Consider the following 57,671-nt stretch of genomic DNA (forward strand, 5'->3'; position numbering starts at 1 on the left):
TGAGGCTGACGCCTCAGCACGGCGGCAGCCGTTAGAACGGCTGGTTGTCTGATGCTTGCCTAGCCTGAGCGCGGATGCCCACCGCGCTAACGACGGTTGCGATGCTTGCAAGGACGCTGGCGAAGTCTGCGCCACTCATGTTCTGCCCTGCACTAACGACAAGGATTACGATCACAAGCATGGCAGCGGCTGCCATCGGGGCTGAGGTCGCAGCCGGGATGGTCAGACAGCCATCCAGGTTTTTGAAACTGATCAAGGTCTTTTAGTTCCTCTCGGGTCGCCGTGTGGACTAGGGATCACCTGCTCGCAACAGGTGCGCAGCCCAGTATGAGCGACCAGGGATGATTAAGTAATTGACGATGCGCCAATATGGGCCTCATACCACGCCCCCCTGACACTTTGTGGTGGGCGACTAAGAAATCCCTGCTCATTGCCCGTTAACTGTCCACGTCAAGAGCTTGTTGTAATCTGCATCACAGATCGTTTAGAGGATTCATTCCGATCTAGAAATTTGTGGCAGGGATGCCCGGCGGGCAATACTCAGGTCGCGCACCCCACCAGCCTCAAGGCCGCCGTGTGGACTAGGGACTGAGGTGCGGTTCGAGGGCTCCGGGGCTCGCAACCTCGGAGCCCATTCATTACCGCGGGTAACCCTCAGATCTCAATTGAGACCAGAACTGAGACCGCAGATAGAACAGCCCGGTGACTCCTCGGGAGTCACCGGGCGTCTGCCCTGCTAGTTGGCGGTGGCGGCGGGATTTGAACCCGCGGAGGGCGTAAACCCTCACACGCTTTCGAGGCGTGCTCCTTAGGCCACTCGGACACACCACCGGGAAGTACGTTACCGGACGGCGCAACGGCTTTGCCGCCGGGTCACCCATAACCGTCCGCGAGCCCGCTGACCTGGCAAGATCGACGCTCTGGCAACGGAAAGCGGAGGATTGAGATGAGCGTGCACATCGGCGGCAAGCCGGGCGACATCGCCGAGCGGGTGCTGCTGCCCGGTGACCCGATGCGGGCGAAGTGGATCGCCGAGACCTTCCTGGAGGACGCGGTCTGTTACACCGAGGTCCGCGGGATGCTCGGCTTCACCGGCACCTGGAAAGGCGAGCGGGTCTCGGTGCAGGGCTCCGGCATGGGAATGCCGTCAGCCTCCATCTACACCCACGAACTGATCAACGAGTACGGCGTGAAGTCGCTGATCCGTATCGGTTCCTGCGGCGCCCTCGCGATGGACCTGAACCTCGGCGACGTGATCGCCGCGATCGGGTCCGCGACCGACTCCAACATGAACCGCACCCGCTTCGACGGCCTCGTCGACTACGCGCCGGTGGCCGACTTCGGTCTGCTGCGCACCGCCGTGGAGAAGGCCGAGGAGCAGGGCACCCCGATCCGGGTCGGCCCGATCCTGGCCGCCGACGCGTTCTACACCGACCGGCCCGACCTGTACGACTCGCTGGCCGACTACGGGGTGCTCGCGGTCGAGATGGAGTCCGCCGCGATCTACACGATCGCCGCGCGCTACGGCGCCAAGGCCCTGACCATCCTCACCGTCAGCGACCACATCAAGCGCGGCGAGGCGATGGACTCCGCCCAGCGTGAGAAGGGCTTCAGCAACATGGTCAAGATCGGTCTGGACACGGCCATCGCCTGACCCCGCTTTTGCGGGCTAGCCGTAGCTCAGACGTGTAAGCAGCCGGCCGAAAGATGTCTGAGCTACGGCTAGCCGTAGGTCGTCGGGGCAAGGCCGTCCCGGGACGGACGCGGGTGGGGCGGACGGGGTCAGGGGCGGAAGAAGTCCTGCAGCAGGCGGGCGGCCTCGGGCTCCAGGACTCCGCCGTACACCTCGGGCCGGTGGTTGATCCTGGGGTCCCGGACCACGTCCCACAGGGAGCCGACCGCGCCGGTCTTGGGCTCCCACGCCCCGAAGACCACCGTGCCGATCCGGGCCAGCACCAGCGCCCCGGCGCACATCGTGCACGGCTCCAGGGTGACCACCAGGGTGCAGCCCTCCAGCCGCCACTCGCCGACCCGGGCCGCGGCCCGGCGGATCGCCAGCACCTCGGCGTGCGCGGTGGGGTCGCCGGTGAGTTCCCGCTCGTTGCCGGCGGCGGCCAGTTCGGTCCCGTCCGGCCCCAGGATGATCGCCCCGACCGGGACGTCCTCCGGCGATGTGGACGCGACGGCGAGCGCCCGCCGCATCCACTGCTCGTGCCGTTGTCGGCGGATCACGCCTCGCGCAGCTCCTCCATCTCGTCGCCGCAGCCGATCCGCTGACAGATCTCCGCGGTGACGTCGGACGGCAGCATCCCCTCCCTGCTGCAGAGGGCGAGCAGCCGTTTGGCGTTGATGCCCAGATCGCCGAGCAGTTCGGCGTCACCGACCGGGTCGGCGTCCGGGTCGGCCGGCTTGTCGTCCTCGTCGGCCGGCGCGGCCAGGTCGTCCAGTTCCAGGGCCGGGGTCTCGACTTCGCCGAGCAGCACCGACCCGATCCGCGACTCCTCGGCGAAGGCCGAGTCCGAGCCGAAGACCCGCAGGTCCTCGCCTTCGTCCAGGCGCAGGATCGCGAGATACTGGTCGTCGCTCTCGACGAACAGCAGGGCCAGTTCGGCGTCCGGCTCGGCATCCCTCAGCGAGTCCACCACCTCGTCGATGTCGGCCAGGCCGGAGAGGTCCAGCTCCGACGCCGTCCAACCGTTCTTGCCCCGGGCGACGGCGGCAGCGAAAATCGACACGATTCCCCCAACACGTTCCTAAACACTCAGCGCCTGACGGTAGCGGGTGGGGCGGCGGGCGCATCGCGCCACGCCCTGAGTCAGTTCACCGCGCCGCGGCGCACCGCGATCAGCTCACGCAACCGAAGCCGGCGAGAGCGCGGCGTGGGAGCCGGCGCCGCCGTGGTGAGACGCGCCGACTTCGCTCGGGCGAGAGCCGCCAGCAGTTCCATTCGACGACGGCTGCGATCCGGGTCGAGCCTTGGCGAGGGGGCCATGAAGCCGAGAGTGCGACAGCGCGGGACGTACGTCAAGAGTCGATGGCCATGTCGGCATACTCGCTGCTCAGCACGGTCCTCGGGACAGCAAGAAGGCCGGACCCGAGGGGTCCGGCCTCACCTGTTCGTGCTGGCGGAGGATACGAGATTCGAACTCGTGAGGGGTTTCCCCCAACACGCTTTCCAAGCGTGCGCCCTAGGCCACTAGGCGAATCCTCCGTGGGCCAGAGTACAGACCCCGCGGTGCGGCTCGCCCGCGGGGGAGGGGGTCTGCATGTGGCCGGCCGCCGTTAGGTAGTCTCTCACGTAGCCCCTCGTGCGGCGTCATCCTGTGAACCTCCCCAGGGCCGGAAGGCAGCAAGGATAAGCGGGCTCTGGCGGGTGCACGGGGGGTCCTTTCGTTCTCCTCCGGACACGCACTGTCGGGGCACGCCGTTTGTTCTTGTCAGACCCTCGACGGAGAATGACGCGGTCGTTCAGGAGGTGGCAGGAGTGGCACTCGCCCTCTATCGCAAATACCGGCCGCGAACCTTTGCCGAGGTCATCGGTCAGGAGCACGTGACCGAACCGCTGTCGCAGGCGCTGCGCAGCGGGCGGCTCAACCATGCGTACCTCTTCTCCGGCCCACGCGGTTGCGGCAAGACCTCCAGCGCGCGCATCCTGGCCCGCTCGCTCAACTGCGAGCAGGGCCCCACCCCGGACCCGTGCGGCGAGTGCCTGTCGTGCCGGTCGCTGGCCAACGACGGCGCCGGTTCGATCGACGTCATCGAGATCGACGCGGCCAGCCACGGTGGTGTCGACGATGCCCGCGAGCTGCGGGAGAAGGCGTTCTTCGCGCCCGCCAACAGCCGTTTCAAGATCTATGTCATCGACGAGGCGCACATGGTCTCGTCGGCCGGCTTCAACGCGCTGCTCAAGCTCGTCGAGGAGCCGCCGGACTATGTGAAGTTCATCTTCGCCACCACCGAGCCGGACAAGGTGCTCGGCACCATCCGGTCCCGGACACACCACTACCCGTTCCGGCTGATCCCGCCCGCGGTGCTGCGGCCCTACCTGCAGCAGCTCACCGACGCCGAGGGGGTCACCGTCGAGCCGGCGGTGTTCCCGCTGGTGGTGCGGGCCGGCGGCGGCAGCGCCCGGGACACGCTGTCGATCCTCGACCAGCTGATCGCCGGTTCCGGGCCGGACGGTGTCACCCGGGCCGGTGCGGTCGCGCTGCTCGGCGTCACCGACTCGGCCCTGATCGACGAGATGTGCGACGCGATCGCGGGCGGTGACGGCGCCTCCGCCTACGCCACCATCGACCGGGTCGCCGACGCCGGCCACGAGCCGCGCCGGTTCGCCTCCGACCTGCTGGAGCGGTTCCGTGACCTGATCGTTTTGCAGCAGGTGCCGGACGCGGTCGCCAAGGGCCTGATCGACGGCCCCGCCGACCAGCTGGAGGCGATGGCCGGGCAGGCCGCCGCGCTGGGTGCGGCCACCCTGTCCCGGTGCGCGGACATCCTGCACAACGGCCTGATCGAGATGCGCGGGACGACGGCGCCACGCCTGCTGCTGGAGCTGGTCACCGCCCGCATGCTGCTTCCCGGCGCGGACGTCTCGACAGCGGCCCTGCTGCAGCGGTTGGAAAGACTGGAAAAAGGAATTGTCGTACGGGGTGAGCACCCCGCCCTCGCCGAATCCCCCATGGACGCCTCGACCGGTGCGCCGGCCGGTCCCGCCGACGGGTCGGGTCACGTCGCCGTCGGGTCTGGTCCCGCGGCCGGGTCCGGTGGGGCTGGCGGGGGTAAAGCGGCCGCGATGGCCGCGGCCCGTGCCGCGCTGAGCCGCCCCGGCCCGGTCCGCCCGGTCTCCCCGGCCCCCGCCGCGCCGGCCGGCGCTCCGGCCGCCGCCGGTCCGGCCTCCGGCGCCGATTCGGCCCCGGCCACTGGTCCTGGGGATTCCGCCGCGGGCTCGGCCGGATCCCCGGCCGGCTCTTCGGTCGGGACTCCTGCCGGCTCTTCGGTCGGCTCTTCGGCGGCCGGCACCCGGTCCGGTGGGGCGCCCGCTGGAGCCGAGCCGGACTGGAACCAGGTCGCCGCCGGGCAGCCGGCCCCGGCCGATTCCGGGTATGACGACGAGCCGCCCCCGTGGGACGAGGAACCGCCGGAGCCGGACGAGCCGGTGCGCCGGGCCCCGTCGCGTGCCGCGGCGGTTCCGGCCCAGGCGCCATCGGCCGCCGACCGCCGGGACGACTCCGTCGACCGCCGGGACGACGCGGACGGCGGGTTCGAGCAGTCCCGCCCGGATCCCCGGCTGGACCGGATCCGGGCCGCGTGGCAGGCCCTCGGGCAGCATCAGGCCAAAGTCCGGGCGATGCAGGAGTACGGCATCGGTGTCCGCGACCTCGACGGCGACACGATCGTCTTCGCCGCGCCCACCCAGGCGCTGATGGACCGCTTTCTGAACTGGAAGGACGCCATCGCCGGAGAGTTCCGCAAGTCCCCGGGCGGGGATTGGCGGATCCGTTGCGAGATCGGCGACACGGCCGCGCCACGTTCCGGTTCCCGGCCCGGCGCCCCCGCCGACCGCCGGGACCAGTCCGGCGCGCACCGGGCGTCCGGTGCGCCGGCCCGGAACGCCCCGGTGCCGTCCGGTGCCCCCGAACGGAACACCGGCCGCACCGAGTCGCACCCGTCCCGCCCACAACGCGCTCCGGCGGCCGACGACGCCGACGACTGGCCGGCGGCGTCCCGACCCGGCCACGGCCGACGAGACGATCATTCCGGTTCGCGCGCGGAGCGTGGCCCGATCGACGACGGTGGGTGGCCGGAGCCGGCTCGCCCGGCGTCGCGGCCGGACGAGGGCCGTGGGCGTGGTCCGGCCGGAGACCACGGATGGCCCGAACCGGCTCGTGTGGGTGGCATCGACCGGCCGGCGGGTTCGGCGGGTGGAGCGGAGCGGGCGGAGGCCGGTGGGGTTGCTTCGGCGGCCGACGACTGGCCTGAGCCGGTCCGGCCCGGTGCCCGGCGGGAGGAGAGAGTGGACTCCGGATCCGGTGCTGAGCCGGTGCGGCCCGAGCCCGTCGACTCGGGCGGTTCGGCGTGGCCTGAACCAGTGCGCCCGGGTAGCCAGGCCCGAGGAGACGCGGCCATCCCGGACGGGGGTGCGGGCCGGTCGGGAGCAGGCGGATTCAGCGACGCCGCTGGCAGCCCGGCCGGTGGCGGCCCAGGCGGTGGCCAGGCGGCCAGCGGTGCCAGCGCTGGCCCGGCCACCAGCGGTGCCGGTGGCGGCTCGACTATCGGCGGTGGCGGCCCGGTCATCACCGGCGGTGGTCCGGCCATCAGCGGGGGCGGTCAGGCGACTGGTGGTGCCGGTCAGATCGGCGGGCGGGCCACCAGCGGCGTCGGCGGCGGCCAGGCCGGTGGGCAGGTCGTCGGTGGCGTCGGTGGTGGGTCGGCGTTCGGTGGGGCTGCCGTTTCGGCCGTGCCGCAAAGCGGTGGGGCTAGTGGCGGGGCCGGTGGGAAACCGGTTCGGGCCCGGTCGGCTGCTATGGAGGCGGCGCGGGCTGCGGCTCGGATGGGGTCGGGGGCCGGTGCCCGTACGGCGGAGAATGAGACCGCCCGGGCGGCGGTGACCAACAGCCGTCCGGCCGCTGCCGCGAAACCGGCCGGTGGGGCCGCCGCGCAGGCTCGTGCGGCGGCGGCTGCCGGGGCGAACGCGACGTGGTCCGACGGGTCGCCGATCGAGGAGGCGCCGTACGACCCGGAGTATGACGGGCCGCCGCCGGAGGCCGCCTCGTTCGAGGGTTTCGACCCGGGGGACGAGCCGCTGGACGAGGTGATCGACGAGAAGACCGCGCGGGCCAGCAGCGAGGAGCAGGCGATGCAACTGCTGCGGGAGGCGTTCGGCGCGGAGAAGATCGCCGAACTCTGAGTGGGCACGGGTGTCCGGTGGCGTCTGAGCGGGCATGAAGTGGATGACGGTTACGCTGGCGGCGGTAATTTCGGCCGTCGCCTCGTATCGACGGTGGATCACAGGATCGATCAATTGAGGAGCGGTGCCATGCGCCCCGGTGGACAGCCGAACATGCAGCAGATCATGAAGCAGGCGCAGAAGATGCAGCAGCAGGTCGCTCAGGCGCAGGCCGAGCTGGCCGAGGCCGAGCTGACCGGGACGGCCGGCGGTGGTCTGGTGACCGCCGTGATCACCGGGCTGGGTGAGTTCAAGTCGGTGAAGATCGATCCGAAGGTGGTCGACGCGGACGACATCGAGACGCTGGAGGACCTGGTGCTCGCGGCGATCCACAATGCCGCCGAGGCGCAGCGTGAGCTGGCCGAGGAGAAGATGGGCCCGGCGACCGGCGGCTTCTCCCTGCCGGGGTTCTGATCCCGTGTACGAGGGTGCCATCCAGGATTTGATCGATGAGCTGGGCCGGCTGCCGGGTGTGGGCCCGAAGTCGGCCCAGCGCATCGCTTTTCACGTCCTGTCGGCTGATCCGGCCGATGTGAACCGGCTGGCCGGCGCGTTGCGCAAGGTCAAGGAGCTGGTGCGGTTCTGTACCACCTGTTTCAACGTGGCCGAGTCGGAGCAGTGCCGGGTCTGCCGGGACACCCGCCGCACCAACGAGGTGCTGTGTGTGGTGGAGGAGCCGAAGGATGTCGTGGCGATCGAGCGCACCGGCGAGTTCCGCGGGCGCTATCACGTGCTGGGTGGGGCGATCAATCCGCTGGAGGGGATCGGCCCGGACAACCTGAAGATCCGTGAGCTGCTGTTCCGGCTGGGGACGGGGGAGGTCAAGGAGCTGATCCTGGCCACCGACCCGAACACGGAGGGTGAGGCCACCGCGACGTATCTGGCGTTGCTGGTGAAGCCGATGGGGATCGCGGTGACGCGTCTGGCCAGTGGCTTGCCGGTCGGTGGTGACCTTGAGTATGCGGATGAGATCACTCTGGGTCGAGCCTTCGAGGGAAGACGCGCCGTCTGAGTGTTTTGTGCCGGGTGGTTGCGCTACGAAGCAGCCTTGTAACAACACGATTGGATATCGACGGCTGCCCAGAAATTTCCACTGCCGTTAATGTCCGTCGCATCGGTGGCACACTCCACCGCGTTGACCACCCCACAAGGCAGAGGTGAAGCACGATGCGTCCATCGAGGCGGAAAGCCGCGATCGCGGTCACCGCAGTCGCGGTCCTGGCAGCCGCCGGCTGCGCCGAGAGCGAGCGTGACGGTTCTGGTGGTTCGGCCGTCAAGGACACGCTGGTCTTCGGTGTAGCCGGTGACCCGAAGGTGCTCGACCCGAGTTTCGCCAGCGACGGTGAGTCGCTGCGGGTCGCTCGCCAGATCTTCGAGACGCTGGTGCGTCCGGAGGAGGGCGGCACCAAGGCGTCGCCCGGTCTGGCGGAGAGCTGGACGCCGGACGCGGCCGGCACCACCTGGACGTTCAAGCTGCGGTCCGGCGTGAAGTTCCACGACGGCACCGACTTCAACGCCGAGGCCGTCTGCGCCAACTTCGACCGCTGGTACAACTCGGCCGGTCTGATGCAGAGCCCGGACGTCACGCCGTACTGGCAGGACGTGATGGGTGGCTTCGCGAAGAACGAGAGCGCCGAGCTCCCGGAGAGCCTCTTCAAGTCCTGCACCGCCAAGGACGCGACCACCGTGGACCTGGCGTTCACCCGGGTCTCCAGCAAGATCCCGTCGGCGCTGATGCTGCCGTCGTTCGCGATCCACAGCCCGGCCGCGCTGAAGCAGTACAACGCGTCGAACGTCTCCGGTTCGGCGGACGACATCAAGTACCCGGAGTACGCCACGGCGCACCCGACCGGCACCGGCCCGTTCAAGTTCAAGACCTGGGACCTGCCGAACAAGTCGCTGACCATCGAGCGCAACGATGACTACTACGGCGACAAGGCCAAGCTGAAGACGGTCATCTTCCGCACGATCTCCGACGAGAACGCCCGCAAGCAGGCGCTGCGTTCCGGCGACATCCAGGGCTACGACCTGGTCGGCCCGGCGGATGTGGAGCCGCTGAAGGGCGAGGGCTTCAACGTCCTGACCCGTCCGGCGTTTAACATCCTCTACCTGGCGATCAACCAGAAGGGCAACCCGGCGCTGGCCAAGCCCGAGGTGCGCCAGGCGATCAACATGGCGGTCAACAAGCAGGCGCTCGTCGACTCGAAGCTCCCGCCGGGCGCCAAGCCGGCGATCGAGTTCCTGCCGGACACCGTCGAGGGTTACAACCCGGACGTCAAGAAGTACGAGTACGACGTCGAGGGTGCGAAGAAGCTGCTGGCCGACGCCGGTGCGAGCAACCTGAAGCTGCGCTTCCACTACCCGACCGAGGTCACCCGGCCGTACATGCCGAACCCGAAGGACCTGTTCGAGCTGATCGCCGCCGACCTGAAGGCGGTCGGCATCGAGATCGAGGCCATCCCGCTGAAGTGGAGCCCCGACTACCTGAACGCCACCACCTCGGGTAGCGCGCACGACCTGCACTTCCTCGGCTGGACCGGCGACTACGGTGACGCGTACAACTTCATCGGCACCATGTTCGACCGCCAGAAGGACGAGTGGGGCTTCAACAACCCCGAGCTGTTCGCCCAGTTCAAGGACGCCGACAGCACCGCCGACCAGGCGCAGCGGGTGGAGAAGTACAAGGCTCTGAACGCCGCCATCGCGGAGTTCGCGCCGGGTGTGCCGATCTCGCACTCCCCGCCGGCGATCGTGTTCGGCAAGGGCCTGACCGGTATCACCCCGAGCCCGCTGACTGACGAGAGGTTCGTCGGGGCCACCTTCCAGTAGCCGTAATCCGGCACCTTTCCTATTGCGTTACCAGCGGGCGGGCGTCTTATCCTGACGCCCGCCCGCTGTCGACCTCTCACCTCACGAGGCGGCCTTGATTCGGTTCATCGTGCGACGACTGCTACAGCTGATACCGACGCTGTTCGGTCTGTCGATTCTTCTTTTCATCTGGTTGCGCCGCCTGCCCGGCGGCCCCGAGACCGCGATCCTCGGTGAGCGCGGTACCCCGGAGATGCGTGCGCAGATCCGGGCGAACCTGGGCCTGGACGAGCCCATCCTGGTGCAGTACGGCCGGTTCATGCAGCGCATGCTCAAGCTCGACCTGGGCACCTCGATCTCGACCAAGCGCGAGGTCATGACGGAGTTCCTGGAGCGTTTCCCGGGCACCGTCGAGCTGACCATCACCGCGATGATCATCGCGATCGGTGTCGGCATCCCGCTGGGCTATCTGGCCGCGCGCCGCCGGGGCAGTTTCCTGGACAGCGCTTCGGTGGGCGCCTCGCTGATCGGCATCTGTGTGCCGGTGTTCTTCCTGGCGTACGTGCTGAAGGCGGTCTTCTCGGAGAACCTGCAGCTGTTCCCGTCCAGCGGGCGCCAGGATCCGACGCTGGGCGCCACCCGGGTCACGAACTTCTTCGTCCTGGACGGCCTGATGACCCGGGAGTGGGATGCCGCGTTCGACGCGTTGTGGCATCTGATCCTGCCCGGCATCGCGCTGGCCAGCATCCCGCTGGCGATCATCGTCCGGATCACCCGGGCGAGCGTGCTGGAGGTGCTGAGCGAGGACTACGTCCGGACCGCCCAGTCGAAGGGCCTGACCGAGCGTACGATCCGTGGCCGGCACGTCCTGCGTAACGCGATGCTGCCGATCGTCACGGTGATCGGCCTGCTCACCGGTGGTCTGCTCTCCGGCGCGGTGCTGACCGAGACGGTCTTCGCGTTCAGTGGCATCGGCGCCTTCCTCTACGAGGCCATCGCGAACCGCGACTATCCGGTTCTGATGGGCTTCATCATGATCATTGCTGTCTTCTACGTCCTGGTGAATCTGCTGGTCGACCTGTCGTACAGCCTGATCGACCCGAGGGTGAGGGTCCGATGAGCACCAAGACCGACAAGATCGACCGCTTGAGCGAACTCTCCGCGGCGAAAGAGGACGAGCACGGCGTCAGCCTGTGGAAAGAGGCGTTCCGGCGGGTCCGCCGGAGCCCGAGCGCCCTGGTCGGCGTCGCCATCCTGGTGCTGTTCGTGCTGGTCGCGATCATCGGGCCGTGGATCGCGCCCTACTCGCCGACCGACACGATGGGCATCCGCGAGGGGGTGATCCGGCCCGGCTCCATCCCGGGGCCGTCGGCCGAGCACTGGCTGGGGTACGACCACCAGGGCCGGGACCAGTTCAGCCGGCTGCTCGTCGGCGCCCGGCAGACCCTGCTGGTCGGTATCATCTCCACCCTGATCGGCCTGACCGTCGGCGCGCTGATCGGTGGCATCGCCGGTGCCGCGGCCGGTCTCGGCGGCAAGTGGGGCCGGGCTGTCGACTCGGTGCTGATGCGCATCGTCGACATGCTGCTGGCGCTGCCTAGCCTGCTGCTGGCGGTGAGCATCGCGGCCCTGCTCGGGGCGAGCCTGACCACCGTGATGATCGCGGTGGGTGTGGTCTCGGTGCCGATCTTCGCCCGGTTGCTGCGCGGCGCCATGGTGGTGCAGGCCAACAGCGACTACGTGCTGGCGGCGACCTCGCTCGGGGTGAAGCGGACCAAGATCGCGATTTCGCACATCCTGCCGAACTCGCTGGCGCCGGTGATCGTGCAGGCCACCCTGACGCTGGCCACCGCGATCATCGAGGCGGCCGCCCTGTCCTTCCTCGGCCTGGGCAACCCGGACTCGTCGACCCCCGAGTGGGGTCTGATGCTGTCCGACGCCCAGCCGTACCTGGACGGCCGGCCCGGTCTGGCGGTCTTCCCGGCTCTGGGCATCATCATCACCGCGCTCGGGTTCACCCTGCTCGGTGAGGCGATGCGTGAGGCCCTCGACCCGAAACTGCGGAAGTGAGGCCGCGATGCCACTGCTAGACGTCAAGGATCTGTCCGTCACCTTCTCGCGGCGCGGGCAGCGCACCGTGCGGGCGGTCGACGGGGTGTCGTTCTCGGTCGAGGCCGGTGAGGTCGTCGGCCTGGTCGGCGAGTCCGGCTGCGGGAAGAGTGTCACGTCGCTGGCCCTGATGGGTCTGCTGCCGAAGCAGCGCGGTGTCACCATCGGTGGCTCGGCGATGTTCGGGGACACCGACCTGCTGAAGACCGACGAGCGGTCGATGCGGGACATCCGCGGCCGGGACGTCGCGATGATCTTCCAGGATCCGCTGTCCTCGCTGAACCCGGTCGTGCCGATCGGCGTGCAGGTGACCGAGGTGCTCACCCGGCACCGCGGGCTGACCGGCGAGAAGGCCCGTGCCGAGGCCGCCGACCTGCTCAACCGGGTCGGTATCCCGGACCCGACGCGGCGGCTCAAGGAATACCCGCACCAGCTCTCCGGCGGGATGCGGCAGCGGGCGCTGATCGCCATGGCGGTCGCCTGCGCGCCGAAGCTGCTGATCGCCGACGAGCCGACCACCGCACTCGACGTGACCATCCAGGCGCAGATCCTGGAGCTGCTGCGCGGCCTGGTCCGGGACTCCGGCACCGCGCTCATCATGATCACGCACGACCTGGGTGTGGTGGCCGGGATGTGCGACACGGTCAACGTGCTCTACGCCGGCCGGGTCATCGAGTCGGCCCGGCGCAAGCCGCTGTTCGCCGACCCGCGTCACCCGTACACCAATGGTCTTCTGGGTTCGGTCCCCCGCCTGGACTCCGGCAAGGGCGAACGGCTGCACGCGATCCGCGGATCGGTGCGCGACGTGCTGCCCTGGTCGGAGGGATGTGCCTTCTCGCCGCGGTGCGACCGCCGGATCGACGCCTGTGTCGGGGAACCCCCGGCGCTGACCGAGGGCATCCACCGGCACGCCTACCGCTGTGTCAACCCCGAGTCGCGGACCGTGGAGGTGCCGTCGTGACCGAGACGCTGGTCGAGGTCGACGACCTCAAAGTGCATTTCCCGATCAAGCGCGGGGTGTTCCTGGACCGGGTGGTCGGGCACGTCAAAGCCGTCGACGGGGTGGATCTCCGGATCGCGAAGGGCCAGACGTACGGCCTGGTCGGCGAATCGGGTTGTGGCAAGTCGACGCTCGGCCGGGCGTTGCTGCAGCTCACCCCGCCGACCGGTGGCAAGGTGAACTTCGACGGCACCGAGCTGACCACGCTGCCCGCCAAGCAGCTGCGGTCGATGCGCCGGCGCATGCAGATGATCTTCCAGGACCCGATGTCCAGCCTGGACCCGCGGCAGAACGTCGAGTCGATCCTGACCGAGGGACTGCAGGCACACGGGCTGGGCGGCGACCGGGCCGAACGCCGGAAGATCATCGCGAAGGCCCTGGACGCGGTCGGCCTGCCGCAGTGGGCGCTGTCCCGCTACCCGCACGAATTCTCCGGCGGCCAGCGGCAGCGCATCGGCATCGCCCGGGCCGTGGTGCTCAACCCGGACCTGATCGTCGCCGACGAGCCGGTCTCCGCCCTGGACGTCTCCATCCAGGCGCAGGTGATCAACCTGCTGGAGGAGCTGCAGGACGAACTCGGGTTGACCTACCTGGTCATCGCGCACGACCTGGCGGTGGTCCGGCACATCTCCGACACGGTCGGCGTGATGTACCTGGGCGCGCTCGTCGAGGAGGCGCCCAGCGACGACCTGTACAGCAAGCCGATGCACCCGTACACCCGGGCGCTGATGTCGGCGGTGCCGGTGCCCGACCCCGAGGTCGAGGACCGGCGCGAGCGCATCCTGCTCGCCGGTGACCTGCCGTCGCCGGCCAACCCGCCGTCCGGCTGCCGGTTCCACACCCGGTGCCCGTGGGCGCAGCCGACCAAGTGCGCCACCGAGCGTCCAGGTCTGCGGATCATCGGGACCGGCGCGCACCGGGTGGCCTGCCACTGGGCCGAGGAGATCGAGTCCGGGCAGCTCCAGCCGCACGCGGTGAAGGCCGAGGTCGTCGCGGACGGTGCGGGCGCCAAGGACGCGCACGGCGCTCTGGAGACGGCTCTGGAGACTCCCGGCGGGCCGGGGATCTAACCGCGAGAACATCAAAGGCCGCTTTCCCCGTACGTACGGCGAAAGCGGCCTTTGATCGTCAGAGGCTCAGTTCACAGTTCTTCACGATGTCCCCCGTGCCGTATGCACAGGCGTCACCCTTGACGTGCGAACCGCCGTCGAGAGTGTCGACGGCCTCGTCGCCCCGGGCGTGCTCGGACCGCAGCCGGTCGTCGCCGCCCAGACCGCGCAGCACGTCGGCGCCGAGGCCACCGTGCAGATAGTTGTTCCTGCTGTTGCCGGTGAGGACGTCGTCGCCCCAGCCGCCGAAGATGTTCTCCACATCCGTGCCGACGTTGTCCTTCTCACCGCGGGCGCCGTCGTCGGCCTTGCCGTCCAGATCGACGACGACCGGCACACGATAGGCGGAGTAGTCGGCCCGGTCCGTGCCGGTGCCGCCGAGGAACACGTCGGCGCCGGTCCCGGCCAGCAGAATGTCGTTGCCGCTGCCGCCGTCCAGACGGTCCTTGCCGCTGCCGCCGTCGATCCGGTCGTTGCCGCCGCGCCCGTAGAGCTTGTCGCTGCCGGGCCCGCCGCCCAGGTAGTTGTCGCGGTTGTCGCCGTAGAGCTTGTCGTTGCCCCGGCCGCCGATGAGGCTCTCGACGTCGGAGCCGATGAGGTCCTTCTCGCCCTTGCGGCCGTCGTTGGCCTTGCCGTCGAGGTTGGCGGTGACCGCCTTGGCGGTGCCCTCGTAGCTGACGATGTCGTTGTCCTTGCCGCCGTAGAAGCGGTCGGCCTGCACGGGAGATGCCCCGGCATGGAAGTGGTCGTGGCCGACGCCGCCGTAGAAGCGGTCCTTGCCGGCGCCGTCGTGGAAGTTGTCGTCGCCGGCGTTGCCGTAGACGACGTCGTCGCCGCTGCCGTCCCAGATGTGATCGGCGCCGAACTCGCCGTAGATCCGGTCGTTGCCGCTGCCACCGGAGATCCGGTCGTTGCCGATCCCGCCGTGGATCCGGTCCTTGCCGGATTCGCCGTACAGCCGGTCGCTGCCGGTGCCGCCGATCAGGGTGTCGTTGCCGGTGCCGCCGTAGACGGTCGCGTCCGGGAACGCGCCGGACCCGTCGAACCGGTCGTCACCGTTGCCCAGGTGGATGACCGCATCCATAACGCCGACGCAGACGACCTTGGTCTTTTGACCGCCGTACGGGGTACACCCGTCACCGGCCGTCACCGGGACCCGGTCCTCGAGAACGGTCGTGGAGTACTCGTCGCCCCGGATCAGCTTGATCCGGTTGGTTTGCCCGCCGGCGGCTTTGAAGATCAGCTCGCCGCGAGCGTTGACCGAGGCCGTTCCGGTGGCGGCGGCCTGGGCGGGCGCGGCGAACACGCCGACCGCCGCGGTGGTGCTGAGCAGGGCCACGCCTGCCCTGGTCAGCCAGGTTCGTGAAGTCACTTCGTCAGCTCGCAGTTCGTGGCCGCGTCCTCGGGGTCGTACCCGCAGGTGTCGCCCTTGACGTGGGGGCCACCGTCCAGGGTGTCGATCGCACCGTCCGAGACCCCGGTCCGTTCGTTGTCGCTCAGCAGGGTGTCGTCGCCGCCCAGGCCGCGCAGGATGTCGGCGCCGCCCCAGCCGCCGTTGAGCACGTTGTTCGCGCTGTTGCCGGTGAGGATGTCGTCGCCGTAACCGCCGATGACGTTCTCCACGTCCTTGCCGACGGTGTCACCCTCGCCGCGGACGCCGTCGTCGCCCTTGGCGCCGTCCAGGTCCACGAAGACCGAGAACTCGTAGCTGCTGTAGGAGACCGTGTCGACTCCGCTGCCACCGATCATGACGTCCGCCGAGACGGTGGGGTACTCCGAGGTCAGGGCCGGGTCGCCGAACAGGCGGTCGTTTCCGGCGCCGCCGTCCAGGTGGTCCCGGCCGGGGCCGCCGAGCAGTGTGTCGTTGCCGCCGCGCCCGTAGAGCTTGTCGTTGCCGCCCTCGCCGCCGTCCAGCAGGTTGGCGCCGTTGGTGCCGTGGATGGTGTCGTTGCCGAACCCGCCGGTGAGGTTCTCGATGTCGGTGGCGATGTTGTCCTTCTCGCCCTTGCGGCCGTCGTCAGCCTTGCCGTCGACGTCGAGGGTGACCCCCGCGGTGCGGTCGTAGTAGCTGACCGTGTCGGTGCCGGAGCCACCGTGGTAACGGTCGGCGGCCGTCGACGGGCCGGCGTTGAACGAGTCGTTACCGGTGCCGCCGTAGAAGCGGTCCTTGCCCGAGCCGTCGAAGAAGGCGTCGTTGCCGGAGTCGCCGTACACCCGGTCGGCGCCGCTGCCGTCATGCAGGAAGTCGTTGCCGGAGTCACCGTGGATCACGTCGTCGCCGCTGCCACCGTGGATGGTGTCGGCGCCGGCCCCGCCGTTGATCCGGTCCTTGCCCGAGCCGCCGTACAGGGTCTCGCTGCCGGAGCCACCGGTCAGGGTGTCGGCACCCGAATCGCCGTAGACGTTGCCGGTCAGGCTGGTGCGGTTGACGAACACGTCGTTCTTGTCGCCCAGCCGGATGCCGCGCAGGTAGGTCACACCGGTGCAGGTGACCCTGGTCTTGTCGCCGGTGACCGCGGCGCAGCCGGCGCCGGCCCGGACCGTGACCCGGTCGTCGACGGTGATCGTGCCGCCGGATCCGCTCAGCGTGACCCGGTTGGCCCGGCCGCTGCCGGCGGTGAAGACCAGCTCGCCGCGGTCGTTCACCGAGGCGATGCCGGTGGCGGCGGCCTGCGCGGGCGCGCCGAGCACGCCGACCGCCGCGGTGGTGCCGAGCAGGGTCACGCCGGCCCTGGTCAGCCAGAGTCTTGCAGTCATCACAGCAACTCCCCGTATCGCGGTCAGCGGATGATCTCGCAGTTGACGGTGGTGTCCTTGGCGTCGGTCCAGCAGGTGTCGCCGTCGACGTGGGCGCCGCCGTTCAGGTAGTCCTTGCCGGAGTGGCCGATCAGCAGGTCGTCGCCGCCACGGCCGTAGATCTTGTCGTTGCCGGGACCGCCGTCCAGCCGGTTGGGGCCGCTGGTGCCGTAGAGCTTGTCGTCGCCGCGGCCGCCGGTCAGGTTCTCGACGTCGGTGCCGATGAGGTCCTTCTCGCCCTTGCGGCCGTCGTCGGCCTTGCCGTCGGCGTCGGCGGTGACCGCCTTCGCGGACCACTCGTAGCTGACCGTGTCGGTGCCGGAGCCGCCGTAGAAGCGGTCGGCCTGCACCGGCGCCTCCCCGACCCGGAACACGTCGTCACCGGAGCCGCCGTAGTAGCGGTCGTTGCCCTTCTTGTCGGACAACGTGTCGTTGCCCGCGCCGCCCCAGTGCCGGTCGTTGCCCGACCCGTCGTAGAGGCGGTCGTCGCCGGCGTCACCGTAGACGAGGTCGTTGCCGGAGTCGCCGTTCAGGATGTCGAAGCCGTCTCCACCGTGGATCGTGTCGTTGCCCGGACCGCCGCGGATGGTGTCGTAGCCGGTGCCACCGGTGATCTTGTCGTGTCCGGTGCCGCCGTAGACATATGTCGACACTCCGGAGGCGTTGACGAAGACATCGCCGCGGTCGCCCAGGTTCGCGTTCACCCACCGCACATCGGCGCAGGTGACCTTGGTCTTGTCGCCTTTGACCGCCGTGCAGCCCTTGCCGGCTTTCACCGTGACCCGGTCGTCGATGGTCACCGTGCCGCCGGACTCGGTGATCCGGACCCGGTTGACCTTGCCGCTGCCGGCCTTGAAGGACACCTCACCCTGGTTGGTCACCGAGGCGACGCCGGTGGAGGCGGCCTGCGCGGGCGCCCCGGCCATGCCGACCGCGGCGGTGGTGCCGAGCAGTGCCACGCCCGTCCTGGTCAGCCAGCTTCTGGTAGTCATCAGATCACGCTCCGAAGTAGAAGTTCTCGTTGAAGACCGGGATGGTGAACGGCGTCGAGTACTCGGTGTTCACCGAGGTGTCGTCGCTGGTGGCGGCGTTGTCGTTCCCGTCGCCGCCGTCCAGCACGTCGACATGGCCGTCGGCGGTGTGGCCGGGGGCGTACGAGCCGGAGAGGTTGTCGTCACCGGCCTCGCCGAGGATCCGGTCCAGGCCGTCGCCGCCGAGCAGGACGTCGTTGCCGGCCCCGCCGCGGATGACGTCGTCGCCGACGGCGCCCTCGATCCGGTTGGCGCTGCCGTTGCCGGTGAGCGTGTCGCCGTACTCGGTGCCGATGATGTTCTCGACGTCCGCGCCGACGGTGTCCTTCTCGCCGCGGACACCGTCGTCGCCCTTCGCCCCGTCCAGGTCGACGGTGACCGGGCCGCGGTGCCCGAGGTAGTCGACGGTGTCCGAGCCGGCGCCGCCGGTGATCACGTCGGCCCCGGTGCCGGCCTCCAGCCGATCGTCGCCCGCGCCACCGTCCAGCCGGTCGTTCCCGCTGCCGTAGTCACGCAGCCAGTCGTTGCCGCCGTACCCCAGCAGGATGTCGTCGCCGCCCCCACCGACCAGCAGGTTGGGGCCGTTGTCGCCGTGGATGCGGTCGTTGCCGTCGCCGCCGTGGATGCCCTCGACGCCGGTCAGCGTGTCGCCCTCGCCCTTGCGGCCGTCGTCGCGCGTGCCGCGGTCGGAGTCGGCGGTGATGCCGCGCTTGCCGCTGTACGTCACGGTGTCGAAGCCGGCGCCCCCGGCGACCAGGTCGGCGTCCTCGGCCTTGCCGCGGTCGGGCTGGCCGAACCGGTCGTTGCCGGATCCGCCGTACTCCCGGTCGCGGCCCTTGCCGCCGTCCAGGTAGTCGTTCCCGGCGTTGCCGGTGAGCACGTCGTCGCTGTCACCGCCATAGAGGGCGTCGACGCCGCCGCCGCCCGACAGCCGGTCCCGGCCGGTGCCGCCGTACAGCTTGTCCCGGCCGGAACCGCCGGTCAGCTCGTCGTTGCCGCCGCCACCGAAGGCGGACAGCGCCACCGAGGTGCGGTTGACGACCTCGTCGTTGCCGGAGCCCAGCTCGACCCGGACACGGGTGATCGGCTTCGGGTCGGTGCAGCGGACCTTGGTCTTGTCGCCCTTGACGGCCGTGCAGCCCGGGCCGGCCTTGACGGCGGCCCGGTCGTCGAGGGTGATCGTGTTGCCGGAACGGGTGACGACGATCTTGTTGGTGGTGCCGGAGCCGGCGACGAAGACCACTCGCCGCCCGTCGGAGCTGAAGTCGACCGATGCGCGGCCGATGGTGGCCGCCTGTGCGGGCGCGGCGAGAGCGCCGGCCGCGGCGGTGCCGCTGAGCAGGACCATACCGGCTCTGGTCAGCCAGGATCTGCTGGACAACGTGGACTGTTCCTTCCCCCGAATGAACATTCATCGAACTTTCCGGATCGTAGATGGTCGCCGCCACGTTTCGGTACCGTCCCGACGTCCGGAAAATCGGGGTCAGGACCAGCGGACCTCGGGCGAGCGGTGGAAACGCACACCCTGCCGGACCCAGCGCGGGCCGTAACCGCCCAGGCGGGAGCGGAACGAGTCCCAGTCGTGCGCGCTCCGCGGCGACCAGCCCAGCTCGGCGATCGCGACCAGACGCGGGAACGCCAGGAACTCGATGTCATCTAGATCACGCAGGGTCTCCGACCACAGCGGAGCCTCAACCCCCAGGACCCTTTCCGCCGGTACGTCACTCAACAGCGCACCCGGATCCCAGTCGTACGCGTCCCGCACCTCGATGGCCCCGGCCCAGTCCAGCCCACCCGGAGTGAGCAGGTCGTACTCCATGTCCAGATAGGTACGGTTCGCTGGGGAGAGCACCACGCGGCTGCCCGCGGCGGCCACCGACGGGCTGTTGCGCTCCCGCCCCCAGAACTGGATCACCGCGTCGTTCTCGGCGGCGGCCGGCGACTGGGCGATCTCGTGCCAGCCGACCGGGATCTTGCCGTGCGCCCGGACCAGCGGCAGCACCCGGCGCTGGAACCGCAGATAGGCGCCGTGCGGGGTGGACATCGCCTCGTCCCCGCCGACGTGCAGGTACGGTCCGGGCGTCATCTCGGCCAGTTCCCGGATCACGTCCGCGGCGAACCGGTAGGTGACCTCCCGGTCGGCGCAGAGCGAGCTGTAGCCGACCCGCATGTCGGTGCGCGGCCGGGGCGCCACACCGTCACAGGTGAGCTCGGGATAGGCGACCTGCGCGGCGTTCACGTGCCCGGGCATGTCGATCTCCGGGACGACGGTGACGAACCGGTCGGCGGCGTACCGTACCAGCTCCCGGTAGTCGTCCTTGGTCAGGAAACCGCCGCCGGCCCCGCCGACCCCGGTGCCGGGCGCGCCACCCACCGCGGTCAGCCGGGGCCAGGAGTCGATCCGGATGCGCCAGCCCTGGTCGTCACTGAGGTGCAGGTGCAAGTGGTTGATCTTGAAGCGGCTGATCCGGTCGATGTAGGCACGGATCTCGGCCGGCTCGTGGAAGTGCCGGGCCAGGTCGAGCATCGCGCCCCGGTAGGCGTACCGCGGAAAGTCCTTGATCCGCCCGCCGGGAAGGACCCACCGTGCGTGCCGCGCGGACCTCGCCTCGATCTCCGCCGGCAGGAGCTGGCGCAACGTCTGCACCCCGGCGAACAGACCGGCCGGGCGGGTGGCGGCCAGCTCGACACCGCCCGCGCGGATCGCCAGCCGGTAACCCTCCGCCGGATGGCCCGGCTCCAGGACCAGGGCGATCGCCCGGTCACCGGTCTCGGTCACCGGCAGCGCGAACCCGGTGGCCGGCCGCCACGCCGCGGCCAGCGACCCGGCCACCGCGGTGGCCGCGCCGGACGCGGTGATCACGGTGTCCGGAGTGAGACGGAAGGCGGCATCGGGCGCCGGAACCGCCTCGGCGACCGCCGGAAGGACGTCGGTCAGAGCGATCGCGGTACGCCCGGGCGGAGGCCCCGCCGCGGCGGTCGCGGTGAACGTGGGCAGGGCCAATGCCAGAGCCGTCAGGCCGATCCGGGCCGTGCGCATCGCCAGATCCTAGGATCGGGGCGCAATCCCAGCCCGCCGGCTCAGCCTTCGGGCCGGTGGAGCAGACCGACGGCGATGTTGTGCACCGCCTCCAGGTCGGCGGGATCGGCCAGCGCGGCCTTTCCGCCGGTGACCACATACCACTCCTCGGCCTCCCGGTACTGCACCCGCACCACGACCTCGCCGTCGGCGAACTCGCTGCGCAACGTCAGCTCACCGGTGACCACGCCGACCTCGTCGGTCATCACGCCACCCGGTCCGGGCACGATGTCGGTGGTCCTGGCGTTCTGCTCCACATCGGTCATCAGCAGGTCCTCAGCATCTCCTCGAGAGCGGCCTTCTCCTTGTCCGTGACCGTGAGTTTCCAGTGGCTCTTCACCTCAATCCAGTCCTGTGCGTAAACGCACCAACTGGCCTGAGCCGGCGGCTTCCAGGTCGACGGGTCCTGGTCACCCTTGGAGCGGTTGGAGGAGGCCGAGACGGCGAACAGCTGCGGGCGATCGAGGTCGTTGGCGAAGTCGCCACGCTCCTCGTTCGTCCACTTGGCGGCACCGGAACGCCAGGCGGCGGCCAGCGGCACCATGTGGTCGATGTCCACCTTTGTCGGTGAATCAATCACCTTGTCATCGTAGAAGCTGTCCCAGGTGCCCGCGACGACATTGCAGCCGTCCAGCTTCACCTGATCGCCGTCCCGCTCCAGCACGGTGTCGCGAACGTCGCAGTTCGACCCGGCGCTACGCCAGTGCGGGAACTTCTCCCGGCTGTAACCGGTCATCTTCCCCTCGGCGGCGACGGTCAGGCCGCCGAGTTTCGAGCGGGCGCCGTCCGGATCCCTCGACTGACTCGAACCGGTGGTGGACTCGGTGGTCCGGGTGCCGGGCTCGCCGGTGGTGGCGACCTCACATCCGGCGGTGGCGAGAAGAGCGAACAGGGCTGCGGCGGCGAGAACTGAGCTACGTGGGGGCACGTAGCCCAGTCTCATACCGGATCTTGAAGAGCGCCAATCAGCGGGCGCGGTTGATCGCGCTAGTCACCGCTTTGATGGACGCGCTGACGATGTTCGCGTCGATGCCGACACCCCACACCGCCGTCTCGCCGACCTCGACCTCCACATAGGCCGCCGCCTGCGCGTCCCCGCCGGAGGTCAGCGCGTGCTCGTTGTAGTCCAGCACCCGCACCCTGATCCCGAGCGGGGCGACCGCCTGCACGAACGCGTCGATCGGGCCGTTGCCGACACCGGTCAGCGAACGCCGCTCCGGGCCCAGCGCCACCTGCGCGTCGATCTCCACCTTGCCGTCCACAGTGGCCGTCGTGTAGCCCGCCACCCGGATCGCCGGGTCCACCTGGTGATCCACCAGGTACTCGGTGGCGAAGTAGTCCCACATCTGCTGCGGGGAGACCTCGCCGCCGTCCGAATCGGTGTGCTGCTGCACCACGCCGGAGAACTCGATCTGCAGCCGGCGCGGCAGATCCAGCTTGTGCTCCTCCTTCATGATGTACGCCACCCCGCCCTTGCCGGACTGCGAGTTGACCCGGATGACCGCCTCGTAGGTGCGGCCCACGTCCTTCGGGTCGATCGGCAGGTAGGGGACACCCCAGGTGAAGGAGTCGATCTCGGTGCCCGCGGCGTCGGCGTCGGCCTGCAGCGCCACGAAGCCCTTCTTGATCGCGTCCTGGTGCGAACCGGAGAAGGCGGTGTAGACCAGATCCCCCGCGTACGGGTGACGCTCGTGCACCGGCAGCTGGTTGCAGTACTCCACGGTGCGCTTGATCTCGTCGATGTTCGAGAAGTCCACCTGCGGGTCGATGCCCTGCGAGAACAGGTTCAGGCCCAGCGTCACCAGGTCCACGTTGCCGGTGCGCTCGCCGTTGCCGAACAGGCAGCCCTCGATCCGGTCCGCACCGGCCAGCAGGCCCAGCTCGGCGGCGGCCACCCCGGTGCCCCGGTCGTTGTGCGGGTGCAGGCTCAGGATCACGCTGTCCCGGCGGGGCAGGTGCCGGTGCATCCACTCGATCGAGTCGGCGTAGACGTTCGGCGTAGCCATCTCCACGGTGGCCGGCAGGTTGATGATCAGCGGGCGGTCCGGCGTCGGGTCGATCACGTCGATCACCGCCGAGCAGATCTCCAGGGCGTACTCCAGTTCGGTGCCGGTGTACGACTCGGGGGAGTACTCGTAGAAGATCTCGGTGTCCGGGGTGTGGATCTCCGCGTACTTCTGGCAGAGCCGGGCACCCGTCGTCGCGATGTCGGTGATGCCGTCCTTGTCCAGGCCGAACACCACCCGGCGCTGCAGCGTCGAAGTCGAGTTGTAGAAGTGCACGATGGCCCGCTTGGCGCCCCGGATCGACTCGAACGTCCGGTCGATCAGGTGCTCACGGCACTGCACCAGCACCTGAATGGTGACGTCGTCCGGGATCAGATCCTGCTCGATCAGCTGGCGGACGAAATCGAAATCGGTCTGGCTCGCCGCCGGGAAACCGACCTCGATCTCCTTGTAGCCCATCTTCACCAGCAGCATGAACATCCGCCGCTTGCGCTCCGGCGACATCGGGTCGATCAGCGCCTGATTGCCGTCCCGCAGATCGACCGCGCACCAGCGAGGGGCCTTCTCGGTCACCCGGGTGGGCCACTGCCGGTCGGGCAGGCTCACGTCGAACTGCTTCTGGTACGACTCGTACCGCTGGAAAGGCATGCTGCTGGGACGCTGCGAATCAAACGAAGTGGACATGTGGGACTGCTCCAGTCAGGAAGAAGACGAGCAGGCGGCGTGCGTCACCTCCGCGACGAGGTGCCGACCTGGAATGGGGCCTCGTCGCGGCAGCGAAGGAGAAGGTTCACCTGCCACATGTCGCCAGTCACGTTACGTCAAGGCAATGCGATCGGCTAACCGAACGCCCGGATGGTGGGAAGTCGAATCGGTCACTGTGCCGACGGGGCGAGGCTCGGCGGGACCACCACCGGCGGCGCCTCCGCGATCCCCATCGGCTGGCCGGCCACCTCCGGCCCGGGCAGCTGCAACGTCGCCGGACCGGCCACCTGGCGGACCAGCTTGAGAGTGCCGAAACCGACCCGGGCCGCGGTCAGCAGACCGTCCTCGGAGTAGCAGTAGATGCCGACGTCCACCGGCGGATCCGACGCCGCGGTCACCGAGTCGACCGCGTAACAGGCGCCCTCCGCACCCTCCAGCGGCTGCACCGCGGAGACCGCCAGCGGCGACTTCTGATCGGTGAAAACGGTCAGCCACTGCCGGAACAGGCGCTGGATCCGGGGGTCGTACCGGCGGGGCACCCGGTCGCCCTTCTCCGCCACGCGTACGCAGGTCGGGCTGACCGGCGCCGCCGGAGTGGACAGCGTGCACTGGTAGAGGCCGTTCGCCACCCGGATCACGGTCACCCCGGCGGTGCCACCGAGCGCACCGGCCGGGATGTCCACCCGCCAGCCGCCGTCCTCGGCGACCGCGGCCACCACCTCACGGGAGGTGCCGCCGTCGGACAGCGTGTAGAGGGCGGCGTACCGGCGGTCCAGGGCGACCGCGGCCAGCCCGGCCAGCTCGTCACGGGCACCCGGCTCGGGGCCGGCGGCCGGGCTCGCGGCGGACGGCGTGGGGGTGGTGTCCGGCGACTCATCGTCGCCACAGCCGGTCAAGCCGACCGCCAGCAGCAGCACGGCGGTCAGCGCGGAGGGAATGCGCATCGCGACATTCTCCTCCCATACCGCGCTCAGCCATCGGCACGGCGCATCGGCGGTCACCGGCGTGTCGCGCCGGCCCGGCCGGATTCTGGGATCGCATGTCGAGCCCGGGGTCCGGCGAAGCTAGTGTGGTTCCGGTTGCCGAGTTCGGAGGAATGATTCGTCGTGGCACTTGTGGTGCAGAAGTACGGTGGCTCGTCCGTCGCGAACGCCGAGCGCATCAAGCGGGTGGCGGAGCGCATCGTGGCCGCCCGCAAGGCCGGCGACGACGTCGTGGTCGTCGTCTCGGCGATGGGTGACACCACCGATGAGCTGATGGACCTCGCCAACCAGGTCAGCCCCCTGCCGCCCGGCCGCGAGCTGGACATGCTGCTGACCTCCGGCGAGCGGATCTCGATGGCGCTGCTGGCCATGGCGATCCACAACCTGGGCTACGAGGCCCGGTCCTACACCGGATCCCAGGCCGGCGTGCTGACCACCTCGGTGCACGGCAAGGCCCGCATCATCGACGTCACCCCCGGCCGCCTGCGGACCGCGCTCGACGAGGGCGCCATCGCCATCGTCGCCGGCTTCCAGGGGGTGTCGCAGGACACCAAGGACATCACCACCCTCGGCCGCGGCGGCTCGGACACCACGGCTGTCGCCCTGGCCGCGGCCCTGCACGCGGACGTCTGCGAGATCTACACCGACGTGGACGGCGTCTTCACCGCCGACCCGCGGATCGTGCCGGACGCCAAGCACATCAAGAAGATCACGTACGAGGAGATGCTCGACCTCGCGGCCGGCGGCGCGAAAGTGCTGATGTTGCGATGCGTGGAGTACGCGCGCCGTTTCAACGTGCCGATCCACGTACGCTCTTCGTACTCGAACAAAGAAGGCACGTTCGTCACCGGCTCGATGGAGGACCCTGACGTGGAGAACGCACTGATCACCGGGGTCGCGCACGAGCGCAGCGATGCCAAGATCACGATTGTCGGCGTGCCCGATGAGCCCGGCTCGGCCGGCCGCATCTTCGAGACGGTCGCCAAGGCCGAGATCAACATCGACATGATCGTGCAGAACGTGTCGACCGAGGGCACCGGCCGCACCGACATCTCGTTCACGCTGCCGAAAGCCGACGGCACCACCGCGATGACCGCCCTCGACAAGATCAAGGACCAGGTCAAGTTCAAGAGCCTGCTCTTCGACGACCACATCGGCAAGGTCTCGCTGGTCGGCGCCGGCATGCGCTCGCACCCCGGGGTCGCCGCGTCGTTCTTCGCCTGCATCGGCGAGGCCGGCGTCAACATCGAGATGATCTCCACCTCGGAGATCCGGGTCTCGGTCGTCTGCCGCGACACCGACCTGGACACCGCCGTCCGCGCCGTGCACGCCCAGTTCGAGCTGGGCGGCTCCGAGGAGGCCGTCGTCTACGGCGGGACCGGCCGGTAACCCGGTCGATGGCGCAGCCCACGCTCGCCGTCGTCGGAGCCACCGGCTCCGTCGGATCCGTCATGCTCGAGCTGCTCTCGTCCCGGCGCAACCACTGGGGCGAGATCCGGCTCCTCGCCTCGGCGCGATCCGCCGGCAAGTCGCTGACCTGCCGCGGCGAGCGCCTGGACGTGGCCGAGCTGACCGCCGAGGCGTTCGACGGCGTCGACGTGGCGATGTTCGACGTGCCCGACGCCGTCTCCGAGCACTGGGCGCCGATCGCGGTCGCCCGGGGCGCCATCGTGGTGGACAACTCGTCCGCCTTCCGGATGCGCCCCGACGTGCCACTGGTCGTGCCCGAGGTCAACCGGGACGCGGTCCGGCATCGCCCGATCGGCATCGTCTCCAGCGCCAACTGCACCACCGCGGCGATGATCATCGCGATGGCGCCGCTGCACGACGAGTACGGGCTGCGCGAGCTGGTCCTCGCCTCCTACCAGTCCGCCTCCGGCGCCGGCCAGATCGGCATCGACACCCTGCACGACCAGCTCACCAAAGTGGCCGGCGACCGGTTGCTCGGCGGCCGGCCGGGCAACGTCCGGCAGGCCGTCGGCGACGATCTGGGCCCGTTCCCGGCCCCGCTGGCGCTCAACGTGGTGCCCTGGTCCGGTGACCTGGCCGACCTCGGCTGGTCCTCGGAGGAACTCAAACTCCGCAACGAGACCCGGAAGATCATCGGCCTGCCGGCCCTGAAAGTCTCCGCCACCTGTGTCCGCGTCCCGGTGGTGACCGGACACTCCATCGCCGTGCACGCCGTCTTCGCCTCCGAGGTGACCGTGGACGGTGCCCGTCAGGTGCTGCGCAACGCGCCCGGCGTGATCCTGGTCGACGATCCGGAGGCGGGCGAGTTCCCGATGCCGATCGACGCGGTCGGCACCGACCCGTCCTGGGTGGGCCGCATCCGCCGGGCGATGGACGACCCGAGGGCCCTGTCCCTCTTCATCACCGGCGACAACATGCGCAAGGGCGCTGCCCTGAACACCGTCCAGATCGCCGAACTGCTGGCCACCGAGATCACCAAACGCGCCACCCCCTGACACCCGGCCGCAGCGTGCCGCTCTGCGGTCGGATCCGCACCGCAGCTCGGCACGCTGCGCCCGGGCACCCCCCGCGTGCCGTTTTGTGGTCGGATCCGCGCCGTAGCTCGGCACGCTGCGGCCGGGCACCCCCTGCGTGCCGTTTTGTGGTCGGATCCGCGCCGTAGCTCGGCACGCTGCGACCGGTTCCAGTTCGCGTGCCACTTTGTGGTCGGGCTTGCACCGCAACTTGGCACGCGGCGGCCGGGTGCGCCCCGCGTGCCGTTTTGTGGTCGGATCCGCGCCGCAGCTCGGCACGCGGCGGCCGGGTGCGCCCCGCGTGCCGTTTTGTGGTCGGATGTGCGCCGTAAGTTGGCACGGTGCGGCCGGTTCCGGTTCGCGTGCCGTTTTGTGGTCGGATGTGCGCCGTAGGTTGGCACGCTGTGGGTGGGTGCGGTTTGCGTGCCGATCTGTGGTCGGATCCGCGCCGCAGGTTGGCACACTGTGGGGTGTGGTCGGCTGCGGCGCGGACGGCTGTCAGGCGGCGGCGTCGAGCTCGGCCCGGGTCAGCAGGGCGCGCAGCGTGATGCCCTCGGCGGCCAGCGCCTGGGCGCCACCCTCCTGCCGGTCGATGACGCAGACCGCGTGATCCACGTGGGCGCCCAGCTTCCGCAGGTCGTTGGTGGAGAGCACCACCTGACCGCCGGAGGTCACCACGTCCTCGACGATCAGCACCCGGCGGCCGGCCACCTCGGCGCCCTCGGCGAGACGCGCGGTGCCGTACTGCTTCGCCTGCTTGCGGACGAACGCGGTCGGCAGCTTCGCGTGCCGGGCCAGGGCGGTCACCACGGCGATGCCGCCCATCTCCAGCCCGGCCAGCACCTCGGTGCCCTCCGGGATGAGGACGGCCAGGCGTTCGGCGAGCTGGTCGAGCAGGATTGGGTCGGCCTCGAACTGGTACTTGTCGAAATACTCGGTGGCGGTCCGGCCCGAGCGGAGCGTGAACTCGCCGGTGAGGCGGCTCACGCTGCGGACCTGACGGGCGAGGTCGATGGAGTCAGTCACAAGGATCCAGTCTGTCAGGCCGGGCCGCGCGGTCGCCGGGAAGGTCCGAGGTAACGGGTCGGTACCGACGGTCACCCGTTGGCGTACTTGATCTCCTCCCTAAGGCAACGTATGCCTTTTTAGGGTAATTTTCGCCTAATTAGTGGCTTGCGCCCGGAAGGATAGTTCTGTGACACCCTTCGCGATGCTCTTCCTGCTCGCCCTCGCCGGTTCCTCCTGCTTCGCCCTCGGCCGGGCGATGGGCCGCGGCGAACGCTACGAACGCGGCTACCGCGAGGGCTTCCGTGACGGCGAGACCGGCTCGCTGGCTCGCGCCACCCGGCTCATGCAGCTGTCCGAGCGCCCGTCCGTCGCTCCAGCGGTCGAGTCGATGCTGGGGCCGTACGCGGTACCTCAGCAGATGGCCCCACGCACCGTCGGCCCACAGATGGCCCTGTAGAACCATGCCGCCCGGCGCACCGTCCGGGCATCACCGGCCCGCGGCACCGATCGTGGGCCGGTTTTCCGTTCCTGGGAGCGCCTGCCGGACGAAAGTACGGTCGACCAGAGAGGGCCGGCCTTGATGCGCGCCCGTCCGGAGGGCCGGGCCGCTGGACAAGGGCCGGCCGTCGGACAGAGGGCCGGGCCGTCGGACAGAGGAGTGGGCCGTCGGGCAGAGGAGTGGCCGGAAATATGGTCGGCCGGAAAGCGAAAACCCGGCTCACCTGATCGGTGAACCGGGCCTCACGTGCAACATCTGGTCGGGGTGGCGGGATTTGAACCCACGGCCTCTTCGTCCCGAACGAAGCGCGCTACCAAGCTGCGCCACACCCCGTCGCTGCGAGATAAATACTAGCGGGTCCCCGGCCACCCCTCACAACCGGTATCCCCAAAAGATAAAACACCAGCTCAGAATGGGTGGGAGGGGTTTCCAGCGGCCGTCGGGTGGGGCAAGCCGGTCTAGAGTGGGGCCGGGGAAGCCCTGCTCGGCCGGCGGTAGCCGGAGGCCGCGGGGGAGCCGGTCACCTGGCCCGGTCAGTGGGACCGATCTGCGATGACCGGCCGAGGCGATGACCGGCCGAGGCGGCGACCGGCCAGGTAACTGGACCGCCGGGAGGAGCGGTCCACGGGACCGGCCCGTGAAGGAAGCGGTCAGCGGGGGATCAGGGTGAGCAGGGAGGCCTCCGGGCGGCAGGCGAAGCGGATCGGGGCGGTGGGATGGGTGCCCAGTCCGGCCGACACGTGCAGCCACGCGTCCGAGCCGGGCCAGCGGTGCAGGCCCTTGGCCATCGCGGTGGGCAGGTCGCAGTTGGTGGTCAGGGCGCCGTAGAACGGCACACACACCTGGCCGCCGTGGGTGTGGCCGGCCAGCAGCAGGGCGAATCCGTCGGCCGCCATGCCGTCCAGGACGTGTGAGGCGGGGGTGTGGGTGACGCCGATGTGCAGGTCGGCGCCGGTGCTGATCGGGCCGGCCACCGACGGGTAGTCGTCGCGTTCGATGTGTGGGTCGTCGACACCGGCCAGCTCGATGGAGCGGCCGCCGGCTTTCAGCACGGTGCGGTTGTTGTTCAGGTCGGCCCAGCCGGCGTCGGTGAAGGCCTCCCGGAGTTCTTCGGCGGGCAGGTCGGCTCCCTGCACGTACTCCCGGTCGGGCAGTAGGTATTGCAACGGGTTCTTCCACACCGGGCCGCGGTAGTCGTTGGAGCCGAAGACGAACGCCCCGGGCCGGGCCAGCAGCGGGTCGAGGGCGCGGAGCACGCCGGGGACCGAGTCCGGGTCGGCCATGTTGTCGCCGGTGACCACGACCAGGTCGGGGTCGGCGCCGGCGAGGGCGGCCACCCAGTCCTGCTTGCGGCGCTGGCCGGGCATCATGTGCAGGTCGCTGAGGTGCAGGATGCGCAGTGGTTCGGCGTCCGGTTCGAGCACCGGGACGTCGAAGCGCCGGAGCGTGAACATGTTGCGCTCGACGAGGGAGGCATAGGCGAGCGTCGCGCCGCCGACTGCGGTCAGAGCGGCGGCGGCCGAAATAAGGGAGCGCTTACGCATGTCGGCAAGGGTAGTTTCTCCCTCCATGGGAACGTTGAAAGACCGCCTGAACGATGACCTGCACACCGCGATGAAGTCCCGGGACGACCTGACCACGTCGACGCTGCGGATGGCGCTGTCCGCGGTGCGGACCGCCGAGGTCGCCGGGGTGGAGGCCCGTGAGCTCTCCGACGCCGAGGTGCTGGCGGTGCTGACCAAGGAGGCGAAGAAGCGCCGGGAGGCGGCGACCGCTTTCGCCGGTGCGGGCCGGGACGAGCAGGCGGCGAAGGAGACGGCCGAGGGTGAGGTCCTGGACCGCTATCTGCCGAAGCAGCTGACCGACGCGGAGATCGCCGATCTGGTGGCGGGCGCGCTGGCGGCCGGCGGGTTCACCGGCAAGGCGCAGATGGGCCCGGCGATGAAGGCGGCGCAGGGCGCGGTGGCCGGCCGCGCGGACGGTGGCCGGGTCGCCGCCGAGGTCCGCCGCCAGCTGGCCTAGCGGAAGGCGCCGGGAACGGCGCTGAGAGCGCCCCTGAACGACGAAACGGCCGGGAGAGTGACTCTCCCGGCCGTTTCGTCGTTCCGACGATTAGTTACGTCGCGGTGGGCTGCTGTCGTTGGGGTTGGGCTTCTCGTCTTCCTTCTTGCCGCCGCTGATCTCCAGGACGACCACACCGTTCTTGACGGTACGGCCGGACGGGTTGGTGCCGGCGACGGTCCCTTCCGGGCAGGAGGATTCGATCGAGGAGCCGCGGGAGACGCTGAAGCCGGCGTCTTCCAGGCGGTTGGTGGCCGCGGAGACCGAGTCGCAGGTCACGTCCGGGATCGAGCGCTGTTCGCCGTACGCAATCTTGGAACTGCCCGGTTTCTTGAACTGGACCTTCGGTTTGCCCTCCATGTAGTTGGCAACCGTGTACTGCACCGCGGGGTTGATGATCGGGTGCGACATGTGGTCCTTGTGGTCCGGGTAGTCCGGGTTGGCCATGTAGCCCGCGACGACGATCTTCGTGGTGCCGACGATCAGCGAGGCGGTCTTGTCGGCGTCGGTGGTGCCGGACTTGCCGAAGACCGGGTGTCCCACGATGCCCTTGGTCGGGCCGGCGGTGGCGCCGTTGCAGCTGCCGAGCTGGGCCGAGTCGCCGACCGGGCAGCGGGCCGCGTCGAGGGCGGCGCGGGCGACGTCCTTGGTGGTGGCCTGGATGCAGTGCGGCTTGCCGATGTCGATCTTCTCGCCCTCGGCGGTCTTGATCTGCTCGACCGGGGTGGGCACGCAGTACTTGCCGTCGGCGGCGAGGGTGGCGTAGGCGTTGGCCATGTCCAGCGGGGTGGAGGCGGTGACGCCGAGGGAGAAGGCGCCCCACTGCTCGACGCCGCCCTCCTTGGTGGTCATCCGGGCGTCGTTCGGCTCGCGGAACTGGACGCCGAAGCGCTTGGCGACGGCGACGACCTTGTCGGTGCCGACGCGTTCCTGCAGCGGGATGAAGTACGTGTTGATCGACTTCGCGAAGGCGGACCACATCGTGTAGAGGCCTTCACCGCCGCCGCCGGAGTTCTTCGGGCAGTAGAAGTGCCCACCGCAGGTGGCCGGGCCCGGCCCGACGATGTATCCCGACTTGTACTGTTTCTCCGCCTTGATGGGATAGGCGAGTGGGTACCCGGCTTCCAGCGCGGCGATGATCGGGAAGATCTTGAACACCGAGCCGGCCTGGTAGCCGGTGATGTCGCCACCGCCGGTCATCAGCGGGTTCGTGGTGTACGGGTGGGTGCCCCGGATCTTCTTCGCGGCCTTCTTCGGGTCCGACGACATCTTGTTCTTCGGGTTCTCGCTGTCGTCCAGCTTGTACTTGCGGTTGGTGGCGAGCAGCCGCACCTTGCCGGTGTTGGGCTCGACGCCGGCCAGCAGCAGCGCGTTCGGGCTGGAGTCGGACTGCCGGTCGGCGACCTGCTTGCGGGCGCCGGCCTGACCCTTGATGTCGAGCGTGGTGACGATCCGGTAGCCACCGGACTTCAGGCGGCGCTCCCGGTCGTACGTCGTCGCGCCGAACGCCTCCTGGCCGTTCCACCAGCGGGTGAAGAAGTCGCAGAAGAAGCCCCAGTGGTTCTTCGCCACCCAGGCGCAGCCCCGGCCGACCTGCTTGACCTTGGTCGGGATCTTGACCTTCTTGGCCTTCTCCGCCTCGTCCGGCGTGATCGCGCCCATCGAGGCCATGGCCGGGATGATGTAGTTGTTGCGGCGCTCGGTGATCTGCTCCAGGCCGCTCGGCACGGTCGGGTTGAAGCTGCTCGGCGCCTTCACCATGCCGGCCAGCATGGCGGCCTCACCGGCGTTGAGGTCCTTCGGCTTCTTGTTGAAGTAGACCTGGCTGGCGGCGAAGACGCCGTAGGCCTGGTTGCCGAACGGCGCGATGTTGAGGTAGCGCTCCAGGATCTGTTCCTTGGTGAGCTGCTTCTCGATCTGCAGCGCGTACTTCATCTCGTTGATCTTGCGCTTGGGGCTGTCCTCGGTGGCGTCGATCACCTCCTGCGGGTTCGTCGCCGAGTAGGCGAGAGACATCCGCACGTACTGCATGGTGAGGGTCGAGGCGCCCTGCTGCGTGCCGCCCTGGTTGTTGCTGACGAACGCGCGGGCCACACCCTTCAGGTCGACGCCGTTGTGTTCCATGAACTTGCGGTCCTCGGCGGCCAGGATCGCCGCCTGCATGTGTGGCGAGATGTCCTTCAGCGGGACGTCGCTGCGGAACTCGTCGTAGAACACCGCGATCTGGGTCTTGCCGTCGGACGCGTACGCCCTGGTGATCTGCGGTGAACTGAATTCCTTGAGCTCACTGGGCAGGTTCGCGAACGTCTTACCGCCCGCCTTGGCTGCCAGTCCGGTCATGGCTGCGGCGGGGAAGGCGGCAGCCGCCACGACGACACCGGCTAGCAGGCCACAGACCAGTAGCGAGGTGGCGTTCGTGAAGATGTTGTGATCGCGTCTGCGAAACCAGGAGGTCACCTGAGCAGGGTACGCGACAGTTGCACACGTCTGCCCATCAACGAGGGCCGTCCCGCCCGTAGTGAGTGTGACCTGTCACCCCCGTCGGCGGAGGGTTTTTCGGCTTATGCACCAAAGATACCCCCCGTTCGGCCGATGTTGCCTGGCCGCTATGCCCGGAACTACCGGCCTATACGTATTTGAGGGACAACGTTGCGTAATCACCCAACTACAGAGCATGATGGTCCCGCGAGACACGGACGCCGGGACAGGCCTGGGGGAACAGGGAAGCCACCGGCGTCAGGGGGTGACAGCAAGGGGGGACGTTTACCGTGGGGATGATCAGCGACTGGCCCAGCATGGCCGCGTGTCAGAGTGGCGACCCTGACGCGTTGTTCGTGCAGGGCGCCGAGCAGAACGTGGCGAAGAGGATCTGCCGCAGCTGCCCGGTCCGCTACGAATGCCTCGCCGACGCTCTGGACAACCGCATCGAGTTCGGTGTCTGGGGAGGCATGACGGAACGGGAGCGGCGTGCACTTCTGCGCCGGCACCCGCATGTGGCGAGCTGGCGGAAGATGTTCGAAGCCGCACTGCGGGAGAAGGGCGCCGACAAGGTGCTCGTCTCCACCCGCTGATCAGGCGCCGCCCGCCGATTCAGGCGAGCAGCGCTCCGATCGTTCGCAGCCCGTCGACGTCATGGACGTCGGCGGGCTGTGCCGCGATCGAGGTGGTCGGCACCGCCGGGAAGGCCTCGGTGAAACCGGCCGCGACCCCCGCCTCCCGCTCACCCTGCCGCACCAGCGAGGCGTGGATCCGCAGCACGTCCGCGGCGACCCGGTGGTCGTCCTCCGCGGCCAGGCGCTCCGCCGCGGCCTCGCTCTCCGCCGCGTCCAGGCCGCCCGTGTCGGCGCTGTGCATCCGGTTGAGCACCAGGCCACTGAGCGGCATCCGCTCGGACACCAGCCGCTCCGCGAAGTAGGCCGCCTCCCGGATGGCGTCCCGCTCGGGTGCGGCGACCAGCAGGAACGCGGTCTGCGGGTCCTGCAGGATCCGGTACGTCTGGTCGGCGCGCTGCCGGAAGCCGCCGAACATCGAGTCCAGCGCCGCCACGAAACCGGACAGGTCGGTGAGCAGTTGCGCGCCCAGGACCTTCTGCACGGTCTTGGCGAACAGCCCGAACGACGCGGTGACCAGGCTGAACACGCTCCGGCCGCCGGCGCGGGCGGGGGCCATCAGCATCCGCAGCATCCGGCCGTCCAGGAACCGGGACAGCCGGGCCGGCGCGTCCAGGAAGTCGAGCGCGGACCGGGACGGTGGGGTGTCGACCACGATCAGGTCCCACTCGTCGCCGGCCCGGAGCTGGCCCAGCTTCTCCATCGCCATGTACTCCTGGGTGCCGGCGAAGGTCGAGCTCATGGCCTGGTAGAACGGGTTGGCGAAGATCTCCTGGGCGCGCGCCGGGGTGGTGTGCTGCTCGACCACCTCGTCGAAGGTGCGCTTCATGTCGAGCATCATGGCGTGCAACTCGCCGCCGCTGCCCTCCACGTCGATGCCCTTGACCTGCCGCGGAGTGTTGTCCAGCTCGGTCAGGCCCATCGACTGGGCGAGCCGCCGGGCCGGGTCGATGGTGAGCACCACGGTCCGCCGCCCGTGCACCTCGGCCGCGCGCAGCCCGAGCGCCGCGGCGGTGGTCGTCTTGCCGACCCCGCCGGCGCCGCAGCAGACCACGATGCGGATGGCCGGGTCGGCCAGCAGAGCGTCGATGTCGAGCCGGGGAGCCGTCACGTCAGCCACCTTCTCAGGGTAGTGCGTCTTGATCGGACAATCCCTTGATCAAGCCCGCATCAGGCGGACGGCCAGGTCACCCAGACCGTCCCGGTCGACGCCGTCCGGGAGCTGCGGTAGCTCGACCAGCGGACGGCCCAGCTCGGCCAGCTCCATCCGCAGCGACTCCTCCAGCTCACGCCGGGTCAGATGGGCCTGCGCCTCGGCGGCCAGCCGGTTCACCGTGGCGGTGCCGGCGGCCAGCCCGGCGGCGGTCAGGCCGCGCTTGATCTCGGCCTTGGTCACCCGGCCGTCGGCCAGCAGCGGGGGCCGGGCGCCGTTCACCACCACCCGCCCGACCGGGATGTTCAGCGCGGACAGCTCGGCGATGGCGTCCAGCGTCTCCTGGACCGGCATCTCCTCCAGCAGCGTCACCACGTGCACCGCCGTCATCGGCGAGCGCAGCAGGGACGCCACCCCCTCGCTCTGGGTCTTGATCGGGCCGACCTTGACCAGCTTGCGGGTCTCCTCGGTGACGTTGAGGAACCGGCCCACCCGGCCGGTCGGCGGGGCGTCCAGCACCACCGCGTCGTACACCCGGCGGCCGTCCCTGGCGCGGGTGGTGGCCTCTTTCACCTTCCCGGTGAGCAGCACGTCGCGCAGCCCCGGGGCGATGGTGGTGGCGAAGTCGATGGCGCCGACCTTGCGCAGCACCCGCCCGGCCGCGCCGAGCTTGTAGAACATGTCCAGGTATTCGAGGAGAGCCTCCTCGGGATCCACCGCCAGCGCGCGGACCTCGCCCCCGCCGGTGGTGGTGGCCACCCGTCGCTCCGCGTACGGCAGCGGGTCGAGGCCGAACAACTGGGCGATGCCCTGCCGGCCCTCCACCTCGACGAGAAGCGTGCGCCGGCCGCCGGCTGCCAGACCCAGTGCCAAGGCCGTCGCCACGGTGCTCTTGCCGGTGCCGCCCTTGCCGGTCACCACGTGCAGCCGCTCCGGCCAGTTGCGGTGTTCGCCCATACGTCCCACGTTACGGGCAGGTGTCAGCCGGCGACCTCGCAGACCAGCCAGCCGGTCTTCCGGACGACGGTGAAACGGAGGTCCTGGGCGGCGGTCTTCTCGTCCTCGGTCGACATGACGACGCGCACGTCGACCCGGGCCCGCTCGTCGTCGCGGTCGGCCACCGCCGGTTCGTCCCAGCGGAAGACCGGACCCACATGCGCGTCCGCGTACGAGCTGATCTGCTCGACACGGGTGGCCAGCTTGCCCTCGTCGCGTGATTTGCTGCACACCAGATCCCGGGCGGCGGTCGCGTCCTGCTGGGTGTAGACCGCGGTCAGGAACCGGTTGACCGCTGTCGCCGGGTCCGGTGAGCCGGGGCTGTCGGCCTCCCGGAGCAGGTAGTAGGCGGAGACCGCCCCGCCGCCGCAGAGGGCCAGGGTGGCCACGAAGGCCACCGACAGGAAGACCGTCGAGCGCCGTCGCGGGTCGGCCGCCGCGGTGGGCCCCACCCAGATCGGCTCGGGCGCGGGTGGTGGCGGGTGCTGCCACTCGCCCGGCTTCTCGTGCCGGGCCCGCCACGGCTCGGCCGGCGTGGCCGAGATCACCCCCGGCATCACCTCCGGGGGCACGACCGGGTGCTCCGCGGTGTCGAAGTCGGTCTGCTGCATCTTCGACCGCAGCGCCTGCAGGTGCGGCGGCTCGGGCAGCGGGATCGGCTCCTCGGGCGGGATCGGCATCGGCGGTTCCGGCTCGGGCAGCGGTGGCGGCTCCGGGTGCCCGCCCCAGTGGTGCGTCACGACATCCTCCACTCATTGCACTAAGTGATGGCTTGTGCGCTTTAAGTACACATTTCCCGCTCAGCCTAGCCAACCCGCCGGTCGCCCGCGTCCTAAGCTGTGCGCGTATCCGACGTGAAGGAGATCGTCAGCCATGCAGAAGTGGGAGTACGTCACCGTGCCCCTGCTGGTCCACGCGACCAAGCAGATCCTCGACAACTGGGGTGAGGACGGCTGGGAGCTGGTCCAGGTCGTCCCGGGCCCGAACCCCGAGCAGCTGGTGGCCTACCTGAAGCGGCCGAAGTCGTGACCACCCCGGCGCCCGTCGCGGGTGCGGGCGGCGTCGACGCCTACGCCAAGCTCGCCGAGCTGGGCATCACGCTGCCCGAGGTGGTTCCCCCGGTCGCGTCCTACGTGCCGGCCGTCCAGTCCGGGAACCACGTCTACGTCTCCGGCCAGCTGCCGTTCGTCGACGGCAAGCTGGCGGTGACCGGCAAGGTGGGCGCCGAGGTGAGTGCCGAGGAGGCGAACGGCCTGGCCCGGACCTGCGCCGTCAACGCGCTGGCCGCCATCGACTCCCTGGTCGGCCTGGGCCGGGTCGTCAAGATCGTGAAGGTGACCGGGTTCGTCGCCTCGGCGCCCGGGTTCACCGGCCAGCCGGTGGTGATCAACGGGGCGTCCGACCTGTTCGGCGCGGTGCTCGGTGAGCAGGGACGGCACGCCCGCAGCGCGGTCGGTGTCGCCGAGCTGCCCCTGGGCGCTCCGGTCGAGGTCGAGGTCATCGCCGAAGTGGCGTGATCTTGCGGTGGTTCGGCACATTTTGCTCACCGATGGTGACCGGATCGGACATCGTGTCTCGGTCATCGGTGCCGGGCCGACGTACGATTCGGGGCATGGGGGGTGCTGAGCCCGAGTCGGCCGAGGTCGACCGGCTACCGGGTTGGGTGACGCTGATGCTGGCGCCCAACCCGGGGCCGATGACGCTGGACGGCACCAACACGTGGCTGCTGCGGGCACCCGGCTCGGCACGGGCGACCGTGATCGACCCCGGGCCGCTCGACGAGGGCCACCTGCGCCGGATCGCCGGGCACGACGGGATCGAGCGCATCATGATCACCCACGGTCATCATGATCACGTCGAGGGTGCCGCCCGGCTGTCCGAGCTGCTCGGCGGGGTGCCGGTGCGAGCCGCGGCACCCGAGCACGGCGAGCCGTTCGAGCCCGGCGAGATCCTGGACGGCGACGGCCTGACGATCCGCGTCCTGGCCACCCCCGGCCACACCGGCGACTCGGTGTCCTTCCTGGTGGAGCACGACGGAGTCGCGGAGGCCGTGTTCACCGGTGACACCATGCTCGGGCGCGGCACCACGGTGGTCGCCCCACCGGACGGCGATCTGGGTGCCTACCTGCGGAGTCTGGAGCTGCTCAGCGCGTACCGGCAAGCCTTGATGCTGCCCGGCCACGGACCGGCCCGCGGCGACACCGCCGAGCGCGCCCGCTTCTATCTGAATCATCGCCGGGCGCGGCTGGCGCAGGTCGCGGCCGCGATGGCGGCCGGCGCCGAGACCCCCGCCGCGGTCGTCGACCTGGTCTACCCGGACCTCGATCCGTCGCTGCGGTTCGCCGCCGAGTGGTCCGCCGCCGCTCAGATCGACCACCTGCGCCGGGAGACGACGCCGTGACCTGTCCGGTGTGCGGGACCGTCCCGGTCCCCGGCGCCCGCTACTGCCACCACTGCGGCGCCGCGCTGCCCTCCGCGGCCCTGCTCCCGGCCGCCGAACGGCGCATCGTCACGGTGCTCTTCGGCGACCTCTCCGACTTCACCTCGTTCTCCGAGGACCTCGACCCGGAGCGGGTCGGCGCGGTCACCGACCGGGTGCTCGCGGCACTGGCCGGCGCGGTCAAGACGTTCGGCGGGCACGTCGACAAGCTCACCGGTGACGGCATCATGGCCGTCTTCGGCGCCCCGGTGGCCCACGAGGACGACGCCGAGCGTGCCGTCCGGGCCGCGCTGAGCATGCAGCGCGCGGTCCGGCGGGTCCTCGACGACGAGCGCGGCGGCGGCGCCCCGGTCGGCCTGCGGATCGGGCTGAACACCGGCGAGGTGGTCGCCGGCGTGCAGGCCGGCATCGAATACACGGTGATCGGCGACACCGTGAACACCGCGGCACGGCTGGCCGACGCCGCCGCCATCGGCACCGTCTACGCCGGCGAGCGGACCAGCGCCGGCACCCGGCACGTGGCCTCCTGGCGGCAGCTGCGCCCGCTGCGGCTCAAGGGCAAACGCGAGCCGGTGCCCACCTATGAGCTGCTCGGCCTGCACGACGCCCCGGGCACCCGCTCCGGCCTCGGCGACGAGGCGCCCTATGTGGGCCGGGAGGCCGAGCTGGGCCGGGTCTCCGGGCGGCTGGCCGAGGCGATCGACACCGGCGCCCCGAAGATCCTGGTGATGACCGCCGAGGCGGGCATCGGCAAGTCCCGGTTCGCCGGCGAGGTCAAACGCCTGGCCGCCGACTACAACGGGCACGGCGCCCGGGTGCTGCGGGTGCGCTGCCGGGCCTTCGGCGAACGCCGCCGGTACGCCCCGCTCGCCGACATCGTCCGCAAGGCCGCCGCCCTGCCCAAGGACGTCGCCACCACCGTCGCCCGGACCGTCGTCGAGGAGCGGCTGCGCAAACTCGCCGGCCGGATCGACGCCACCCTCGACTACGACCGGCTGCTGAGCCTGCTCGGGTTCAGTGACGCCCCGGACCGCCCGGTCGGCCCGGCCGCCCCCGCCGACCGGCCCGGCAGGGGCCGGCGCATCGACGCCGAAGCCATCGCCGAGGCCGTCGCCGAACTGCTCAACGCGCTCGCCGCCGAGGAACCGCTGGTGGTGATCGTGGACGACCTGCACGACGCCACCGACACCACACTGGACGCCATCGGGCGCACCCTCGGGCTGCTGGACGGCCCGGTCGTCGCGCTGCTGCTCGGCCGGCCCGAGCTGGTCCGCTCCGGGGCCATGAGCCGGCTCGCCGACGCCGAGGTGCACGCCCTGCCCCCGCTGCGCGGCGCCGACGCCTCCCGGCTGCTCACGTCCTATCTGCACGGCGGCAAACTGCCCCCGGCGGACAGTGACCGGCTGCTCGCCAACGCCCAGGGCAACCCGTTCTACCTGGCCGAGATGGTCACCCTGCTGATGGAGCGGGGCGCGCTCACCCCGGCCGAGGAGGCCGACACGGTGGGCCGCTGGCAACTGGCCGCCGGCTCGCTCGGCAGCCGGCTGCTCTCCCGCGACCTGGCCGCCGTCCTCGCCGCCCGCATCGACGCCCTCTCCCCGGAGCCCCGCTCGGTGCTGCGGGACGCGTCGGTGGCCGGCACGACCGTACCCAGCGGGGTCCTGGAGGCCCTCCAGGAGCGCCGGGCGGCCGCCGACACCCGGCCCGGCGTGGTGGTCCCGGTCGAACTCGACCGGACCGTCGACGAACTGCTCCAGCGCCGCATGCTGCACCGCTCCCGGGGCGGCTACCGGTTCACCACCCCGCTGATGCGGGAGGCGGCGTATGCCGGGATCGGCAAGGCCGACCTGGCCGAGCGGCACGCCTACCTGGCCGCCTGGGCCGCGCCGGAGACCGTCGACCGGCCCGGCCACGACGGCGCGGACCGGCTCAACCTGGCCGGCACCGAGCGGGACGCGTTCATCGCCATGCACGCCGAGCACGCGGTCGAGCTGGCCGACGCGGTCCGGCTGAGACCCGACGCGGCGGCCCGCGAGGTGGCCCCGCTGGGGGTGGCCGCCCTCGGCCGGATGGCCCGGCGCGCCCTGGCCGACATCGAACCGGCCGCCGCCATCGAGTACGCCGACCGTGCCACCGCCCTGGCCAACGGCGAGCTGCCACTGCCCGACCAGCTGGTGCTGGCCCGCGCTCAACTGCGCCTGGGCCGGGCCGAGGAGGCGCTCGCCCTGGGCGAGAAGATCGCGGTCAGCTCGGCCGACGAGCCGGTCTGCCGGGCCGAGGCGATGATCGTGGTGGGCCGGGCGTACGAGGCGCTCGGTGACTCCGGCCGGGCCGTCACCGCCTGGCAGGAGGCCCTGGAGGTGGCCACCGAGGCGCAGCTGCTGCCGGAGCGGGCCAACGCGATGCGCCGCCTCGGCATGGCCGACTTCCTGAACGGGCGGCTCAGCCAGGCCAGCAGCCGGTTCGCCGCCGCCTACCAGGTCACGCTCGCCGCCGGGGACCGGCACGGGCAGGCCTGGGCCCTGCAGAACCTCGCCTGGGTGACCACCACCCGCGGAGACTTCGCCGGCACCGACGCGGTGCTCGGCCGGGCCGCCCGGCTCTTCGCCGAACTCGGCGATCCGGTCGGGCGGGCCTGGCTGCGGGGCACCACGGCGTTCGCCCGGCTGCTGGCCGGCCGGCTCCAGGAGGCCCGCCGGCTGGCCCGGCTCTTCCTGCCGTTCGGCGACCGGGTCGGCGAGGGCTGGGCGGTCGGCACACTGCGGGTGGTCGAGGCGTACGCGGCGGCCGAACTCGGTGATCTGGGCGCGGCCGACGGGCAGGCGCGCCGGGCGTACGGCGAATTCCTCGACGTCAACGACGACTGGGGCTGTGGCCTGGCCCTGGTGGTGCGGGGCGCCACCGCCCGCGGGCTGAACGAGCCGGAGCACGCCTACGACCTGCTCACCGACGCGCTGGGCTACGCCGACCGGACCGGCCATCCGCTGCTGCTCGGGATGGCCGGGACGCTGCGCGGGTTCGTCGCCCTGCAGCTCGGCGACCTGGCGACCGCGGAGGCCGACGCGCGCCGGGTGATGACCTCGGTCGAGCCGCACAACCCGATGGCCCCGGCTCAGGTCGGCCCGCGGGTGCTGCTGGCCGAGGCGCGGGTCCGGGCCGGGGACGCGACCACCGCGATCGGGCTGCTGGCGCCGATCGCCACCGACAACGCGACGCCGTCGCTGCTGTTCTCCCGGCGGCACGCGCTCGCGTCGTACGCGTCGGCTCTTCTGGCCGACGGCCGGGTCGAGTCGGCGCTGACGTGGATCGAGCGGGCCGGTGCGGTGCCCGCCGAGGACGTCCGCAGCAGTGTGATCTGCGCTATGGTCCGGGCCCGGGTGCTGGCCGCCGCGGATCGGTGCGAGGAGTCCCGCGCGGCGGCCGAGGAGGCGGTCCGACTGGCGCGTTCGACCGAGCAGACCAGCGAGCGAGCGGCCGCTCAGGAGCTGTGTGACACCCTCGCGGTGACCGCTGTCGAGGAAACTGTCGCCTACGCGTCTGACGTGCCCGGATGATCTTCCGAGCGGCTGGCGTATTTTCTATCTCGTGACGGAGACTCCGCCTGGCGCCCTTCCCGTACCATACGTGCCGGGCATGTCCGGTTTGTCGGTCATGGCACGGGGTGGTTATGCCACCGTGTACCGGGCGACGCAGGACTCGGTCGGCCGTGACGTCGCCATCAAGGTCGAGAACCGGACCCTGGACAACCCGCGCGACCAGGCCCGATTCCTGCGTGAGGCCCGCGCCGCCGGCCGGATGTCCTCCCACCCGCACGTCGTCGACCTGTTCGACGTCGGCGTCACGGTGGACCAGCACCCCTACCTGATCATGGAGCTGTGCGACGGGTCGTACCTCGACCGCATGCGCGTCTCCCCCCTCGACCCGGTCGAGGCCCGCGACGTCGGCATCAAGATCGCCGACGCGCTGGTGCACTCGCACGCCAACGGGGTCCTGCACCGGGACGTCAAACCGGCCAACATCCTCTACTCCGAGTTCAACGCCGCCGTCCTCGCCGACTTCGGCCTGGCCGTCCTCGGCGAGATGCGCGACTCGTCGGTCACCCTCGAAGTGCTCACCCCGGCCTACGCGCCGCCCGAGATGTTCCGCCACGACAGCCCGTCCGGCGCCGCCGACGTCTACGCCCTGTGCGCCACGCTGTACGCGGTGATGAGCGGCCGGCCACCCCGCTGGGAGAGCAACCGCAGCCCCAGCATCCTCACCCTGATGGACCTGTTCAACCACCCGATCCCGGAGCTGCCCGGCGTCCCGGAGCGGCTGGTCGCGGTGCTCCGCTACGGCATGGACAACGACCCCACCGCCCGGCCCACCGCCGAACAGCTCCGCGACCTGCTCAACAACCTCCACCTCGACCCGTCGACACCCCAGCCGCCACCGGCCGTCTACCGGGCGCCCCGCCCCAACCACGTCCCGCCGCCGCGCCCCCGGCCCATCCCGCCGAGCACGCCGACACTGGACGAGACCCCCACGGTCCACAACAACCCGGACCGCAAGGGCTTCTTCCAGAAATGGTTCTTCGGAGGCTGAAAACCCTTGCGGCGATACGGGGTCGGCGTGGCCCCGCGCCGAACCACACCTCCCGTCTCCACCGCGCGAGATGAAGCACCCGCACCGCCGTGCCGCGGCCGCCGGGCTTGAGCGTCCCCTCACGGGAACCCGGCGGCCGCCCCGGTCACTTCACCTTGATCGTGACCGTGGTGCTGTTCGCGGTGGTGTTGTAGGCGCTGCCGGCCACCACCACCCGTAGTGGCCAGGTGCCCCGCTTGAAGGCGCGGGAGAAGGCGTACGTCCCGGTCTTGGTGGTCTTCGTGCTGGTGATCGTCACCCAGCGCGATCCGGACTTCCGTTGCAAGGTGATCTTGACACCGGCCCGGGCGGGTTTCGCCGTACCGGAAATCTTGATCTTCTTGTTCGCCTTGGGCCTGGTCGTGCTCGCCTTGACCGAGACCGTGGAGCGCACACTCGTCGACGCGGTGCCCGAGGTGGCCGGCCACATGCCGGTGGAGCCGGTGAACCGCACCCGGTAGGCGGTGGTGGTGGCCGGTTTGACAGTGGACCGCCAGGTGCCCTTGGCATCGGTCTTCACCGTGGCGACCCGGCCCCAGGTGGTCTTCCCGGCCGGCCGGGACTCCAGGGTCGCGGTGGCCCCGGCGACCGGAGAGGTGTTGCCGCGCAGGACCCGCCCACTCAGCACCGACGTCTTGCCGTGGCTGATGGCCGCCGGAGACGCCGTGACCGGAAGGCCGGTCGGTGCCAGCGTGACGGTCCGCTCCGCGCCGTCACCGATCGTGCTGGTGGCCCGGACGCCGACGGTGTACGACTTTCGGATGTCCAGGCCGGTCAGGGTCAGCGAGCGGGCCTTGTCGTCGAGTCTCGTCACGGCGCCACCCGAGACCCGCACGAGATACCCGGTGGGCGCCGTGCTGCCCCCGGAGGGCCGGTCCCACGTCACCTGGGCGGTGCCGTTGCCGCCGGTGACCGCCACCGGGTCCGGATGACCGGGCAGGGTCGCGGGCAGCACCTCCCACGGCACCGAGGCGGTCACCTGCTCCCCGTCGGCGTCGGTGGCGGTGAACACGGCCGTCCCGCGCCCGGCCGCCTCGACGATCCCGACGACGTCGGCGTGGTAGACACCGCCGTAGTTCGGCCGGCTCACCGACATGCTGAAGCCCTGCGGCAGCCCGGTCACGGTCACCCGGACCGCCTTGTCGCTGTCGTCCATGTAGTCGGGGACGTCGGCGAAGGTGGCACTGAACCGGCCCACCACCGGCCGGGAGCCGAGCTGCCAGCTCATCGGCGGGTACACCGACTGCACCACCGGCGGCCCCTTGACGATCCACCACATCACCTCGTCGCTGCTGTTGCCGTCCGGGTCGGTCACCTTGATCAGGCTCTGGTACTCGCCCCGGACCGTCGGCGCCCCGGAGATCAGGCCGGCCGCGTCGATCGACACCCCGGGCGGCAGCTTGGTGGCGCTGAAGGTCACCGGCTGGCCCTGCGGGTCCTTGGCGGTCACCTGGACGCGGACCGGCGTGCCGATCCGCAGGGCGGGCGAGGGGTCCGCGAAGCGGTCGATCTGCGGCGCTCCGTACCCCGGGCGGGAACCGTCCACCCCGGCGGCCTTCCACGCGGCGTCGACGGTGGCCCGCTCGGTGCTGTCCGGGCCGTACAGGTCGGTGGCGGCCAGCAGGGTGGCCTCCCGCGCCCCGGCGTAGTCGGTGTTCGACACCATGTAGACGGTCAGCGCGCGGTACCAGATGCGGGCCGCCCGGTCGTTGCCGATCCCGGTGACCGGGCCGGCGCCCGCACACGGCGTGCTGTCGCCCCACCGCGAGGAGCCGCTGCCCACGGCCAGGTTGTAGAAGAACTTGTTGCCCACCCCGGCCGAGTTGTGCTCGTCCAGGTCCTTGATCGTCGGCGACCAGCAGGAGACCGACTTCCCGATCAGGTTCGGCTCGTCCATCCGGCGCAGCGGCGGCCCGGCCGGATTCAGCTTCTCGCCGATCAGGTAGTCCGGCGGATCGGCCGGGTTGTTCGCGGCGAACTCGACGAGCGTGCCGAAGATGTCGCTGCTGGCCTCGCCCAGGCCGCCGGACTCACCGGCGTTGAGCAGGTTCGCGGTGGCCTCGTCGAGACCGTGCGCCATCTCGTGGGCGACCACGTCGATCGTGGTGAACGGGCCGAACATCCCCGAGCCGTCGCCGAACAGCATGCAGCGGCAGGAACCGCCCCGCCACGAGGCGTTCGACTCGTTCACCGAGTGGTGGACGTACGCGACAGCGCCCTGGCCGTCGTTCTTCAGCCCGGACCGGCCGAACGTCTCCAGCAGGTAGTCCCAGGTCCGCGCCATCCCGTAGAGCACGTCCACGGCGGCGGTGGACCGGTCCGCCGGAGTGCCGTCACCCCACTCGCCGTCCGCGTCGGTGAACTCGGCGGAAGTCCCGATCCGGGCCGGGTAGGTCTGGTTCAGCGCGTCCCGCACGGTGTTGCCGCCCCGCTTCGGGTCGACGAGCGTGTAGGAGCCGTCGTCGGCCCGGGTGGTGTCCAGCTCCACGTCACCGACCTGGAGCCCGTGACCGGTGCCGGCCGCGGCGTGCTCGGCCGTGTCGTACGTCAGCCGGACCTTCCCGGTCGTCGCGTCGACCAGCACCACCTCCCGGCCGTCGGTCACCTCCCAGGCGAGGGCCGGCACCCGCTCCCGGGCGTCGACCACCCGCCGGGCCGTGGCCGTCCGGTCGAGCCCGGCCGCCGTCACGGCCCGCGCCCGGCTCACCGCCGCGGTCGCCGGCACGTCGATCGGCTGTCGCTGGGCCACGGTGACGCCGGTGAACCCACCGCCCGCGGTCGAGTGCACCACGAAGTCGCCGCCGATCACCGGCAGGCCACGGTGGGTCCGCTGGAACCGGACGTGCCGTTCGCCGTCCGGGTCCACCACGGCGTCCACCGCGCGGTACTTCTCGTCCGGCGCCGACCTGATCGCCGGTCCGTTGGCCGTCAACCGGGCCGTGGTGTCGGCCACCGCCCGGCTCGGCGTGACCGCCGGCTTCGGCGTCGCGGCCGGGTCCTTCGGTTCGACAGTCGTCTGCTGTGGAGTGGGTGTCGCGGCCACGCCGACGAACCGCGGGACCTCCTCCTCCCGTTCGATGATCGTGATTCCGCCCCCGGTCAGCACCAGAAGAGCGGACATCCCGATCAAGGCACGGCGATGTCGTACAGCCATCGTCACATTCCCCCGTCCACATCGATGACGATGGGACGATACGGGTACGACGTGAATTGTTGTAGATGAATAGATGATTACTCGGGGTCGAGGACCGCCAGCAGCTCGCCGGTGTCCACCTCGGCCCCCGGCTGGACCGGCAGGGACGCCACCACCCCGGCGGCCGGAGCGTGCACCGGGTGCTCCAGCTTCATCGCCTCCAGGGTGAGCAGCAGCTCCCCGGCCCGGACCCGCTGGCCGGGAACCACCAGCACTCGGCGGACCGCGCCGGGCAGTGGGGCGATCAGCGACGACTCGACCGCCTCCGGAGCGGGCAGCGGGAAACGGGAGATCTCGCGGAGCGCAACCGACCCTTCCGGACTGTCCACATATGAGACGTCACCGACCCGGTGTACGTGGACGGCCAGCCGGATGCCCTGCACGTTGAGGACCACCCGGTCGCTGTCGGCCTGGACCACCACGACCGACGGGTGTTCGTCGGTGACCGGAGCCTGGCCCAGACCGGCCAGATCGAGCTCCTCCGGGTCGACGGCCCGGACCCACCAGCCGGCCAGCTCTCCGTGCCGGTTCATCCGGTAGCCGACCTCGACCGGGCCGGTCGGGCCGTCGTAGACCGCGGTCTGCGAGCCGGACGGGACGTTGCGCCAGCCGGACGGCAGGGAGCTGAGCACCGGCGCTCCGGCCCGCCGGGCGGCGGCTCCGGCCAGGGCGGCGGCCAGGCAGGACAGGCGGACCGCGTCGACCGAGGAGAGCAGCGGGGCGAAGACCTCGGGGTGCCGGTCGAGGAATCCGGTGTCGGTGTCGCCGGCCCGGAAGGCGTGGTGCCGCAGCACCCGGACCAGCAGATCCCGGTTGGAGACCACACCGTGCAGGTGGGTGCGGGCCAGGGCGGAGGCGAGCATCCGGGCGGCTTCCTGGCGGCTGGGCGCCCAGGCCACCAGTTTCGCCAGCATCGGATCGTGGTGCATGCCGATCACCGAGCCGTCGGTGACGCCGGCGTCCAGGCGCAGGCCGGGCTGCGGCAGCGGGCGGAACCAGCCGGCGATGTCCGGGACCGCGAACTTGTGCAGCGTGCCGCTGGCCGGCAGCCACGCGTAGGCCGGGTCCTCGGCCCGGATCCGCACCTCGATGGCGTGCCCGCGGATCGGCGGCGGGCCGGGCATCGGCACACTGCCGCCCTCGGCCACCAGCAGCTGGAGGCGGACCAGGTCGTAGCCGGAGACACACTCGGTGACCGCGTGGTCGGCCTGCAGGGTCGGGGTCAGCTCCAGGAACCAGAAGTCGCCGTTGGCGTCGAGCAGGAACTCGACGGCGCCCGCCCCCACGTAGCCGAGCGCGCGGACCGCGACGATCGCCGCCCGGCACAGGTCCTCGCGCAACGCCGGGTCGACCGCGGGGGAGGGGGTCTCCTCGACGATCTTCTGATAGCGGCGCTGCACCGAGCACTCCCGCTCGCCGAACGGGATGACCGCGCCCTGGGCGTCGGCCAGGATCGGGACCTCGATGTGCCGGACGTTGCCGACGTACGGCTCACAGAAGACGTCCCCGCCGACCTCGCGCCGGGTGGAGGCGATCGCCTCGGCGAGGGTCCCGGCGTCCCGGACCACCCGCATGCCGTACCCACCGGTGCCGGTGGCCGGTTTGATCAGCACCGGGAAACCGGGCACCTGCTCCGGGTCGGTGAACGTCGGCAGAACCGGCACCTGGGCCTCGGCGACCAGCTTCTTCGTCTCGATCTTGGCGACCAGGGTGCGCAGGGTGGCCGGCGGCGGGCCCACCCAGATCATCCCGGCGTCCACCACCGACTGGGCGAAACCGGGGCTCTCGGCCAGCACCCCGACACCCGGGTGCACGGCGTTGGCGCCGGCCCGCTGGGCGGCCGCGATCAGCGTCTCGGTCTGCAGGTAGGTGGCCGACGCGGTGTTGCCGGGCAGATGAACCGCGTAGTCGGCCTCGATGACGTGCGGTGCGTCGGTGTCGGCGTCGGAGTAGACGGCGACCGTCTCGATGCCGACCAGCCTGCATGTGGCGAACACCCGGCGGGCGACCTCTCCACGGTCGGCCACCAGAAGTCGTCGGATCACTGGTCTACCTTTCAAGATCGGAACACGCCGACGTGGCCGGCACCCTCCACGGCCGCGCTGTGCACCGCGGAGAGGCAGAGGCCGAGGACCGTACGGGTGTCGCGGGGATCGATGACACCGTCATCGGCCGGGGTCGCGCCGACTGCCGGCCAGCTGAACCGGAAGCGGGGCTCGTCGGTGCGTTCGCCGGTGGCGTCACCGACGGTGAGGGCCAGGTGCGGCACGGTGGACCGGGCGATGGCGTGTGCCATCGGGGCGTCGTGCACCTCGTCGGCGGGCACCCCGACCGGCGCACCGGCGTGCCGGAGGAAGAGCAGTGGGGTGGCGGTGGCGTTCGCCAGGTGCAGGAAGTGCACCACCTTCTGGGCCTCCACGGCCGTGCAGGAGCGGACCGGGGCGGCCAGCACCCCCAGCGGATAGCCGTGCAGCTCACCCCATCCGGCGACCAGGGCGGTGCCGTGACCGGGTTTGAACTCGTCGAAGTCGCTGTCGTCCAGGATCCGGGCGAACACCTCACGGGCGTCGAACGCGGCCGGATCGGTGGCGGCCAGGGTGAGCAGGCCCTCCGGGTCGTGGCGGGGCGGCCGGGGCCGGGCGTTGCGGGGTGGCGGCCCGTGTTTGCGCCAGTTCAGCCGGCGCACACTCTGCCGGGCCAGCCGCAGACCGTCCCGCTCGTCCTCGGCCAGCAGGTCCGCGGGCCCGTCCGGACCGGCCGGCACCACCGGGGTGGCCCGCACGTCGACGGTGGTGTGACCGTTTATCGGCTGCGGGTGGATGGTCAGCACCTTGGCGTGACCGCGTACCCGGATCGTGTAGTCGCACAGCGCCGGCAGATAGGCGGCGTCCCCGGTGGCGGCCCCGAAGACCACGCAGATCGAGGGCACCCGCTCCGGCGGGAACAGTCCACCCGTGGTGCTGGTGTCACCGGCTGACTCGACCAGGCCGACCAGGGGCAGCCGGTTCACCGAGGCGATCGTGGTGGCCCGCCGGATCTTCTCCACCGTGTACGGGTTGACCGCACCCTCGTCCACCGTCGGATCGTTCGCCACCACAACACACTCGACGCCCTCGACCACGCCGATGCCGGTGACCACGCTCGCCCCGACCGGGTACTCCGAGCCGCGCGCCGCGACCGGGCACAGCTCCAGGAACGGGCTGTCCTGGTCGAGCAGCATCTCGATGCGCTCGCGGGGCAGCAGCTTGCCGCGCGCGTGGTGCCGGGTCACGTACTTCTCGCCGCCGCCGGCCCGCGCCTCGTCCAGAGCGGACTCCAGGTCGGCCAGAAGTTCCAGGGTGGTGCTGCGCCCCTGGAGGTAGGCGGGGTCACGCGGGTCCAGCGTGGTGTCGAGCACGGTCATCTCGCCACACCCCTGCCTGCCTTCAATGCCGCGCCCTTCCCTGTCCACACCGATGCCTCTCGGCCACCTCCGTAACGAGTGGCCAAGGGGATGCGACACGGACCGGTCAAAGGGCACGACTCAGGGGCTGCCCTTTCGGACAGCCCCTGGAAAAGCAGCGGTCAGACGCGGGCGCGGCGGGCCAGGCGCTCCGGGTCCAGGATGATCACGCTCTTGCCGTCGAGCCGCAGCCAGGCGCGCGAGGCGAAGTCGGCGAGCGCCTTGTTCACCGTCTCGCGGGAGGCGCCGACCAGCTGGGCCAGCTCCTCCTGGGTGAGGTCGTGGGTCACCCGCAGGACGCCGCCGTCCCGGGTGCCGAACCGGCCCGCCATCTGCAGCAGGTTCTTCGCGACGCGACCGGGCACGTCGGTGAAGATCAGGTCGGCGAGCGCGTCGTTGGTCCGGCGCAGCCTGCGGGCCAGCACCCGGAGCAGCTGCTCGGCGATCTCCGGCCGGTTGTTCAGCCAGGGCCGCAACGACGACTTCTTCAGCCGGGCCAGCCGGCTGTCGGTCACCGCGGTCGCGGTGGCCGTGCGTGGCCCCGGGTCGAACAGGGACAACTCGCCCAGCATGTCCGACGGCCCCATGATGGAGACGAGGTTCTGCCGGCCGTCCGCAGCTCGGCGGCCGAGCTTGATCTTGCCGGACAGAACGATATACAGGCTGTCGCCGGCCTCGCCCTCGTTGAAGACCACGTCGCCCTTGCGGACTTCGATCGTGTCCATCTCCTTGGCGAGCGCCTCTGCGGCTTCCGGGTCTACTCCCTGGAAGATTCCGCTGCGAGCCAGTACCTCATCCATCGCCGCACCTCCGAAAACGCGCAACGTCTGCGCTCGATCAGTCTAGGCGCACGCGGGCGGGAAACGGGCGGCCACCCCTTGATCCAGATACTGGACGGTAACAGGATTGCCATGACCGCCGGTGACAATTCAGCGGTCCGGGCATATCAGGACCGGCCTTTCGTCTGTCGATTCCGCCTGCCGGCCAACGGTATCGTCCGCGTCGATGAATTCGCAGCCCCCGTCCCACCGTAGGAAGCGACCCGTTCTCGGCGTCACTATTGCCGCTGCTGCCCTGATTGGCGCCGGTTTGGGAGGAGTTGCCCTAGCTGGCCGGGACAGCGAAGAGGCGGTTTGGGCGGAACCGTCCGGATCATCCTCGTCGGCGGCCGCCGCGGGCACGGCCAAGCCGCCCGTCGAGGAATCCGCCGACATCGAGTCGATCAGCCTCTCCGCCACCGGCGACATCATCATGGGCGACGCCCCGAACCGGCTGCCCGCCGACGGCGGCGACGGATTCTTCGACTCGGTGACAGCCAGCCTCGAAGCCGACCTGGTGATGGGAAATCTGGAACAGCCGCTCACCGGAGACACCGGAACGTCCAAGTGCGGCACACCCAAACGGCCCAACTGCTTCGCCTTCCGGTCCCCGCCGTCCTACGCCGGGCACCTGAAGGACGCCGGGTTCCAGCTCCTCAACACGGCCAACAACCACTCCAAGGACTACGGGCCCAAGGGCTACCAGAACACCGTGGAAGCCCTGGAAGGCGCCGGGCTGGAACACACCGGGGCCGAAGACCAGATCACCGTGGTCGACGTCAAAGGCGTCAAGGTCGCGGTAGTCGGATTCTCGCCGTACGCCGGAGCCAACAACCTGAACGACCTGCCCGCCGCGACAGCGGTGATCAAGAAGGCCGCCGGACAGGCCGATCTGGTCGTCGTGCAGGTACACATGGGCGCCGAAGGCTCCGACCGGACCCACGTGAAGCCGGGCAACGAACTGTACTTCGGCGAGAACCGGGGCAACCCGATCAAGTTCAGCCGGACTGTCATCGACGCCGGCGCCGACCTGGTCGTCGGGCACGGGCCACACGTGCTCCGGGGCATGGAGTTCTACAAGGGCCGGCTGATCGCTTACAGCCTCGGCAACTTCGCCGGCGGCGGCCGCACCCTGTCGAGGGACGGCGTGCTCAAGTACTCCGGAGTGCTACACGTGTCGCTCACCAGGGAAGGGACGTACGCGGGCGGAAAGTTCGTCTCCACCTACCTCGACGACAACGGGGTGCCCACCCGGGACAAGAACGGCGATCGGGGCCGGAAGATGGTGGCCCAGCTGTCCGAGGCCGACTTCGACGGCACCGGCGCGGTCATCGGGGCGGACGGGAGCATCAAGGCCCCGGCGTGACCGACGTACTCTTTACCGGTGACCCGACCCCGTGCAGCGACGCTCGCCCGTTACGCGGGAGAGACCGAGCTGGGGCGCAAACGCCGGGCCCGCAAGATGGCCCGCATCCTCGCCGAGACCCATCCCGACGCGCACTGCGAGCTGGATTTCACCAACCCGCTCGAACTGGCCGTCGCGACCATTCTCTCCGCACAGACCACCGACGTGCGGGTCAATCAGGTGACCCCGTCCCTCTTCGCCAAGTACCGGACGGCCGCTGACTACGCCGGCGCCGACCGGGCCGAGATGGAGACGATCCTCCGGCCCACCGGCTTCTTCCGGGCCAAGACCAACTCGCTGATCGGTCTCGGTCAGGCGCTGCTGGAGCGGCACGACGGCCGGATCCCGGGCAAGCTCGACCAGCTGGTCAAGCTGCCGGGCATCGGGCGCAAGACCGCCAACGTGGTGCTGGGCAACGCCTTCGGGGTGCCCGGCATCACCGTCGACACCCACTTCCGGCGGCTCACCAACCGGTTCGGCTGGGTGGACGAGCAGGACGAGGTGAAGATCGAGTTCCTGATCGCGGACATGATCGAGAAGCGCGACTGGACCATGCTGTCGCATCGGGTGATCTTCCACGGGCGGCGGGTCTGCCACGCCCGGACACCCGCTTGCGGGGCGTGCACGCTGGCCGCCCTGTGCCCCTCGTATGGGACCGGGCCGACCGAGGCGGCGCCGGCGGCGAAGTTGCTGAAGGGGCCGCGGGCGCGCGAGCTGGCGGTGGCCGCCGGCGTCGACCCGGACCTGGTCCCCGCCGCCGCGACCACCACACCCGAGACGGGTGACCTGGACCCGCCCGCCTCGTCGTCCGCCGACTCGTCGCCGTCGCCCGCCTCGCCGTCGCCCGCCTCGCCGTCGCCCGCCTCGCCGTCGCCCGCCGTCCCACCGCCACCGGTTGCCTCGCCGTCGCCCGCTGGCTCGCGGTCGCCCCTGTCGCCGTCATCGCCCGCCGTTTCGCCGTCGCCCGTTGCCGCACCGTCGTCGTCTCCGGAGGAACCGTGATCCGACGGCTGGCGGCGTCGGTGGCCGTTCTCCTGATGCTCAGCGGCTGCACCGCCGCGGCCAAGCCGGACGAACCCGACGTACCCTCGCCGTTCGCCGCATGCCACGCCCTGCCCGGCAAGACCGAAATTCCAGAAATGCCGGATGTGTCGTTACGGTGCTTCACCGGCGGCGGCACGGTGTCCCTGCGCACCCTCAGCGTCCCCACCGTGATCAACATCTGGGGCTCCTGGTGCGGGCCCTGCCGCGAGGAGCTTCCGATCTTCCAGGGTCTGGCCGACCGCGCCGACGGCCAATTCACCGTGCTGAGCGTCAACACCAAGGACACCCGGAACCGGGGCGCCGACTTCGGCACCGACGCGAGTGTCAGCTTCCCGACTCTCTTCGATCCGGAGATGACCTTCGCGACCAAGATCGGAGCGACGATGCTGCCCGCCACCGTGTTCATCAACGCCGACCGGAAGATGTATGTGCACCGGGCGGCCATGGACGTCGACGAGTTGATCGAACAGGTGCGGAAACACATCGGCGTTACGGTGACCCGATGAGCCGGGGCGAGGTGCTGAGGCGTCCGGACGGTCTGCCCGACTGGTTCGAGCCCCTGCTCACCCGGGTCGCCGAGTGCCGGACCGAAGACTTCACCGCCCTGCGCAAACCGGTCGGCGCCGGCGGCCGCCCCAGCGCGGTGCTGGTCCTGATCGGTGCCGACGAGGACCAGCCGGACCATCCCGACCTGCTGATCCTGCAGCGGGCCGCGACCATGCGCAACCATGCCGGACAGCCCGCGTTCCCGGGTGGCGCCACCGACCCGGAGGACGCCGACGCCCCGGCCACCGCGCTGCGCGAGGCCAGCGAGGAGGTCGGGCTGGACCCGTCGACGGCCGAGGTGCTGGCGCTCCTGCCGGACCTGTGGATCCCGGTCAGCGGGTTCGTGGTCACCCCGGTGCTGGCCTGGTGGCGCAAGCCGCATCCGGTGCATCCGATGCAGGTGACCGAGGTCGCTCAGGTGGCCAGGTTGCCGATCAGTGAACTAGCCGACCCGCGGAACCGTATCCGGGTGCGACATCCGAGCGGTTGGATCGGGCCGGCCTTCCAGGTCCGGGAACTGCTCGTCTGGGGTTTCACGGCAGGGGTGATCGCGACATTGCTGGACATGGCGGGCTGGTCGACTCCCTGGGAACCGGGTCGTGTCGTCGAATTGCCCGACGCCACCGTGCCCGTGCCGGCCGCCCGTGGCGGTGCCCCCGACGAGGTGGTGCCGTGAGATGGTCTCCGGCTTCTACGCTGAGTGAGTGCCCGTGGTCGATGTTCTCCTGATCCTGCTCATGGTGCTGTTCGCGATCAGCGGATATCGCCAGGGCTTCGTCATCGGTGCGTTGTCACTCGGTGGGTTCTTCAGTGGTGTGCTGATCGGCCTCCAGCTCGGCCCGCTGGCCGCCCGCCAGTTCGAGGAGGGCACGGTGCGGCTGGTGGTCGCGCTCGGTGTCATCCTGGTGCTGGCGGTTCTCGGGCAGACGCTGGCCGGCTGGCTCGGCACCAACCTGCGCCAGGTCATCCAGAGCCGCCCCCTGCAATACCTGGACGACGCCGGCGGCGCGCTCGTCTCGGTGGTGGCGGTGCTGTTCGCGTCTTGGCTGGTGGCGGTGCCGTTCGGGTCGACCCCGTTCCCGGCGATCAACGCGGCGGTCCGGGACAGCACGATACTGGGCGGCGTCACCGAGCTCATCCCGGACGAGGTGCGCGCCCTGTCGTCGGGTCTGCGCGACACCATCGACACCAACGGCTTCCCCGACGTGTTCGGCGGCCTTGCCCGGACGCAGGCCCGCGAGGTGGCCGCCCCCGACCCGGCGCTGGCCGGTTCCAAGGTGGTCAGGGACTCCCGCAGCTCGGTTCTGAAGATCCTCGGCTCGGCGCCCAGCTGTTCCCGCCGGATCGAGGGCACCGGTTTCGTCTACGCCCGCGAGCGGGTGATGACCAACGCGCACGTCGTCGCCGGCACCCGTGAGGTGGTGGTGGAGAGCGGCGACCGTCAGTTGGAGGCGCGGGTGGTGGTCTACGACCCGAAACGCGACCTGGCGGTGCTGTATGTGCCCGGCCTCCGCGCCCCGGTGATGGACTTCGTCTCGAAGCAGGCGACGAGCGGCGCCAACGCGATCGTTCTCGGCTACCCGCAGGACGGCCCCTACGACGCCCAGTCCGCCCGCATCCGCGACGTCAGCCGCATCACCGGCCCGGACATCTACGAGTCCAGTGACGTGACCCGCGAGATCTACACGATCAAGTCCCTGGTCCGCAGCGGCAACTCCGGCGGCCCACTGATCGACCCGTCCGGCAATGTCATCGGCGTGATCTTCGCAGCCGCGGCCGACGACAAATACGTCGGTTTCGCCCTGACCGCGGAAGAGGCCTCCTCAGTGGCCCAGACCGGCCGCGCCAACACCCGAAGCGTCCGAACCGGCGAGTGCGCCTGACCCACCCCTCCCCGGTGACCGGTCCGCCTGAGGTCCGCGTCGCAAGACGTCAGCGCGGACCCGTTTCCGGTACGCCCCACGGCCCCACAACCGCAACCACCACGCCAGTGGCATCCCCGCGAGGTCCGCGCGGCACCCGACCGACAGGCGACTTCCGGGCCGATGCGCCCCAACCGGCACCCCGAACCCGAACCACAAGCCCCCACCCCCGTCGGCCACCCGAGCCCTGCGACCCGCTGGCCACCCGAGCCCCGCGACCTGCTGGCCACCCGAGCCCTGCGACCCGCTGGCCACCCGAGCCCTGCGACCCGCTGGCCACCCGAGCCCTGCGACCCGCTGGCCACCCGAGCCCTGCGACCCGCTGGCCACCCCGCAGCCTGAGCCAGTCGCCCCCACCGGCCATGGCAGGTCGATGGTCGGAACCACTTCGCCGTCGGAACCACATCGCCCGAGCTGCTCGGCCCCAGCCTGCGTAGCTGCCGCCTGACCCCGGCCGCCTGACCCCGGCCGCCTGGTCGCAGCAATGTGACCCCGGCCGGCCCCTTTCGGAGGCAGGGCTTCCCTTCGTGTGTCGATTTGTGGCTCATATCGGAACCTGATGGTCAACTCAGGAAGGTCGATCAAAAGCGGCAACGTTCATGGAAACCGCCTCTGACCCGCCGTCGAACCGTGGTCGCGCCTTTCAGGGCAGCGGAACCCTTGATCGAGTTCCGAGTTCCGATGTCGGCTGGGCTCGGGGAAGGTGCCCACGTTGGCGGATCGGGTGCTTGCGCCGGTGTCATGGGCCCGACATGCGCTCACCGTCTGGGATGTGTGTGACGCCGCCGGGGTGCGATACCGGACGTCTGCGCACGCGGCGGGCAGTGTGTGTGTCTTCAGCGGGGTTCCGGGGGCCGGGCGACCTGGGTGGCTCTTTGAGGAGGTCCGGTTGCCTGCGGAAACGTCATGGAGACCGGGCTGACCCGCCAGCGAACCAATTAGCCGTCAGGGCCCTTATCGGAGATCAAGTGGTGGCAGCGGATCCGTCGGCGACGCCAGGCCAGGCGGCGCCAGGCCAGGCGGCGGCGAGTCAGTTCGTGTGGCGGATCCGTTCGTGGTGGCGGATCCGTTCGTGGTGGTGGGTCAGTTCGTGGTGGTGGGTCAGTTTGTGGCGGCGGCGAACCGGCGGATGGTTATCGCGGCCGCGACCGCCGACAACACCAGCAGGGCGATCGCGATCCAGCGGGCCACCGGTGTGCCGGCCTGGGTCACCGGATCGCCGGGGGCGGCCCAGTCGCCGACGTTGCCGCCGGAGACCTTGGCGGGCTGGCTCTCGGTCCGGACCGGTTCCTCCGGTGCGGACTGGGCTTTCCCGGAGACCGGTGCGCTGCCGAACCGGGCCACCCCGGGCGGCGGAGTGTTGTCGAGCGGATTGGACGTTGCGTAGGACACGTCCGCGGTGAGTGCGCCGACCGGATCGATCATGCCGAAGCCGTATTCGTCGTCGCGGCCCGGTTCGCCACGGTCCTGGGCGGTGCGGATGATCCGGTTGACGACCTCGCCGGCGGGCATGTCGGGCCAGCGGGACCGGATCAGCGCGGCGGTCGCCGACACCATGGGTGCGGCGAAGCTGGTGCCCCGGATCTGCCAGTAGCCGCCGGGCCGGGCGCCGACCAGATCGGTCGCCGGGGCCGTCACCACGGTCTCCTTGCCGCGGATCGAACCGCTCCAGAGCTCTTTGCCGTCGCGCTGCATGCCGCCGACCGCGATCACGCCCGGTTCGCGGGCCGGGTACCACACACCGACCTTGGTGGTCTGGGTGGTGGAGGTGCCGGTGGCGTTGCCGGTGCAGGCGACGACCACCACGTCGCGGGCGAACGCGTAGTCGATGGCGGCGGCCAGCGCCGGGCTGGAGCCGCTGCCGCCGAGTGACAGGTTCACCACCCGGGCCCCGTTGTCGACGGCCCAGCGCACGCCTTTGGCGACGATCAGGGCGTCGTCGTAGCGGTTCTCCTCGTCCAGCACCCGGACCGGCAGGATCTTGGCTTTCGGGGCGATGCCGACGACGCCGAGGTTGTCGTCGGCGCGGCCGGCGATGATCGCGGACACCGAGGTGCCGTGGCCGACCGGGTCGGTGGTGCCGTCCCGGTCCTTGTCGACCAGGTCGATGCCGGGCAGCACCTGGCCGGCCAGGTCGACGTGCTGGGCGTCCACACCCGAGTCGAGGACCGCGACGGTGACCCCGGCGCCGTCCGCGTAGTTCCACGCGGCGGGCAGGTTGAGTGCGGTCAGCTGCCACTGGTCGTTGCGAACCGAGTCTCCGGTGAGACTGATCGGCTCGGCCAGCGCGCCGGCCGGCCCGGCGAAGGCGCCGGTGGCGGGCACCCCGAAGACGATCAGCCCGGCCAGCGTGGCC

The 57,671-nt window shown here is 70.4% G+C and carries 44 protein-coding genes, 3 tRNA genes, 1 other RNA gene and 2 pseudogenes (1 of these 50 running past the window's edge); 25 read left to right on the forward strand and 25 right to left on the reverse strand.

Annotated elements, in window-relative coordinates; genetic code table 11:
- Positions 1-741: 741 nt before the first annotated feature.
- Positions 742-831 (reverse strand) — tRNA-Ser (locus ACQ0O7_RS08385).
- Positions 832-946: 115 nt separating this feature from the next.
- Between ACQ0O7_RS08385 and deoD the strand changes: the two genes are divergently transcribed.
- Complete coding sequence (deoD, locus tag ACQ0O7_RS08390; RefSeq protein WP_430781231.1) at positions 947-1,654, forward strand: purine-nucleoside phosphorylase; 708 nt, start codon at positions 947-949, stop codon at positions 1,652-1,654.
- Positions 1,655-1,782: 128 nt separating this feature from the next.
- On the opposite strand, the gene ACQ0O7_RS08395 is transcribed toward deoD, so the two are convergent.
- The 3 genes from ACQ0O7_RS08395 to ACQ0O7_RS08405 form a co-directional block, all read right to left on the reverse strand.
- Positions 1,783-2,232, reverse strand: a complete 450-nt coding sequence (locus ACQ0O7_RS08395) for a nucleoside deaminase (protein WP_430781233.1) — start codon at positions 2,230-2,232, stop codon at positions 1,783-1,785.
- On the reverse strand, positions 2,229-2,735 hold the full coding sequence (locus tag ACQ0O7_RS08400; RefSeq protein ID WP_430781235.1) for a tRNA adenosine deaminase-associated protein: 507 nt from the start codon (positions 2,733-2,735) through the stop codon (positions 2,229-2,231). Before ACQ0O7_RS08400 ends, ACQ0O7_RS08395 begins: the two co-directional genes overlap by 4 nt.
- 388 nt (positions 2,736-3,123) lie before the next feature.
- Positions 3,124-3,211: transfer RNA gene (locus tag ACQ0O7_RS08405), tRNA-Ser, on the reverse strand.
- A gap of 86 nt (positions 3,212-3,297) precedes the next feature.
- Between ACQ0O7_RS08405 and ffs the strand changes: the two genes are divergently transcribed.
- The 9 genes from ffs (at position 3,298) to ACQ0O7_RS08450 (ending at position 13,933) form a co-directional block, all read left to right on the forward strand.
- Positions 3,298-3,393, forward strand: an RNA gene (gene ffs, locus ACQ0O7_RS08410) — signal recognition particle sRNA small type.
- Between the two features lie 91 nt (positions 3,394-3,484).
- Positions 3,485-6,907 (forward strand): DNA polymerase III subunit gamma and tau, encoded by a 3,423-nt coding sequence (locus ACQ0O7_RS08415; RefSeq protein ID WP_430781236.1) that lies wholly within the window; start codon positions 3,485-3,487, stop codon positions 6,905-6,907.
- A 129-nt stretch (positions 6,908-7,036) separates the two neighbouring features.
- Complete coding sequence (locus ACQ0O7_RS08420; protein WP_430781237.1) at positions 7,037-7,360, forward strand: YbaB/EbfC family nucleoid-associated protein; 324 nt, start codon at positions 7,037-7,039, stop codon at positions 7,358-7,360.
- Between the two features lie 4 nt (positions 7,361-7,364).
- Entirely contained in the window at positions 7,365-7,958 is a 594-nt protein-coding gene (gene recR / locus ACQ0O7_RS08425) for a recombination mediator RecR (RefSeq protein WP_430781238.1), read from the forward strand.
- 155 nt (positions 7,959-8,113) lie between these two features.
- Positions 8,114-9,775: an ABC transporter substrate-binding protein gene (locus ACQ0O7_RS08430; protein ID WP_430781239.1), complete on the forward strand. Its 1,662-nt coding sequence runs from the start codon at positions 8,114-8,116 to the stop codon at positions 9,773-9,775.
- Between the two features lie 94 nt (positions 9,776-9,869).
- Positions 9,870-10,874, forward strand: a complete 1,005-nt coding sequence (locus ACQ0O7_RS08435; RefSeq protein ID WP_430781241.1) for an ABC transporter permease — start codon at positions 9,870-9,872, stop codon at positions 10,872-10,874.
- Complete coding sequence (locus tag ACQ0O7_RS08440; RefSeq protein ID WP_430781242.1) at positions 10,871-11,824, forward strand: ABC transporter permease; 954 nt, start codon at positions 10,871-10,873, stop codon at positions 11,822-11,824. The genes ACQ0O7_RS08435 and ACQ0O7_RS08440 overlap by 4 nt, the downstream gene beginning before the upstream one ends.
- A gap of 7 nt (positions 11,825-11,831) precedes the next feature.
- Positions 11,832-12,824 carry an ABC transporter ATP-binding protein gene (locus ACQ0O7_RS08445; RefSeq protein WP_430781244.1) on the forward strand — a complete coding sequence of 331 codons (993 nt, stop codon included), beginning with the start codon at positions 11,832-11,834 and terminating at the stop codon, positions 12,822-12,824.
- A complete protein-coding gene (locus ACQ0O7_RS08450; protein WP_430781245.1) occupies positions 12,821-13,933 on the forward strand; it encodes an ABC transporter ATP-binding protein in 1,113 nt (370 codons plus the stop codon). Before ACQ0O7_RS08445 ends, ACQ0O7_RS08450 begins: the two co-directional genes overlap by 4 nt.
- 58 nt (positions 13,934-13,991) lie before the next feature.
- Here ACQ0O7_RS08450 and ACQ0O7_RS08455 read toward each other — a convergent pair whose 3' ends face one another.
- The 9 genes and pseudogenes from ACQ0O7_RS08455 to ACQ0O7_RS08495 all read right to left on the reverse strand — a co-directional run bounded on the left by ACQ0O7_RS08455 (position 13,992) and on the right by ACQ0O7_RS08495 (position 24,533).
- Entirely contained in the window at positions 13,992-15,344 is a 1,353-nt protein-coding gene (locus ACQ0O7_RS08455) for a calcium-binding protein (protein WP_430781246.1), read from the reverse strand.
- The gene (locus ACQ0O7_RS08460) at positions 15,341-16,729 is read right to left on the reverse strand and encodes a calcium-binding protein (RefSeq protein ID WP_430781247.1); all 1,389 of its coding nucleotides are present in this window, start codon (positions 16,727-16,729) and stop codon (positions 15,341-15,343) included. Before ACQ0O7_RS08460 ends, ACQ0O7_RS08455 begins: the two co-directional genes overlap by 4 nt.
- A gap of 23 nt (positions 16,730-16,752) precedes the next feature.
- A complete protein-coding gene (locus ACQ0O7_RS08465; RefSeq protein WP_430781248.1) occupies positions 16,753-17,760 on the reverse strand; it encodes a calcium-binding protein in 1,008 nt (335 codons plus the stop codon).
- Between the two features lie 4 nt (positions 17,761-17,764).
- The gene (locus ACQ0O7_RS08470) at positions 17,765-19,210 is read right to left on the reverse strand and encodes a calcium-binding protein (RefSeq protein WP_430781249.1); all 1,446 of its coding nucleotides are present in this window, start codon (positions 19,208-19,210) and stop codon (positions 17,765-17,767) included.
- A gap of 72 nt (positions 19,211-19,282) precedes the next feature.
- Positions 19,283-20,839: a beta-N-acetylhexosaminidase gene (locus ACQ0O7_RS08475; protein WP_430781250.1), complete on the reverse strand. Its 1,557-nt coding sequence runs from the start codon at positions 20,837-20,839 to the stop codon at positions 19,283-19,285.
- A 41-nt stretch (positions 20,840-20,880) separates the two neighbouring features.
- A pseudogene (locus ACQ0O7_RS08480) lies at positions 20,881-21,123 on the reverse strand (hypothetical protein); the annotation flags it as partial.
- Positions 21,124-21,143: 20 nt separating this feature from the next.
- A complete protein-coding gene (locus tag ACQ0O7_RS08485) occupies positions 21,144-21,821 on the reverse strand; it encodes an HNH endonuclease family protein (protein WP_430781251.1) in 678 nt (225 codons plus the stop codon).
- Positions 21,822-21,843: 22 nt separating this feature from the next.
- Positions 21,844-23,568: a 2-isopropylmalate synthase gene (gene leuA, locus ACQ0O7_RS08490; RefSeq protein WP_430781252.1), complete on the reverse strand. Its 1,725-nt coding sequence runs from the start codon at positions 23,566-23,568 to the stop codon at positions 21,844-21,846.
- 191 nt (positions 23,569-23,759) lie between these two features.
- A complete protein-coding gene (locus ACQ0O7_RS08495) occupies positions 23,760-24,533 on the reverse strand; it encodes a hypothetical protein (RefSeq protein WP_430781253.1) in 774 nt (257 codons plus the stop codon).
- A gap of 162 nt (positions 24,534-24,695) precedes the next feature.
- On the opposite strand from ACQ0O7_RS08495, the gene ACQ0O7_RS08500 reads away from it, so the two are divergent.
- Positions 24,696-25,961, forward strand: coding sequence for an aspartate kinase (locus tag ACQ0O7_RS08500; RefSeq protein ID WP_430781254.1), 1,266 nt, complete (start codon positions 24,696-24,698; stop codon positions 25,959-25,961).
- Between the two features lie 8 nt (positions 25,962-25,969).
- Positions 25,970-27,037 (forward strand): aspartate-semialdehyde dehydrogenase, encoded by a 1,068-nt coding sequence (locus ACQ0O7_RS08505; RefSeq protein ID WP_430781255.1) that lies wholly within the window; start codon positions 25,970-25,972, stop codon positions 27,035-27,037.
- 516 nt (positions 27,038-27,553) lie between these two features.
- Here ACQ0O7_RS08505 and pyrE read toward each other — a convergent pair.
- The gene (pyrE, locus tag ACQ0O7_RS08510) at positions 27,554-28,081 is read right to left on the reverse strand and encodes an orotate phosphoribosyltransferase (protein WP_430781256.1); all 528 of its coding nucleotides are present in this window, start codon (positions 28,079-28,081) and stop codon (positions 27,554-27,556) included.
- A gap of 169 nt (positions 28,082-28,250) precedes the next feature.
- On the opposite strand from pyrE, the gene ACQ0O7_RS08515 reads away from it, so the two are divergent.
- A complete protein-coding gene (locus ACQ0O7_RS08515) occupies positions 28,251-28,520 on the forward strand; it encodes a hypothetical protein (protein ID WP_430781257.1) in 270 nt (89 codons plus the stop codon).
- Positions 28,521-28,818: 298 nt separating this feature from the next.
- Here ACQ0O7_RS08515 and ACQ0O7_RS08520 read toward each other — a convergent pair.
- A tRNA-Pro gene (locus tag ACQ0O7_RS08520) sits at positions 28,819-28,895 on the reverse strand.
- 317 nt (positions 28,896-29,212) lie between these two features.
- The gene (locus tag ACQ0O7_RS08525) at positions 29,213-30,106 is read right to left on the reverse strand and encodes a metallophosphoesterase (RefSeq protein ID WP_430781258.1); all 894 of its coding nucleotides are present in this window, start codon (positions 30,104-30,106) and stop codon (positions 29,213-29,215) included.
- A gap of 25 nt (positions 30,107-30,131) precedes the next feature.
- Here ACQ0O7_RS08525 and ACQ0O7_RS08530 point away from each other — a divergent pair, with 25 nt between their 5' ends.
- A complete protein-coding gene (locus ACQ0O7_RS08530) occupies positions 30,132-30,584 on the forward strand; it encodes a GatB/YqeY domain-containing protein (RefSeq protein WP_430781259.1) in 453 nt (150 codons plus the stop codon).
- Between the two features lie 90 nt (positions 30,585-30,674).
- Here the strand turns inward: ACQ0O7_RS08530 and ACQ0O7_RS08535 are convergent, their stop codons facing one another.
- Positions 30,675-33,080, reverse strand: coding sequence for a transglycosylase domain-containing protein (locus ACQ0O7_RS08535; protein WP_430781260.1), 2,406 nt, complete (start codon positions 33,078-33,080; stop codon positions 30,675-30,677).
- A 311-nt stretch (positions 33,081-33,391) separates the two neighbouring features.
- On the opposite strand from ACQ0O7_RS08535, the gene ACQ0O7_RS08540 reads away from it, so the two are divergent.
- A complete protein-coding gene (locus ACQ0O7_RS08540; RefSeq protein ID WP_041832981.1) occupies positions 33,392-33,694 on the forward strand; it encodes a WhiB family transcriptional regulator in 303 nt (100 codons plus the stop codon).
- A 19-nt stretch (positions 33,695-33,713) separates the two neighbouring features.
- Here the strand turns inward: ACQ0O7_RS08540 and ACQ0O7_RS08545 are convergent, their stop codons facing one another.
- The 3 genes from ACQ0O7_RS08545 to ACQ0O7_RS08555 are packed head-to-tail and all read right to left on the reverse strand — an operon-like array spanning position 33,714 to position 36,622.
- A complete protein-coding gene (locus ACQ0O7_RS08545; RefSeq protein WP_430781261.1) occupies positions 33,714-34,853 on the reverse strand; it encodes an ArsA family ATPase in 1,140 nt (379 codons plus the stop codon).
- A 39-nt stretch (positions 34,854-34,892) separates the two neighbouring features.
- A complete protein-coding gene (locus tag ACQ0O7_RS08550) occupies positions 34,893-35,843 on the reverse strand; it encodes an ArsA family ATPase (RefSeq protein WP_430781262.1) in 951 nt (316 codons plus the stop codon).
- Positions 35,844-35,866: 23 nt separating this feature from the next.
- A complete protein-coding gene (locus tag ACQ0O7_RS08555; RefSeq protein WP_430781263.1) occupies positions 35,867-36,622 on the reverse strand; it encodes a hypothetical protein in 756 nt (251 codons plus the stop codon).
- Between the two features lie 133 nt (positions 36,623-36,755).
- On the opposite strand from ACQ0O7_RS08555, the gene ACQ0O7_RS08560 reads away from it, so the two are divergent.
- From ACQ0O7_RS08560 to ACQ0O7_RS08580, 5 genes are all read left to right on the forward strand, one after another.
- A complete protein-coding gene (locus ACQ0O7_RS08560) occupies positions 36,756-36,911 on the forward strand; it encodes a DUF4177 domain-containing protein (RefSeq protein WP_093619400.1) in 156 nt (51 codons plus the stop codon).
- Positions 36,908-37,399 (forward strand): RidA family protein, encoded by a 492-nt coding sequence (locus tag ACQ0O7_RS08565; protein WP_430781265.1) that lies wholly within the window; start codon positions 36,908-36,910, stop codon positions 37,397-37,399. Before ACQ0O7_RS08560 ends, ACQ0O7_RS08565 begins: the two co-directional genes overlap by 4 nt.
- 95 nt (positions 37,400-37,494) lie before the next feature.
- Positions 37,495-38,283: an MBL fold metallo-hydrolase gene (locus tag ACQ0O7_RS08570; protein ID WP_430781266.1), complete on the forward strand. Its 789-nt coding sequence runs from the start codon at positions 37,495-37,497 to the stop codon at positions 38,281-38,283.
- Complete coding sequence (locus ACQ0O7_RS08575; RefSeq protein ID WP_430781267.1) at positions 38,280-41,876, forward strand: adenylate/guanylate cyclase domain-containing protein; 3,597 nt, start codon at positions 38,280-38,282, stop codon at positions 41,874-41,876. Before ACQ0O7_RS08570 ends, ACQ0O7_RS08575 begins: the two co-directional genes overlap by 4 nt.
- Before the next feature lie 31 nt (positions 41,877-41,907).
- On the forward strand, positions 41,908-42,906 hold the full coding sequence (locus ACQ0O7_RS08580; RefSeq protein ID WP_430781268.1) for a serine/threonine-protein kinase: 999 nt from the start codon (positions 41,908-41,910) through the stop codon (positions 42,904-42,906).
- A gap of 145 nt (positions 42,907-43,051) precedes the next feature.
- On the opposite strand, the gene ACQ0O7_RS08585 is transcribed toward ACQ0O7_RS08580, so the two are convergent.
- The 4 genes from ACQ0O7_RS08585 to ACQ0O7_RS08600 form a co-directional block, all read right to left on the reverse strand.
- Positions 43,052-46,066, reverse strand: a complete 3,015-nt coding sequence (locus ACQ0O7_RS08585) for a M4 family metallopeptidase (RefSeq protein ID WP_430781270.1) — start codon at positions 46,064-46,066, stop codon at positions 43,052-43,054.
- 110 nt (positions 46,067-46,176) lie between these two features.
- Complete coding sequence (locus ACQ0O7_RS08590) at positions 46,177-48,183, reverse strand: biotin carboxylase N-terminal domain-containing protein (protein WP_430781271.1); 2,007 nt, start codon at positions 48,181-48,183, stop codon at positions 46,177-46,179.
- A gap of 11 nt (positions 48,184-48,194) precedes the next feature.
- Entirely contained in the window at positions 48,195-49,541 is a 1,347-nt protein-coding gene (locus ACQ0O7_RS08595) for a carboxyl transferase domain-containing protein (RefSeq protein WP_430781273.1), read from the reverse strand.
- A gap of 161 nt (positions 49,542-49,702) precedes the next feature.
- Entirely contained in the window at positions 49,703-50,380 is a 678-nt protein-coding gene (locus ACQ0O7_RS08600) for a Crp/Fnr family transcriptional regulator (RefSeq protein WP_014447921.1), read from the reverse strand.
- Positions 50,381-50,585: 205 nt separating this feature from the next.
- On the opposite strand from ACQ0O7_RS08600, the gene ACQ0O7_RS08605 reads away from it, so the two are divergent.
- From ACQ0O7_RS08605 to ACQ0O7_RS08625, 5 genes and pseudogenes are all read left to right on the forward strand, one after another.
- Entirely contained in the window at positions 50,586-51,764 is a 1,179-nt protein-coding gene (locus ACQ0O7_RS08605; RefSeq protein ID WP_430781275.1) for a CapA family protein, read from the forward strand.
- A gap of 96 nt (positions 51,765-51,860) precedes the next feature.
- Positions 51,861-52,556: pseudogene (nth, locus tag ACQ0O7_RS08610) on the forward strand (endonuclease III); the annotation flags it as partial.
- Positions 52,557-52,801: 245 nt separating this feature from the next.
- A complete protein-coding gene (locus ACQ0O7_RS08615) occupies positions 52,802-53,353 on the forward strand; it encodes a TlpA family protein disulfide reductase (protein WP_430781276.1) in 552 nt (183 codons plus the stop codon).
- Entirely contained in the window at positions 53,350-54,069 is a 720-nt protein-coding gene (locus tag ACQ0O7_RS08620) for an NUDIX hydrolase (protein WP_430781278.1), read from the forward strand. Before ACQ0O7_RS08615 ends, ACQ0O7_RS08620 begins: the two co-directional genes overlap by 4 nt.
- Before the next feature lie 28 nt (positions 54,070-54,097).
- Positions 54,098-55,276: a MarP family serine protease gene (locus tag ACQ0O7_RS08625; protein WP_430781279.1), complete on the forward strand. Its 1,179-nt coding sequence runs from the start codon at positions 54,098-54,100 to the stop codon at positions 55,274-55,276.
- A 1,140-nt stretch (positions 55,277-56,416) separates the two neighbouring features.
- Here the strand turns inward: ACQ0O7_RS08625 and mycP are convergent.
- On the reverse strand, positions 56,417-57,671 hold the 3' portion of the coding sequence (gene mycP, locus ACQ0O7_RS08630) for a type VII secretion-associated serine protease mycosin (protein ID WP_430781280.1). It continues 86 nt past the right edge of the window; only the last 1,255 of its 1,341 coding nucleotides appear in the window; its start codon lies off the right edge, out of view; it ends in the stop codon at positions 56,417-56,419.

Origin of the sequence: Actinoplanes sp. G11-F43 (assembly GCF_050589265.1) — a bacterium.
GTDB lineage: Bacteria > Actinomycetota > Actinomycetes > Mycobacteriales > Micromonosporaceae > Actinoplanes.

What these genes read in the sequence shown, in the direction of transcription:
- ACQ0O7_RS08595 (WP_430781273.1), bottom strand. Translation starts at nt 49,541, where the DNA reads ATGACCGTGCTCGACACCACGCTGGACCCGCGTGACCCCGCCTACCTC.
- ACQ0O7_RS08460 (WP_430781247.1), bottom strand. Translation starts at nt 16,729, where the DNA reads ATGACTGCAAGACTCTGGCTGACCAGGGCCGGCGTGACCCTGCTCGGC.
- ACQ0O7_RS08420 (WP_430781237.1), top strand. Translation starts at nt 7,037, where the DNA reads ATGCGCCCCGGTGGACAGCCGAACATGCAGCAGATCATGAAGCAGGCG.
- ACQ0O7_RS08600 (WP_014447921.1), bottom strand. Translation starts at nt 50,380, where the DNA reads ATGGATGAGGTACTGGCTCGCAGCGGAATCTTCCAGGGAGTAGACCCG.
- ACQ0O7_RS08530 (WP_430781259.1), top strand. Translation starts at nt 30,132, where the DNA reads ATGGGAACGTTGAAAGACCGCCTGAACGATGACCTGCACACCGCGATG.
- leuA (WP_430781252.1), bottom strand. Translation starts at nt 23,568, where the DNA reads ATGTCCACTTCGTTTGATTCGCAGCGTCCCAGCAGCATGCCTTTCCAG.
- ACQ0O7_RS08465 (WP_430781248.1), bottom strand. Translation starts at nt 17,760, where the DNA reads ATGACTACCAGAAGCTGGCTGACCAGGACGGGCGTGGCACTGCTCGGC.
- ACQ0O7_RS08550 (WP_430781262.1), bottom strand. Translation starts at nt 35,843, where the DNA reads ATGGGCGAACACCGCAACTGGCCGGAGCGGCTGCACGTGGTGACCGGC.
- ACQ0O7_RS08475 (WP_430781250.1), bottom strand. Translation starts at nt 20,839, where the DNA reads ATGCGCACGGCCCGGATCGGCCTGACGGCTCTGGCATTGGCCCTGCCC.
- ACQ0O7_RS08470 (WP_430781249.1), bottom strand. Translation starts at nt 19,210, where the DNA reads ATGTTCATTCGGGGGAAGGAACAGTCCACGTTGTCCAGCAGATCCTGG.
- ACQ0O7_RS08430 (WP_430781239.1), top strand. Translation starts at nt 8,114, where the DNA reads ATGCGTCCATCGAGGCGGAAAGCCGCGATCGCGGTCACCGCAGTCGCG.
- ACQ0O7_RS08585 (WP_430781270.1), bottom strand. Translation starts at nt 46,066, where the DNA reads ATGTCCGCTCTTCTGGTGCTGACCGGGGGCGGAATCACGATCATCGAA.
- ACQ0O7_RS08605 (WP_430781275.1), top strand. Translation starts at nt 50,586, where the DNA reads ATGAATTCGCAGCCCCCGTCCCACCGTAGGAAGCGACCCGTTCTCGGC.
- ACQ0O7_RS08440 (WP_430781242.1), top strand. Translation starts at nt 10,871, where the DNA reads ATGAGCACCAAGACCGACAAGATCGACCGCTTGAGCGAACTCTCCGCG.
- ACQ0O7_RS08505 (WP_430781255.1), top strand. Translation starts at nt 25,970, where the DNA reads ATGGCGCAGCCCACGCTCGCCGTCGTCGGAGCCACCGGCTCCGTCGGA.
- ACQ0O7_RS08525 (WP_430781258.1), bottom strand. Translation starts at nt 30,106, where the DNA reads ATGCGTAAGCGCTCCCTTATTTCGGCCGCCGCCGCTCTGACCGCAGTC.
- ACQ0O7_RS08570 (WP_430781266.1), top strand. Translation starts at nt 37,495, where the DNA reads ATGGGGGGTGCTGAGCCCGAGTCGGCCGAGGTCGACCGGCTACCGGGT.
- deoD (WP_430781231.1), top strand. Translation starts at nt 947, where the DNA reads ATGAGCGTGCACATCGGCGGCAAGCCGGGCGACATCGCCGAGCGGGTG.
- ACQ0O7_RS08495 (WP_430781253.1), bottom strand. Translation starts at nt 24,533, where the DNA reads ATGCGCATTCCCTCCGCGCTGACCGCCGTGCTGCTGCTGGCGGTCGGC.
- ACQ0O7_RS08620 (WP_430781278.1), top strand. Translation starts at nt 53,350, where the DNA reads ATGAGCCGGGGCGAGGTGCTGAGGCGTCCGGACGGTCTGCCCGACTGG.
- ACQ0O7_RS08445 (WP_430781244.1), top strand. Translation starts at nt 11,832, where the DNA reads ATGCCACTGCTAGACGTCAAGGATCTGTCCGTCACCTTCTCGCGGCGC.
- ACQ0O7_RS08560 (WP_093619400.1), top strand. Translation starts at nt 36,756, where the DNA reads ATGCAGAAGTGGGAGTACGTCACCGTGCCCCTGCTGGTCCACGCGACC.
- ACQ0O7_RS08485 (WP_430781251.1), bottom strand. Translation starts at nt 21,821, where the DNA reads ATGAGACTGGGCTACGTGCCCCCACGTAGCTCAGTTCTCGCCGCCGCA.